At 45.7% G+C, this 57,671-nt stretch carries 51 protein-coding genes, 1 tRNA gene and 1 other annotated feature (1 of these 53 only partly in view); of the genes, 5 read left to right on the top strand and 47 right to left on the bottom strand.

The window, feature by feature from the left end:
- From mreD to KH172YL63_RS15800, 18 genes are all read right to left on the bottom strand, one after another.
- Positions 1 to 150, bottom strand: the 5' end (the start) of a protein-coding gene (mreD, locus tag KH172YL63_RS15715) for a rod shape-determining protein MreD (protein ID WP_173106987.1). Its footprint begins 372 nt before the window's first position; the window shows 150 of its 522 coding nt (coding positions 1-150); its start codon is at positions 148 to 150; its stop codon lies off the left edge, out of view.
- Positions 147 to 1,028, bottom strand: a complete 882-nt coding sequence (gene mreC / locus KH172YL63_RS15720; RefSeq protein WP_173106988.1) for a rod shape-determining protein MreC — start codon at positions 1,026 to 1,028, stop codon at positions 147 to 149. The genes mreD and mreC overlap by 4 nt, the downstream gene beginning before the upstream one ends.
- 168 nt (positions 1,029 to 1,196) lie before the next feature.
- Complete coding sequence (locus tag KH172YL63_RS15725) at positions 1,197 to 2,204, bottom strand: rod shape-determining protein (RefSeq protein WP_173106989.1); 1,008 nt, start codon at positions 2,202 to 2,204, stop codon at positions 1,197 to 1,199.
- Between the two features lie 250 nt (positions 2,205 to 2,454).
- On the bottom strand, positions 2,455 to 3,165 hold the full coding sequence (gene radC, locus KH172YL63_RS15730; protein WP_269475159.1) for a RadC family protein: 711 nt from the start codon (positions 3,163 to 3,165) through the stop codon (positions 2,455 to 2,457).
- A 28-nt stretch (positions 3,166 to 3,193) separates the two neighbouring features.
- Positions 3,194 to 3,766 carry a Maf family protein gene (locus tag KH172YL63_RS15735; RefSeq protein WP_173106990.1) on the bottom strand — a complete coding sequence of 191 codons (573 nt, stop codon included), beginning with the start codon at positions 3,764 to 3,766 and terminating at the stop codon, positions 3,194 to 3,196.
- 142 nt (positions 3,767 to 3,908) lie between these two features.
- Positions 3,909 to 4,886 (bottom strand): hypothetical protein, encoded by a 978-nt coding sequence (locus KH172YL63_RS15740; protein ID WP_173106991.1) that lies wholly within the window; start codon positions 4,884 to 4,886, stop codon positions 3,909 to 3,911.
- A 100-nt stretch (positions 4,887 to 4,986) separates the two neighbouring features.
- Positions 4,987 to 5,424 (bottom strand): prepilin-type N-terminal cleavage/methylation domain-containing protein, encoded by a 438-nt coding sequence (locus KH172YL63_RS15745; RefSeq protein ID WP_173106992.1) that lies wholly within the window; start codon positions 5,422 to 5,424, stop codon positions 4,987 to 4,989.
- 14 nt (positions 5,425 to 5,438) lie between these two features.
- Positions 5,439 to 6,197: a hypothetical protein gene (locus KH172YL63_RS15750; protein ID WP_173106993.1), complete on the bottom strand. Its 759-nt coding sequence runs from the start codon at positions 6,195 to 6,197 to the stop codon at positions 5,439 to 5,441.
- The gene (locus KH172YL63_RS15755) at positions 6,194 to 6,814 is read right to left on the bottom strand and encodes a hypothetical protein (RefSeq protein ID WP_173106994.1); all 621 of its coding nucleotides are present in this window, start codon (positions 6,812 to 6,814) and stop codon (positions 6,194 to 6,196) included. Before KH172YL63_RS15755 ends, KH172YL63_RS15750 begins: the two co-directional genes overlap by 4 nt.
- Positions 6,814 to 7,779, bottom strand: coding sequence for a type IV pilus biogenesis protein PilM (pilM, locus tag KH172YL63_RS15760; RefSeq protein WP_173106995.1), 966 nt, complete (start codon positions 7,777 to 7,779; stop codon positions 6,814 to 6,816). The genes KH172YL63_RS15755 and pilM overlap by 1 nt, the downstream gene beginning before the upstream one ends.
- Before the next feature lie 15 nt (positions 7,780 to 7,794).
- Positions 7,795 to 8,538, bottom strand: a complete 744-nt coding sequence (locus KH172YL63_RS15765) for a prepilin peptidase (protein ID WP_173106996.1) — start codon at positions 8,536 to 8,538, stop codon at positions 7,795 to 7,797.
- An 8-nt stretch (positions 8,539 to 8,546) separates the two neighbouring features.
- Positions 8,547 to 9,050 (bottom strand): type II secretion system protein, encoded by a 504-nt coding sequence (locus KH172YL63_RS15770; protein ID WP_173106997.1) that lies wholly within the window; start codon positions 9,048 to 9,050, stop codon positions 8,547 to 8,549.
- A gap of 110 nt (positions 9,051 to 9,160) precedes the next feature.
- A complete protein-coding gene (locus tag KH172YL63_RS15775) occupies positions 9,161 to 10,372 on the bottom strand; it encodes a type II secretion system F family protein (protein ID WP_173106998.1) in 1,212 nt (403 codons plus the stop codon).
- Complete coding sequence (locus KH172YL63_RS15780; protein ID WP_173106999.1) at positions 10,373 to 11,416, bottom strand: type IV pilus twitching motility protein PilT; 1,044 nt, start codon at positions 11,414 to 11,416, stop codon at positions 10,373 to 10,375.
- A gap of 9 nt (positions 11,417 to 11,425) precedes the next feature.
- On the bottom strand, positions 11,426 to 13,087 hold the full coding sequence (locus KH172YL63_RS15785; RefSeq protein WP_173107000.1) for a GspE/PulE family protein: 1,662 nt from the start codon (positions 13,085 to 13,087) through the stop codon (positions 11,426 to 11,428).
- 21 nt (positions 13,088 to 13,108) lie between these two features.
- Positions 13,109 to 14,470, bottom strand: a complete 1,362-nt coding sequence (locus KH172YL63_RS15790) for a VanW family protein (protein WP_173107001.1) — start codon at positions 14,468 to 14,470, stop codon at positions 13,109 to 13,111.
- Positions 14,471 to 14,492: 22 nt separating this feature from the next.
- A complete protein-coding gene (locus KH172YL63_RS15795; protein WP_173107002.1) occupies positions 14,493 to 15,245 on the bottom strand; it encodes a PRC-barrel domain-containing protein in 753 nt (250 codons plus the stop codon).
- A 10-nt stretch (positions 15,246 to 15,255) separates the two neighbouring features.
- Positions 15,256 to 16,521 (bottom strand): hypothetical protein, encoded by a 1,266-nt coding sequence (locus tag KH172YL63_RS15800; RefSeq protein WP_173107003.1) that lies wholly within the window; start codon positions 16,519 to 16,521, stop codon positions 15,256 to 15,258.
- A gap of 114 nt (positions 16,522 to 16,635) precedes the next feature.
- On the opposite strand from KH172YL63_RS15800, the gene KH172YL63_RS15805 reads away from it, so the two are divergent.
- Genes KH172YL63_RS15805 through KH172YL63_RS15815 form a run of 3 tightly spaced genes read left to right on the top strand, consistent with a single transcriptional unit; the run spans position 16,636 to position 19,574 of the window.
- On the top strand, positions 16,636 to 17,157 hold the full coding sequence (locus KH172YL63_RS15805) for a type II secretion system protein (protein WP_173107004.1): 522 nt from the start codon (positions 16,636 to 16,638) through the stop codon (positions 17,155 to 17,157).
- On the top strand, positions 17,099 to 17,686 hold the full coding sequence (locus KH172YL63_RS15810) for a PilW family protein (RefSeq protein ID WP_173107005.1): 588 nt from the start codon (positions 17,099 to 17,101) through the stop codon (positions 17,684 to 17,686). The genes KH172YL63_RS15805 and KH172YL63_RS15810 overlap by 59 nt, the downstream gene beginning before the upstream one ends.
- Positions 17,687 to 17,702: 16 nt before the next feature.
- The gene (locus KH172YL63_RS15815) at positions 17,703 to 19,574 is read left to right on the top strand and encodes a hypothetical protein (RefSeq protein ID WP_173107006.1); all 1,872 of its coding nucleotides are present in this window, start codon (positions 17,703 to 17,705) and stop codon (positions 19,572 to 19,574) included.
- Between the two features lie 40 nt (positions 19,575 to 19,614).
- Here the strand turns inward: KH172YL63_RS15815 and KH172YL63_RS15820 are convergent, their stop codons facing one another.
- The 4 genes from KH172YL63_RS15820 to KH172YL63_RS15835 all read right to left on the bottom strand — a co-directional run bounded on the left by KH172YL63_RS15820 (position 19,615) and on the right by KH172YL63_RS15835 (position 28,926).
- Positions 19,615 to 22,491: a vWA domain-containing protein gene (locus tag KH172YL63_RS15820; protein WP_173107007.1), complete on the bottom strand. Its 2,877-nt coding sequence runs from the start codon at positions 22,489 to 22,491 to the stop codon at positions 19,615 to 19,617.
- A gap of 533 nt (positions 22,492 to 23,024) precedes the next feature.
- Entirely contained in the window at positions 23,025 to 24,737 is a 1,713-nt protein-coding gene (locus KH172YL63_RS15825; RefSeq protein WP_173107008.1) for a sensor domain-containing diguanylate cyclase, read from the bottom strand.
- A gap of 95 nt (positions 24,738 to 24,832) precedes the next feature.
- A complete protein-coding gene (locus KH172YL63_RS15830) occupies positions 24,833 to 26,149 on the bottom strand; it encodes a bifunctional folylpolyglutamate synthase/dihydrofolate synthase (RefSeq protein ID WP_173107009.1) in 1,317 nt (438 codons plus the stop codon).
- Between the two features lie 125 nt (positions 26,150 to 26,274).
- Positions 26,275 to 28,926 (bottom strand): valine--tRNA ligase, encoded by a 2,652-nt coding sequence (locus KH172YL63_RS15835; RefSeq protein ID WP_173107010.1) that lies wholly within the window; start codon positions 28,924 to 28,926, stop codon positions 26,275 to 26,277.
- A 70-nt stretch (positions 28,927 to 28,996) separates the two neighbouring features.
- Positions 28,997 to 29,223: a binding site (T-box leader), on the bottom strand.
- A gap of 164 nt (positions 29,224 to 29,387) precedes the next feature.
- Between KH172YL63_RS15835 and KH172YL63_RS15840 the strand changes: the two genes are divergently transcribed.
- On the top strand, positions 29,388 to 29,576 hold the full coding sequence (locus KH172YL63_RS15840) for a hypothetical protein (protein WP_173107011.1): 189 nt from the start codon (positions 29,388 to 29,390) through the stop codon (positions 29,574 to 29,576).
- 37 nt (positions 29,577 to 29,613) lie between these two features.
- Here the strand turns inward: KH172YL63_RS15840 and ysxE are convergent, their stop codons facing one another.
- The 8 genes from ysxE to hemA all read right to left on the bottom strand — a co-directional run bounded on the left by ysxE (position 29,614) and on the right by hemA (position 38,471).
- The gene (gene ysxE / locus KH172YL63_RS15845; RefSeq protein WP_173107012.1) at positions 29,614 to 30,648 is read right to left on the bottom strand and encodes a spore coat protein YsxE; all 1,035 of its coding nucleotides are present in this window, start codon (positions 30,646 to 30,648) and stop codon (positions 29,614 to 29,616) included.
- Between the two features lie 171 nt (positions 30,649 to 30,819).
- Entirely contained in the window at positions 30,820 to 32,010 is a 1,191-nt protein-coding gene (gene spoVID, locus KH172YL63_RS15850) for a stage VI sporulation protein D (protein WP_232066043.1), read from the bottom strand.
- A gap of 181 nt (positions 32,011 to 32,191) precedes the next feature.
- A complete protein-coding gene (gene hemL / locus KH172YL63_RS15855) occupies positions 32,192 to 33,484 on the bottom strand; it encodes a glutamate-1-semialdehyde 2,1-aminomutase (protein WP_173107014.1) in 1,293 nt (430 codons plus the stop codon).
- A gap of 54 nt (positions 33,485 to 33,538) precedes the next feature.
- The gene (gene hemB / locus KH172YL63_RS15860; protein WP_173107015.1) at positions 33,539 to 34,513 is read right to left on the bottom strand and encodes a porphobilinogen synthase; all 975 of its coding nucleotides are present in this window, start codon (positions 34,511 to 34,513) and stop codon (positions 33,539 to 33,541) included.
- Between the two features lie 24 nt (positions 34,514 to 34,537).
- Complete coding sequence (locus tag KH172YL63_RS15865) at positions 34,538 to 35,320, bottom strand: uroporphyrinogen-III synthase (RefSeq protein WP_173107016.1); 783 nt, start codon at positions 35,318 to 35,320, stop codon at positions 34,538 to 34,540.
- Positions 35,320 to 36,252: a hydroxymethylbilane synthase gene (hemC, locus tag KH172YL63_RS15870; protein WP_173107017.1), complete on the bottom strand. Its 933-nt coding sequence runs from the start codon at positions 36,250 to 36,252 to the stop codon at positions 35,320 to 35,322. The genes KH172YL63_RS15865 and hemC overlap by 1 nt, the downstream gene beginning before the upstream one ends.
- Positions 36,253 to 36,269: 17 nt before the next feature.
- A complete protein-coding gene (locus KH172YL63_RS15875; RefSeq protein WP_173107018.1) occupies positions 36,270 to 37,103 on the bottom strand; it encodes a cytochrome C assembly family protein in 834 nt (277 codons plus the stop codon).
- Positions 37,104 to 37,118: 15 nt separating this feature from the next.
- Positions 37,119 to 38,471 (bottom strand): glutamyl-tRNA reductase, encoded by a 1,353-nt coding sequence (hemA, locus tag KH172YL63_RS15880; RefSeq protein ID WP_173107019.1) that lies wholly within the window; start codon positions 38,469 to 38,471, stop codon positions 37,119 to 37,121.
- Positions 38,472 to 38,869: 398 nt separating this feature from the next.
- On the opposite strand from hemA, the gene KH172YL63_RS15885 reads away from it, so the two are divergent.
- Positions 38,870 to 39,355: a LiaI-LiaF-like domain-containing protein gene (locus KH172YL63_RS15885; protein ID WP_173107020.1), complete on the top strand. Its 486-nt coding sequence runs from the start codon at positions 38,870 to 38,872 to the stop codon at positions 39,353 to 39,355.
- A gap of 243 nt (positions 39,356 to 39,598) precedes the next feature.
- Here KH172YL63_RS15885 and KH172YL63_RS15890 read toward each other — a convergent pair whose 3' ends face one another.
- From KH172YL63_RS15890 to KH172YL63_RS15970, 17 genes are all read right to left on the bottom strand, one after another.
- A complete protein-coding gene (locus tag KH172YL63_RS15890) occupies positions 39,599 to 40,333 on the bottom strand; it encodes an amino acid ABC transporter ATP-binding protein (RefSeq protein ID WP_269475160.1) in 735 nt (244 codons plus the stop codon).
- A 20-nt stretch (positions 40,334 to 40,353) separates the two neighbouring features.
- Positions 40,354 to 41,001, bottom strand: coding sequence for an amino acid ABC transporter permease (locus KH172YL63_RS15895; RefSeq protein ID WP_173107021.1), 648 nt, complete (start codon positions 40,999 to 41,001; stop codon positions 40,354 to 40,356).
- An 85-nt stretch (positions 41,002 to 41,086) separates the two neighbouring features.
- Positions 41,087 to 41,869 carry a transporter substrate-binding domain-containing protein gene (locus KH172YL63_RS15900; protein WP_173107022.1) on the bottom strand — a complete coding sequence of 261 codons (783 nt, stop codon included), beginning with the start codon at positions 41,867 to 41,869 and terminating at the stop codon, positions 41,087 to 41,089.
- 661 nt (positions 41,870 to 42,530) lie between these two features.
- On the bottom strand, positions 42,531 to 43,115 hold the full coding sequence (gene yihA, locus KH172YL63_RS15905) for a ribosome biogenesis GTP-binding protein YihA/YsxC (protein WP_173107023.1): 585 nt from the start codon (positions 43,113 to 43,115) through the stop codon (positions 42,531 to 42,533).
- On the bottom strand, positions 43,112 to 45,436 hold the full coding sequence (gene lon, locus KH172YL63_RS15910) for an endopeptidase La (RefSeq protein ID WP_173107024.1): 2,325 nt from the start codon (positions 45,434 to 45,436) through the stop codon (positions 43,112 to 43,114). Before lon ends, yihA begins: the two co-directional genes overlap by 4 nt.
- A 175-nt stretch (positions 45,437 to 45,611) precedes the next feature.
- Positions 45,612 to 47,270, bottom strand: coding sequence for an ATP-dependent protease LonB (gene lonB, locus KH172YL63_RS15915; protein WP_173107025.1), 1,659 nt, complete (start codon positions 47,268 to 47,270; stop codon positions 45,612 to 45,614).
- A gap of 129 nt (positions 47,271 to 47,399) precedes the next feature.
- On the bottom strand, positions 47,400 to 48,125 hold the full coding sequence (locus tag KH172YL63_RS15920; protein WP_173107026.1) for a Dph6-related ATP pyrophosphatase: 726 nt from the start codon (positions 48,123 to 48,125) through the stop codon (positions 47,400 to 47,402).
- An 87-nt stretch (positions 48,126 to 48,212) separates the two neighbouring features.
- A complete protein-coding gene (clpX, locus tag KH172YL63_RS15925) occupies positions 48,213 to 49,484 on the bottom strand; it encodes an ATP-dependent protease ATP-binding subunit ClpX (protein WP_173107027.1) in 1,272 nt (423 codons plus the stop codon).
- Positions 49,485 to 50,088: 604 nt separating this feature from the next.
- Positions 50,089 to 51,375, bottom strand: coding sequence for a trigger factor (tig, locus tag KH172YL63_RS15930; protein WP_173107028.1), 1,287 nt, complete (start codon positions 51,373 to 51,375; stop codon positions 50,089 to 50,091).
- A gap of 159 nt (positions 51,376 to 51,534) precedes the next feature.
- Positions 51,535 to 52,530: a tetratricopeptide repeat protein gene (locus KH172YL63_RS15935; protein WP_173107029.1), complete on the bottom strand. Its 996-nt coding sequence runs from the start codon at positions 52,528 to 52,530 to the stop codon at positions 51,535 to 51,537.
- Positions 52,531 to 52,637: 107 nt separating this feature from the next.
- Positions 52,638 to 52,714 (bottom strand) — tRNA-Arg (locus KH172YL63_RS15940).
- A gap of 332 nt (positions 52,715 to 53,046) precedes the next feature.
- Positions 53,047 to 53,556, bottom strand: coding sequence for a metallophosphoesterase (locus KH172YL63_RS15945; RefSeq protein WP_173107030.1), 510 nt, complete (start codon positions 53,554 to 53,556; stop codon positions 53,047 to 53,049).
- Positions 53,557 to 53,568: 12 nt separating this feature from the next.
- The gene (locus KH172YL63_RS15950) at positions 53,569 to 54,165 is read right to left on the bottom strand and encodes an XTP/dITP diphosphatase (protein WP_173107031.1); all 597 of its coding nucleotides are present in this window, start codon (positions 54,163 to 54,165) and stop codon (positions 53,569 to 53,571) included.
- A 15-nt stretch (positions 54,166 to 54,180) separates the two neighbouring features.
- The gene (rph, locus tag KH172YL63_RS15955; protein WP_173107032.1) at positions 54,181 to 54,918 is read right to left on the bottom strand and encodes a ribonuclease PH; all 738 of its coding nucleotides are present in this window, start codon (positions 54,916 to 54,918) and stop codon (positions 54,181 to 54,183) included.
- A 121-nt stretch (positions 54,919 to 55,039) separates the two neighbouring features.
- Positions 55,040 to 56,116 (bottom strand): GerMN domain-containing protein, encoded by a 1,077-nt coding sequence (locus KH172YL63_RS15960; RefSeq protein WP_173107033.1) that lies wholly within the window; start codon positions 56,114 to 56,116, stop codon positions 55,040 to 55,042.
- 121 nt (positions 56,117 to 56,237) lie between these two features.
- Positions 56,238 to 57,038 carry a glutamate racemase gene (gene racE / locus KH172YL63_RS15965; protein WP_173107034.1) on the bottom strand — a complete coding sequence of 267 codons (801 nt, stop codon included), beginning with the start codon at positions 57,036 to 57,038 and terminating at the stop codon, positions 56,238 to 56,240.
- 9 nt (positions 57,039 to 57,047) lie between these two features.
- The gene (locus tag KH172YL63_RS15970; protein ID WP_173107035.1) at positions 57,048 to 57,506 is read right to left on the bottom strand and encodes a MarR family winged helix-turn-helix transcriptional regulator; all 459 of its coding nucleotides are present in this window, start codon (positions 57,504 to 57,506) and stop codon (positions 57,048 to 57,050) included.
- Positions 57,507 to 57,671 lie beyond the last annotated feature (165 nt).

A 57,671-nucleotide genomic window follows, 5' to 3' on the forward strand; every position in this document is an offset into this window, starting at 1 on the left:
CGCACAAATAAAGAAAAGGACAAGAATCAGGAAATGAGGGACAATCATCTTCTGATCGAACCACTTTTCACTTGGGAAAAGATGGACAAACAGACTCTCGCTGTAGAAAAACAGGAGGGTCATGAAAGGGAGAAGGAGCCTGCTGATCATTGCTCTTCCCCCTCACCATCAGTTTCTTCATCTGTCACGCCCTTGATTTCCCGGTCAATGACCATGACATGTTCTAAATGATAGAAATCAGCAGACGGTTTAACATATGCCGTCTGGGTCAGCCCGTATTGATCAGGCTTGACTTCCTTCACTTCACCGATGACGAGTCCTTTCGGGAACACGCCCCCGAGGCCTGAGGTGATGACTTTGGATCCTTTTTCAACCTTCATATCATTCGATATCCGCTTGACTAAAATCTCTTCCTTCTTGCTGTCATATCCTTCGATCCATCCGTTTATGTCCTGCTCTTTGCTTTGGACAACAGTGGAAATCCGGTTTTTAGTATTGTTTGTTGAAATCAATTCAACCGTGGAAGAGAATTCATTGACGCTTTTTATTTTTCCGATCAATCCTGTGGAAGAAATGACGGCCATATCCGAATGGATGCCATTCACCTCTCCCTTGTCGATCGTAATGAGCTCCTGCCATTGATCAGGGTTTCTGGCAATGACTGTCGCCTGAATCGTGTTATATGAGCGGAGATTTTCCTTCTTCTCAAGGACCGCCCTTAATTCTTCATTATCCTGTTTCAGGTCTTTCACCTTTGTTTCAAGCTTCACCAGTTCATCCAACCGTGTTTTCAGCTTTTCGTTTTCTATATATGTATTCTGAAGGTCTTGAACATTATCAACGACTCCCGCAACATAATTCACAGGTTTTGAAACCAACGACTGTCCGAATCCTACCATGTCTTTCACAAACTGCTCTGGCCAGCTGATGCTATCCCGCTCCCGCAGGGAAAATCCAATCAACCCCACAAGGACGATGACACTGACGAGCAGGATGATCAAACGTTTATTCAGGAAGAATTGTGGCATGATGTACACCTCAACCTTTTCTCATTCTAGTAAATACTATATCAAAATTCGTCTGTTTTTGATATCATTCGTCAAACTCTTCATGTTTTTTTGAAAAAAGATGGGGCCGGCCTTAAGGATGCGTTTGCTTCCTTAAGGAGACGTCCCCCGTTTCATTGATGTTCAGTTTTATTTTCCGCGGTTTTTAAAGAGGTGAATATGGTCAAGGGCTTTCCCTGTACCAATCGCCACACAATCCAAAGGCTCCTCTGCAATGAGCACAGGCATCTTCGTTTCATCGCTGATCACTTTATCGAGGTTGCGAAGGAGTGCCCCTCCCCCTGTCAGCACGATACCACGGTCCATGATATCTGCCGCAAGCTCAGGCGGAGTCTTCTCAAGCGTGCTCTTGACGGCATCTACAATCGTGTATACGGTGTCACGAAGTGCAGAAGCAATTTCCTCTGCGGTTACTTCAATCGTTTTAGGTAAACCGGTCAAAAGGTCACGACCTCGTATCTCCATCGGCTCAATTCCTTCAGAGTCCCCTGCAGAACCGACTTCCATCTTGATCGTCTCAGAAGTACGGTCACCGATCATCAGGTTATATGTTTTGCGGATATAGTTGATGATGGCATCGTCCATTTCGTCACCTGCCACACGGATCGATTGGCTCGTCACGATCCCGCCTAATGAAATGATCGCCACTTCAGTCGTTCCTCCACCGATATCGACGACCATGCTTCCCGTCGGCTCCCATACTGGAAGGTTCGCACCGATCGCCGCTGCGAAAGGCTCTTCGATCGTGTAAGCATCACGGGCGCCTGCTTGTCTCGTCGCATCGATTACCGCTCTTTCTTCTACACCGGTAATCCCTGACGGTACACATACCATGACGTAAGGCTTTCTGGAAAATGCACTTTTGTTCCGCGTCGCCTGTTTTATGTAATATTTCATCATCGTCGCGGTTGTCTCGTAGTCTGCGATGACTCCGTCTTTCATCGGGCGAAGCGCCACCACATTCCCTGGTGTTCTACCAATCATATTTTTCGCGTCGTTTCCGACTGCGACAATTTGTTTATTATCTGTTTGAAGAGCAACAACTGAAGGTTCGCGAACGACAATCCCTTTGCCTTTCACATACACCAATGTGTTAGCTGTTCCTAAATCAATCCCTAAATCTTTCGTTCCTAACATGGATAGTATCTCCCTTTCTGATACAAATTGGCTGGTTTTTCATTGTTTTTATGTGTTTTCATAAGAGAGTTGTCCAAACACTCTCATCGCAATTTTCATCACAATAGTTGTTCTTTCATGCATAACGAAAAGACTCATTCCCTCGTAGAATGACTCTCTCTTATCAAGGTTGGTCCGTTATTAGAATCACCATATTGTTTGTAAAAATCATAAGCTTTATTATATCGCAACAAGGAAAAAAATCATAGTGTCATAAATACCCTTTTTCCTTTAAGCTGATGAAACGCTTCTCCCCTATTATAAGGTGATCAAGGATGTCAATGCCAATGATACGGCCGCATTCCACTAATCGTTTCGTCACTTCTATGTCTTCCCTGCTCGGGGTCGGATCACCGGATGGATGGTTATGGATACAGATGATGGAAGCTGCAGAGCGGCGGAACGCTTCTTTAAATACCTCCCGGGGGTGAACGATAGAGGCATTGAGGCTTCCGATAAAGATGGTTTGTTTGTGGAGAACTTGATTTTTCGTATTGAGGTAGAGACAGACAAAATGCTCCTGGGATAGGAATCTCATATCATTCATGACATAATTGGCCCCGTCTTCAGGTGAACGGATGCTGTATCTGTCGTCAAAACCAAGGTTGCTGATCCGGCGGCCAAGCTCGACCGCAGCCATGATCTGCACCGCCTTGGCAAGACCGACACCCTTTGTCTTCGTGATTTCCTCTAAGGAGGCGCCCTTCAATAAGTTCAAGCCGTCAAAATGGTTCAGCAGTCTGTTCGAAAGCTGTAGGACCGACTCGGATTTCGTACCGGTCCGAAGCAGTATCGCAAGCAGTTCCTGATTGGATAAGCTCGTCGCACCGCTTTGGATCAATCTTTCACGGGGTCTTTCATCCTGGGGGAAATCCCGGATCATCAGCCTGTTCTCTTCTTGCTTGTCAATCGTTTTAACCATTGGCTCCTCCTTTTCTTACGTGCAGGAGTCACTCTGAAAGAAGGTATCCCATTTGAATCAGCGTCCGGTTCAACCGGGAAATCGGCAGGCCGACGACCGAAAAATAATCGCCTTTGATGCTTTTGACAAATTTCGCCCCGATTCCTTGTATACCGTAAGATCCGGCCTTATCAAAGGGTTCTTCCGATGCAATGTATTCATCGATCTCTTGGGCTGTCAACTCCCAGAACGTAACGTCGGTTTTTTCATAAAAGATTTCTTCCACATCTCCGTGGATGATGGCAACGCCGGTAAAGACTTCATGGTCGGAACCTGAAAGCATTGACAGCATTTCCTTCGCTTCCTCTTTTGATTCAGGCTTTCCAAGGATCTTCCCGTCCTTGGTCACAACGGTATCCGATCCGATGACATAGTGTTCAGGGTGATGCTGAGAAATGTCCTTTGCTTTTTTCCTCGCAAGATACATGACTGCTTCATGGGGCAGAAGATCGGGTGAGAATGTTTCTTCAACAGCAGAACTGATGACGGAAAAAGAGAGTTGGATTTGTTGAAGGAGTTCCTTTCGACGAGGGGATTGTGAGGCGAGTATGAGGTTGGACACCAAACCATTCCTTTCAGCTTGTAAATGGGAGATACAAGAATATACTACCAAATCCAATCTCTGTAAACAAGTATAAAGAGAGCGTCTCCGCTCTCTTGAATGATTGTATGATTTCCCGGAAAATAGTCAGAATCAGTCGAAATTACAAACCGCTGTACAGCTCGAGATACTGTAACAGCTCCCCTTGTGCCTTTGCCGCATCTCCCTGTCCCCCTTCAGATACAGTCAAATTCCCGGCATTGACAAGGGATTTCTGCATGGAGGCCATGGATTCCTGGCTTACCTTGATGTCTCCAATCTCCTTCACACCTTGTTGAATGGCGGCAATCGCTGCCTCATCCGGTCCACTGCCGACGACACCAAGGCTGCTTGCCTGCGCAATGGTCTGATAGAGTGCATTGCCTTTCTCCAAAAATACTTTTTCTTCCTTCGAGGCATTGATTCCTTTGGAGCCAAGAACGAAGTCCTTTGCGTATACATCGACCCCCTGCTCCTTCAGTTTGGCCCCGAGTGATTTTGCCGTTTCCAAATCTCCTGATACACCGAGCAGCAGGAAAAATTGTCCGTCTTTTTCCACACTTGCATTGTTTACACTTATACCATCCAGTTGATCCTTCATAGCATTTAACGAATCCTCTTTCGTATACAAACCACCTTGTAGAATAGCAATATTGAAATCAGGCACCTCGACTGCAGTCACTGCCTGCTGTCCTTCACCGCTTCCCTGGGCCGTATTGTCCTGCAGGGAAGCAGCAGGCGCCGCCGGAGTATCGGTTGTCGTGATCACCTTCAGTGTGCCAAAGCCTAGCACTGCCCCTACAACGATAGCACCTATCAACGACAGGAGAAGATTGACAGAGTCCTGAAAAGGATTTTTGAAACTCTTCCGTTTCTTTTTTGAAGGGTTCACATAATTGATCTTTTTATATTCCTTTGGGGGCTCAGGTCCCTCATCCGGAAGGATCCATTCGAAACCATTCTCCTTTGCCTCTTCTCCGGCAGCAGCCTCCGACTCTCCAAGCTTCCAATCATGCACGAGCAGATCTTCCTCGAATTTCGTTTTTTCACCATTAATTTTAATAGTAATGTTTTTGTCGTTTTTCCCCCTTTTATTCATCATCGCCACCCTCCTTTAACTATTTTTTTCCATGCTATCACATCCCATAAAAAAAAGAACAAGACTTTTGTCGTCTTGTCCTAATAGGTTTTCGTCAAATTATTCAGTTTTTCCTCAGGGACTGAATCGTAAGGGTGGAAAACGGGATTTCTTCTTTATCTCCTTCTTCATTGGAGCATAGATTGTACTCATCACCGACCAAACAGATCGAAATCACACTCTCCCCATCAGCGAGGACATAGGAATTGTCATCCGGTGACAGGACAGTTTTTGAATGTGGATCTAAAATCGGCTCGATCAAGTTGGCATCCACCAATTCTTTGTAGGTGATTTTATTGATGCTCTTTTCCTGAAGCACTGCATCCTTCGCATAATACTGTGCCGAGCTTTTCATCGTGAGTGCGTTCGCGACGAATGCCTGTTTTTTTGATTTATCAATGATGTTGTTAATGGCGAGGATGGCAATAACCGCTATGATTCCCAGTATGACGATCACTGCAAGCAATTCCACAAGCGTATAGCCTTTTTCATTCTTTGTCATCATTCATCAAACCTTTAATTGATCTTTACATTCTCTGAATTTTGTTGCGGGAACTGCTGAAAAGGATTCTTTTTGTTCGATGGCAACGGTGTATCAAGCTTCGGCAGTTCACTTTCCAACTCCACAAGTCCTGGTAAATAAAATGCTGAGACAACCAGGTTCAACTGAATATTCTCCACATCCTCTTTATATTGGAGGATTTCAGCAGGCCCGCTGAAGGAAATTTGCTCAACTTCCACGATCCGGTGCAATTCTTCTAGTTCCTGGATGAATTTCTCAATTTCAAAATAGCTTTTTGCTTCAATGGCAAGTGTCGCAGTAAGCTTTTGAATCCCCGGCGGCAGCATATCTCCAGGAGGCGGGTTTCCTTCGACACCTTCTCCTTCAGCCACCTCTCCCTCTGCAGGAAGAGCTGATCCTTCGGTCATGGGCAAGGTGACAGACCCTTCTGAAAACGCCATCGACTTGATGAAGCTGTCAGAGACGATCTCGGCTTTTTCAAGGTCGATCAACAGCTGTTGCGTCATTGGTTTGACCGGTACCTTTTGCTGAAGGGAGCTGGAGTTTTCGAATGAGTCCTGCTTGATGGAAGCGATCTTGCCATCCAATGCTTCAATCAACTTCTTCTCTGTGTTGATGTCATTTTGAACATTTTCCCTTTGGTTCTTCACCGGAAGATAGAAAAACCAGACAGCGCTGAAAATCAGGCCGATCATCAGTACGAGGGCAGTACCGATCGCAATCCATTCTTTTTTTGAAAACCGGATGCTCATTCCGAATCGCCCCCTTGCTCTTCGGTTTCATTTTCCTTACTCTTAATCGCTTCTCTGTTAAGGGTCAGCTCATATTGAGCCGTGTACCTCGGCAGGATGACTTCCGTATTGATGACATTTTGAATTTCACTTCCGGATATCTCTTCTGTTTCCACAGCTAATAGATTCGCATCCAGTATGTATTCCGATTCCTTCAAATGGGTTAAATAATAGGCTGCTTCCCTGCTCGTGTCGAATTGGACGGTTACTCCGACTCTTCCATTTTCCCCGTAGGTGAATTCTTTCATGAATCCACGTTCTGGAAGCAACTCTACCAATCCATCAAGGACAGGAACTGTTTCGATTGGATAGCTTTCAGCCCAGCCGACTGCGCTTTCGAGCTGAACCCAGGCGTCGGATGATTCGAAATTGGAGATGCTTTGCTCCTTTTCTGCCCGCAGCTGCTTGTAGCCTTGAAGTTCACTGCTCAAAGCATCTACCTTTTTTCCCTCATTGGAAGACAATATGAATAAGAGAATAAGAGCGATCAGTCCGACAGCTGCAATGCCGATCACCGCAAAGAGCCACTGCCGGTTTCTTTTTTCACTTTGAGGTAATAAATTGATTTCGACGAGCACTATATCACCTCTTTTAAACCTAAACCAATTGCTAGCAGGAATTGGTCAGATAATCTTTGGTCCGTATGGATATCCCGCGCTTCTGAAGGGACGTGGATGACCCCGATGTCAAAGCGGTCGGACAGCAGTTTGTGAATATCGCCGGTCATCGGATGATCGCCTGCCACAAAGATCTTGTTGATGGCCGCTTCATCATTGGTGAGTGTATACCGGTAGAAACTGATCACTTTATCGATTTCTTTCACCGTCTCATCAAAGGGACGGGATTGAAAGCCGCTGTGATTCATCGAAGAATCCTCCATCACTTCCCGGTCATGGGAAATGCCGATCGGCCTGAAAAAGACCGGCTGATGGTCATGGAAGATCGATACCGTCACATTATTCTGGGTGAAGTAGAGGAGCATTTCGTGCTGGGCACGATGTGTGATATCCAGTGAGTGGATATAACGGTAGTATGCAAGTGGACTGATATCGGCGACGACAGGCTTCAAATGTGCGTCTGATAGCAGCTGCTGATAGTCAAGGACGATATCTTCCGGTGCTGCGACAAGGACGATTTCTTTCTTATCATCCTTATTCCCCACAACCACCACATCAAAGATTGGATTTTCAAAGGGAAGATGGATGCTCGTCCCGATTTCAAGGAACAAATGGCTTTTCACTTCATCGTCTGCGATGTCTGAGGAAATCGTCATTTTCCTTACAATCATTTGAGTGTTGGGCACGATGAATTGAACTTCACGCTTCTTGATCCCCCACTCAAGGACACATTCTTCCAATAAGGCCTGTAACGCTTCTTTTTCAATGATTTTCCCATCTGAGATCATCCCGTCCGCTATCCGCTTCTCTCCATGTTTGTAAATGTGTAATGGAGATACAGATTTAATTTCCACAAACCGAATCCATTGATCACTGATGACGAGATTGATTTTATTATTATGTTTATTGAAGAGACGTGATAACATCTTGGATAACCCCTTTTAGCTGTATAAAGAAAAATACCAATGCAGGATTGGTTGATGAAAGAAATATGCGAGTAGTGTACCGATGACAATGTACGGACCGAACGCGATCGGTTCACCCCTTTTGAAATACCCGGTCATGAGGCCGGTGATCCCGACCACTGCCCCAAAGAGCGTTGCGAGAAAAAAGGAGAGAAGCATCAGTTTCACCCCCACAACGAACCCGATGACAGCGAATAATTTGATATCTCCGCCGCCCATTCCACCTTTACTGATGATCGCGATGAGCAGCAGCAGACTGAAGCCTGCTATGGCCCCTGCCAGACTGTCCCACCATGGATCAAGGGGAATGAAAATCCGTTCGATGATGAAAAGGACCGAGAAAAACAATAGCACCTTGTCAGGAATGACCATATACTTGATGTCGCTGACCGTGATGATCATAAAAAGTGAGACCAGCGTCAGAGCGACAACAAGCTCCGGCTGGGCACCAAACTTGAGATAAGACAGCAGAAATAATAGTCCGGTAGACAATTCCATCAATGGATAGAGAGGAGAAATGCGCCCCTTACATTGAGCGCATTTTCCACGTTGCATCATATAGGATAGTACAGGTACAAGCTCCCTGGCCGTCAGTGTATGATGACAATACGGACATGCGGACCTTGGTTTGACGATCGATTTTTTAAGCGGAATCCTGAGGCCTGCTACGTTGTAGAAGGAGCCTAGGAGGAGACCGTAGATTAGTATAAAAAGTACCATATAAATAATTATGGTGTGTTATTTGTTACAGCTGCTCTGTTAACCTCTGCAGCAGATAAAGGGATATTTCTCTTCGCACCATATAATTGAACATCATAAGTAAATTTACCACCGTTATTTGTTATTTTAACAAATGAAGTATTTCCAGTGATTTCACCAAAGCTAGTTTGAGCGACTGTTCCTCTCTTGTATCCATCAGTATCTGTTTTTCCACCATCTGGATCATCCATTGTTTCTAAATATCCTTGAGCCTCTAAATACCCTAAACTAACGTAGGTTGAAGCACCGCTTGCCGGGTGAATTTTATCATTTGAAGTAACAGCAATTTTAGCTGAGCTAATCATTTGCTGAGCATTAGCAACGTGTGCATCTTTTCTCGAGTTATCGATCAACCCGCCAATACTAGGAATCGCAATCGCAGCGATAATCCCCAAAATAACGACAACTGCAAGTAATTCAATAAGCGTCAATCCACGTTCATTTTTCAGTTTTTGACCTAATTTTTTTAACATGATAATTCCTCCTGTTTTGTTATCTTTTTCTAAAATCTAGTAATCTAGTACTAGTATACAACACTCATCCGACAAAAATATCAATTTTTTTGCAAAATGATAGTTGTTTTTTAATAGTTTTGGACACTGTTGAAGATTTCGAACATCGGGACGAGGATCGAAGTCACGATGGTGCCGACCAGTCCTGCGAGCATGACAATCATGAGCGGTTCGATCAATGATTTCAACCGGTCTGTCGTGCTCTCGACTTCCTTTTCATAGAAGTCGGCAACTTTGGCGAGCATCGCGTCCAGCGAGCCCGTTTCTTCCCCAATGGCAATCATCTGGGTCACAAGCGGCGGGAACGCCCAATGGCGCTTCATCGGTTCTGTGAGGGATATCCCCTTTTCCAATGACCGTCTTGATTCACCGATCACTTTGGATATGACCTCGTTTTCCACGACCTTCTCGACGATGGCAAGTGCCTGCAAAATCGGGACTGAGCTTGTGAACAAGGAACTTAAGGTCCTTGTCATCCTTGCGAGTGCCGCTTTTTGCAACATTTTCCCGAAGATCGGGATTCTGAGGATCGCATAGTCGAGATAATATTTCGTTTGCTTGTTCCGTCGTAACATGGCAAGCGTGACGGCAACCGCCACGAAAAGTAAGATGATCAAATACCAGAACTTTTGCATAAATTCACTCGAGCTGATGACAAACTTGGTGATCGCCGGCAGCTCGCCGCCGAAGTCGGTGAGCATATTGACGAAAGTCGGCACGACGGCGGCCAATAGGAAGATGACGACGCCGATTGCAATGACGCCTACAACCATCGGGTAAGCGAGCGCCGAGATGATCTTCTGCCTGGTGATATGCTGCTTTTCATAATGGGTGGCGAGCCCTTCCAGCGTTTCGTCGAGACTCCCTGATGCTTCCCCGGCTTTCAGCATATTGATAAGTAACGGTTCAAAAATCTTTTTATGGCGGGCGAATGCATCAGACAACGGATTACCGTCCCTCAATTCATCCTCTATCTCCATCAGTGCTTTACCTAGTGCCTTACTTTCTGTTTGTTGGGCAAGGATGTGGGTAGATTCGACGACGGTGACCCCCGCTTGAAGGAGCGTAGAAAACTGCCTCAGGAAAATAACGAGGTGCTGCAGCTTCACAGGGTTGCCGATCGTGATATCCTTCGTCATCAGCGTTTCCGGCAGTTCCATGATGTCTACGACCCTGACTTCCTGCTTTTTCAGCTGGATGAGTGCATCCTTTTTCGTCGAGGCAGTAATCACTCCGGATTTTTTACCCGATTGATCCCGGCCTGTATATTTAAAACGTCCCATTTATTGAGGAAGCTCCTCTCTGCTGTAAGGATAGGCCATTTCTTTTGTGATGAGGCCTCCCTCATAGAGATTCATCACGCTGTCGCTCATGATGTGCATGCCGGTTGACTTCGATGTCTGCATGACATTTTGAATTTGATGCACTTTCTCTGAACGGATCAGGTTGGCGATCGCTGCATTATTCATAAGCAGCTCAGTCGCAGCCCTTCTCCCTTTTTTGTCTGCGGTGGCAAACAGGCGCTGAGAAAGAATCCCGACCAGCACCGACGCAAGCTGCACTCGGATTTGTGACTGCTGTTCAGGCGGGAATACATCGACGATCCGCTCGATGGTGGCTGGTGCGCTTGATGTATGAAGCGTCGCCAGGACGAGATGACCGGTTTCTGCAGCGGTGATCGCTGTATGAATCGTCTCAAGATCCCTCATCTCACCGACGAGGATGATATCCGGATCCTGCCTGAGGGCACTTCTCAACCCTTTGGAAAAGGAGCCTGTATCAAACCCCACTTCCCGCTGATCGATGATCGATGCGCCGTGTTTATGCAAGTATTCGATCGGATCCTCAAGGGTGATGATATGCTTTCTCATGTGGCGGTTCATATAGTCGACGATCGATGCAAGTGTCGTAGACTTTCCGCTGCCAGTCGGACCGGTCACAAGAAACAGCCCTTGCGGCTTCTCCGCGATCGTCTTCAGTGCATGAGGAAGGAAAAGCTCCTCCATCGTCGGGATCGACGTTGGGATGACACGGATCGCAAGTGAAATACAGGATCGCTGTTTGAACGCATTGATCCTGAATCTTGAAACCCCCGGGATTCCATAGGAGAAATCCAGCTCCCCTACTTCCTCAAACACCTCATACATATTTTCAGCGATGATGGCCCTCGCCATGGATGAGGTGCTCTCCGGAAGTAAATTTTCTTTACCGAATCTCTTCAAGTCCCCGTGGATGCGAAAAATCGGCGGAGACCCCACGGTCAGGTGGATATCCGATGCCCCAAGTTCATAGGCTGACTTCAAGAGATAATCAACTTTTTCTTTCATTCCATTCACCTACTCTGAAATCGCTACTCTTAACACTTCTTCCGTGGTCGTCAAGCCCTGCTTCACCTTCAGCAGCCCATCATCGATCAGGAAGATCGTTTTATTCCGGACCGCGTGTTCACGTAGTTTCGAGAAAGGCTCGTTGTTCAGGATGACCTTTTTCATTTCGTCATTCATGACCAGTACCTCATGAATGGCGATCCGTCCTTTATATCCTGTCATATTGCAGGATGAACAGCCTCTTCCACGGGTGATCGTTTCGATCTTCATACCCCTTTTGGCAAAGATCTCGACTTCCCTTTTCGTGGCGGGCATTTCCTGTTTGCAGTCACGGCATACTTTCCGAATCAACCGCTGGGCCACCACCCCACTCAGGGAGGAAGCCACTAAAAACGGCTCGACGCCCATATCAAGCAGTCTTGTAACCGTACTGATCGCATCATTTGTATGGATCGTGCTCAACACGAGATGTCCGGTCAGTGACGCTCTGATTGATACTTCAACCGTTTCCTTATCCCGGATCTCCCCGACCATGATGATGTTCGGATCCTGACGGAGGATGGCCCGGAGTCCCTTCGCAAAAGTCAAACCTACGTTTTGATTCACGCCGATCTGATTGATCCCCTCGAGCTGATACTCAACCGGATCCTCGATCGTAATGATGTTCACTTCTTCACTGTTAAGGTGATTCAGTGCTGCATAGAGGGTTGAGGACTTACCTGAACCGGTAGGTCCTGTAATCAGGACAATCCCTGTCGGCTGCTGGATCATCTTCATGAATCTTTGGTGATTCACCTTATTGAAACCAAGTTTCCCGAGGTCATTCAGGCTCGATCCAAGATCAAGTATCCGCAACACGATTTTCTCCCCGTATACGGTCGGCAATGTCGACACACGGAGGTCGATCGGATGGAAGTCGATATTCACCTTGATCCGCCCGTCCTGTGGCACCCTGAATTCAGTGATATCCAGATTGGCCATGATTTTCAGCCTGGCTGTCAGCATGCTTTGCATATGCTTCGGAAGATTTCGTTCCGTTCTCAGGATCCCGTCAACCCTGTATCGGATGACGACTTTTGTTTCTTGTGGATCAATATGGATATCACTTGCTTTTTGTGTGACGGCATTCGACAGAATCCCGTTCACTAGTCTCACAATCGGGGATTCTGAATCAACAATCGTTTCTTCTTCGACCTGGTTTTGATTTCTGTTTTCCTGAAACAGGTCTTCGAATCCATCTTCTAAATCATAGAATTTATTGATGACTTTCAGGATGTCATCCTTCGTGGCAATCGCCGTCTCAATCTGAAAACCTGTCGCCAGGCGAAGGTCCTCGATTGCGTAGAAATCAAGTGGATCGCTCATGGCGACAAATAGCTTGTCCCCTTCTTTTTTCAGGGGGATCATCAGGTTTCGCTTTGCCGATTCTTTCGGGATTAAATGAAAAAGGTTCGTTTCGAAGGGGTATCTGTATAAGCTGACATGTGGAATGCCAAGCTGGAATTCAAGTACTTCGATCAGCTGCTGTTCCGTTATGTATCCCCTTTGTAAAAGGGCGTCCCCAAGCTTCTGGCCCTTGGCTTTGTCTTTCAGCGTGTCCTGTAATTGGGATTCTGAAATGATTCCCGCCTCAACAAGCAAATCCCCAAGTCTTTTTTTAATCGTCGTCACCGTATCACCTGCTTCAAGGTCTTATTTATATTCTTTTTTCTCTGACTTTGATTTAGCGGAGCTCTTCGAAGAAGGCTGCTTTGACGCTTCATCACCCTGATCCTGGGAAGGTTCTCCCTCGCTATCTTCGGAAGGAGGGGTTGGATTGGTGTCCTCCTCACCAGCAGGATCACCGCTTTCGTCTTCGCCCTGGTCCTGGATATTGTCAAAGTCACCTTCAGTTGTATTCACTTCATGCTCTTCTAAAGGGTAGACAGCAATTTTATGAAGGGGGGCATAGAAATCTTCGTTGATCAGTTCTTCTGAAAGGATTTCTCCCGACGAGCTCAATTTCTGCTTATATACCCTGATGAGAACGCCATCCTCCCCTTGCTGTACAGTATCGACAGTCCCCTTGTCGACAAATGGACTGAACTGTTTAATCGTCCGCGGGGCAAAGGTTTCTTTATCCGATAAGCGCACGTTATAAGCATTAGGGAAAGGAACACCATGCAACTGCGCTTTGATTCTGTTACCGTCGATGCCCAATTTCAGCTCGTACCCTGTTGCGTTCGGATTCGTGATGACAAAATCCTGATTATTCATCGGATTAAATTTTGCTTCAAAGCCAAGAGACACATAATCAGGAAGCTGCTTGCTGATATTCCGTTCAATGATGGAAAAGTTGGAGTGCAGACTGATTTGATACAGCAATGATGACACCGGACTTAGATCAGCTTGTGATTCAACTACAAATCCTTCAGATTCTAAGAAGTCAGCAAATGAAAACTGGGAGTTCGGTGCAATGGGTATGGTGGGAAAATTGTCTATGAAGTTCTTGACCGTTGGTGTGATCTCTAATTCATTGGACACTGCCTCAAAAATGACTTGTGCAGACTCATTACTAGTTATGTAGTCGGAAATATTGACCCCTTCATCGACCTGAAGACTGCCAACCAAGGAAATCAAGTATTCCTGTAAGGAAACGACGTTGAGTTCCTCGGCATGATAATCTGTCAATTGTCCAGAAAGGAAAGCGTCAAAAGAAGGTTGATCTACACTGACTATTAAACTGGTATTTGGATTATTCTCCAGCCTTTCAATACTCTCTTCCAAATGGAACGTGAAGATGGACGGGTCCAATTTCACGCTTTCCCCACTGTATTCAAGTATGATATTTTGGCTGTTTTTCCATTCTTCAACCTTTTCCCCAAGTCTCTTCACAGCCTCTTCCCTGCTAATTCCGCCTAAATTGATAGATGCAACTGCAGCATTCTTTGAGAGTTTAAGAGACTGGACAAAAAATGATTCATAAGCATAGACGCCTAAATGAGAAAACCCGTATAGAAAAAACGTAGATAAGAATAAAACGGTCATAAGTTTAATAAGCAGACCTTGTTTCACGTTTTGGGCTCCTTCCTGGTTCTTACTTGATATTCATCGTTAGATCTACAAACACAGATGGGCCCGCTTCTTGCGCTGCTTTAATATCGGATTCCGTCAAAGATGAACCTTTTGCGATCAGTAAATGCCCCTCAAGGTTATAAATATCTTCCGTCACTTTTTTCCCAGCCAATAATTGTGTCTGCTTGGACTTGATCGTTTCAATACCCTGCTGCGGCTGCTCCTGGACTACTGGCTCGTATACCACTTGTTCTTCCTCAATCGCCGGTTCCGGAGTGGCAACTTGGTCGACAGATCCTTTGAAATTCTCAGCAGCATCTTCATTTACAATGATGATGTCTTTCCCGAACGTTAACACATGCTCGGTTCCAAGGAAGTACGTTTTGTCCTGTGCATGCATTTCCAAGGAAACAATCGAACCTGTATCTTCATCCACAAGGAATTCCTGTATGCTTCCGATCATTTGACCTTTACGGGTCATGACGCGGGTATCATTGATTTTGATTTTTTTATTCACAAGCTGATTCGCGATCGGAATTTCATTCAAGTCGATCACGGCATTCTCATTTTCGACTGTCACGGCGTATTCCCCGATCCCGATCACCTTTTTGAATGGAATTGCCTTCACGCTGATCTGCCAGTCTTCATGTTCGATTGTAAGGAAATCCACAGATCCTTTGTCCGGATTGATCACAAGGGATTTGACCCTGCCAATTTCGCTTCCGTCGGATATACTGATTATCGGTAATGTCTTCATTTCTGCGCTTCTTTTCATGTCATCTCACCTATTCTATCGTTTTAATTTCACTAAGTTGCTCTACTGCATATTCATTCGTCTGTTCGAGATCCATTTGAATATAAGGGTACGCTTTGAATCTTTCGCGGATTCCTTTGATGAACATTTCCAGGTCCTCGAATTGCCCTGACGAAATGTAATGATCCATTAATATTCTTGAAAATGTGTAGTAATCTTGGTCGTGTAAACTCGGGTGTAGATAGTGTTTGATCATGTTTTCCATTTGATCCGATGAATACAGGTTCCGTGAAAGAGAAATCTGTTCAATCATCGTCTTCATCACTTCCCTCATGATCCTTGGACGCTCGGGTAGCCCTTCACTCTCCGACTCTTGTGGTGCAATGCTCTCACCCGCTTCTTCCGGCGACAATGGAATCTCTGCATCATCAGTTGTCGAATCAAGTTCCTCTGTAGGGAGACCCTCTTCGAAAAGGAGGTCCTCGAGATCTTCCTGCTCATCTGAAGTCTCTACTTCTTCTTTCTCGTGGAGCTCTTCATTGTCTATGGAGTCTTCGGAGTCTTCGGAGTCTTCTAATACTTCATCCGATGCCTCTTCGATGTCTTCGGGTTCACTTTCATCCTCTACACTGTCATCACTCAGCATACTTTCAATCTCACTCAGATCGCTTACGATTTCTTCGCTTTCCACGTGAGCAGCTGCTTCCTCGGAAAGGACTTCATTCAGACCGTTTTCTTCGGTATTTTCAATGAACCATTCACTTTCGTCTTCTTCTGTCTGGATGGTATCCATGCCTTGCGGGATGCTGTCTTCTTCAAGGCTCTCCTCTGCCGTCTCCGGTTCCGATACTGCCACTTCAAGCTCTTCTACAGTTTCAATGATATCATCTTTCTCCAACGGGTCTTCCACATCAAGGGCTGCTTCACTTTCTTCCCCACGGGAGGCAGGAAGGACCGTTTCCTCTAAAGCGTTGCTTTCACTCTTCCCCATATGTATGGTTTCCTTGGATCCTTCGAATGTATGCACAGATTCCGCTTCTTCCAAATCATGACCAGCCGGTACCAATAGACTGCTGAAGCGCTGTTCGATCATATAGGATGAAATCCCGAGCAGGACTATCAGCATGGTACCTATCATCCAAATCGGGTAAGTGTTTGATGCGACCAGTCCGAGGAGAGTCAAACTAAAGGCAATTGCAGCGATCAACAATTTCCCCTTCACGCTCAATCCTATCGGAATGAAATATAAAATAGGTAGCAATAGAATAAGTGCGAGTATTGAAAATAGGTAAATCATCTTACATTCAACCCCTTCCTATGATATATTTCATATAAATCAGACTTAATTTAACAAGTTTCGACTACTAGATATTGTATAATAAACTCAGGTATTTTGAAAGCGGGTGTGGGAGTGAAACATATAAAAATATTAAAAAATAATAGAGGGTTCACCCTGATCGAACTTTTGGTTTCCATTACCATCCTCGGGATCGTCCTCCTCAGCTTTATGAAATTCTTTCTGCAATCCAGTACATATACGAACTACAACCAGAAGAAAACGGTGGGGGTGAATGTCGCCCGGAATGTCCTGATGTTCATGGAAAAGCAAAACTTCCCCGAAACGAGGGATTATTTTCATGGCGTCAACACAGGAACCACTGAACCCGATGATGCATTCTTGAATGTATTCATCTGCGATGACAAGTACCGCACTTTCTCCAACTCTACTCCAGAAGCAGATTCATGCCCAAACAAACAAAATATTATGATCAACGGATTGGAATACGAAACGAGTGTGTATTCCGAGCCTGTCAGCAACAGCGATGAAATGGATTATTATATTCCAATTACAATTCAAGTGAGGTGGGAAATCAATGACCGGGAATACCATACATCGGTTGATGGAAAGGTTAAAAGCGAAGACATCCGATAACAGGGGAATCACCTTGATTGAGCTATTGGTCACATTGACGATCTCCTCCATCCTTTTACCCGTCACGTACGGGGCGATCATTACCGGATACAAAGTCTATGAAAAGGTATCAATCGATACACAGTTAAGGGAAGATGCAGATTATGTATCGGCGATGGTCATGAAGAATCTGTATTCCTATCCTTTTGACAGCGTAGAAGGGTGTGCGCCCGACAGCACCTCCTGCATCACATTCGTGAATAATACCGAAAAAAAGGTTACGCCGTACTCCGGTAAATCTTTCTATGAAGTGGAAGATGGCGCGATCCAGCAGGATGCCCAAACACTCCAACTCGTGCAAGTGGGTGACAAACATCAATGGAGCTTTAACGGGGTCATCCTCGAGACACCTTCAGATTTCACCGGTTCCACCGTATCCACCAGCTGCACGGCAAGTCCATGTAAGGATGCCATGATCACATTGCATTTCGACGTGAGCCATCCTCATTTCGATAAGACACTTCAATTAGAAAGTAACTTTGGATTCTAGAAGGGAGAAAAGCACGTTGTTAACCAATGAAAGAGGAAACGCCTTATTGACCGTCCTCATCACCTCGCTCGTGATGGTGACGATAGGCATGGCCATCATCAGCTCTACGATCGGTGGCGCCAAAAGAACTGAGGTAAGGGAAACAGACATCGACATTACATACGAAGGCTTAAAAGCGGTCGAAGAGATTTCTGCAAAGCTCGTCTTCCAACTCCAGCCGTCACAAAAGCTCGGCATCGATCAACTGACACCACTGAATATGAATACAAAAGTCGCAGACTTCATCCAATCAGATATCATTCCTTCATACGGGACATCCGATACGATCAAATGCATCACCATCGTCGATGTCAGCGGCCAGACAGCCTATAATCTCCTGGGAGATCATTGCGGGAAAGCAAACTCCCTCACCTATCATACTTTTGGATTGGCGTATTTGAATACCAATCTAACCCGTGTGTATGAATTGATTGTGCAGACGAAAAATCCAGATTCGGAACAGGGTAAAATCGAAAAAACCGTTCGAAAAAGAATCATCCTGTCCCCCATCCCAAGCTTTCTGAAATACACATTGGGATCAAGGGGCATGCTTGAATTGAACGGCTCGCCCCATCTCGTGGGGAACGTCTACGCCCGTTCACTGGGCATCAGTGAGAACGCAAAGTATCAGCTGTCAGCGTCTGACCAGCTGGATGTCGAGGCCCCGTTGCCATCCATCATGGGCGACCTGTATACCAGTTATGAACCGTCCAGCTATGCCGCTATCAAATCTTTGGTTGATGATGAAAAGTTTTATCCCCATCTTCCAATGCCGGAGATTAAACAGGACAGCCAGTTTACAGACATCGCATTCGATCGGACCTATGAAGAGGAAGTCGGCAAAGTGCTGAGTTCTCTTAATCTCCCGCTGGGTACAAGCATTACCCAGGATAATCTGATTTCTGCAATCGGCCGTAATCTCCTTGTGAACACCCCGATTCTCCCACCTATCACGAACGGGATTCTGAATCCCAACGTACAAGGCATCGTGAAATCAAACCGGAGCATCACGGTGAAATCCCTCGCCAATACAGGCGTAGACCTGATCGTACAGGGAGATGTCAACATCCTGGCGAACTCTGCCATGAGTATAGGCAACATCATTTCTACAGGGAATGTAACGATTTCTAATTTGACTGGCGAAATGAATATCGGAAATATCATCGCTGCCGGAAAGGTGTCGATCGAAGCAAATGCACCGGTAAAGATCAGTGACAACATCGTCAGTTTCGACAATACTTCTTTTCAGTCTCAAAATTCCACTTCCATTATCGAAGGGAACATTTTCTCCGGCAGGAATTTAACGATCCAGGGAGATGCCAATGACCCCAATGGTGAGAATGATGAAATCGCATTTGACTCTGTCATTTATGCGAAAGGAAAGACAAGCATTTCCAACCTGAATATCACAGGACACAGCGGTACCTCTGGAACCGGACAGCTCATCCTTCTATCTAAGGGACAGTTATTGGTCACGCGGATGAATGAATTCCAGTACTATGCCGACGAATCAGAGAAGGACAAAGCTTCCCTTTTGCCTGATCCTGCAGAAAGCATCAAACCATTACAGGCCTTCTTCTATACAGACAGTGATGCAACGCTGTACGGGGTCGGTTCCCTCTTCTATGTAAACGGAGGGGTGTTCTCAAGGGGCAACCTGACTGTCAATGCCGTCCGGGGGAATGTGGACAATATGGCAAGTATCAAGACCGACCTTTTTTCGAATCAGGAGGAAAAGTTATCCCGGTTCATCGTCAATTATAATAAAGACGTGCTTCTATCCAAGCTCGATGCCCTTCCGCGGGTCGAGGCACTTTCCCTTATCAGCGATGAGATATTGGTAGAATAAAAAAACGTGGCTATGATCGCTCATAGCCACGTTTTTTATTCTACCACCTTCCATCGATGCTTCCATCTCCGTTACCAGGATTCTCACCTTCATCAGATACCACTTCGAATATTGCAGTGGCTTTAATGTCTGGGTTCGCATCGGACGTCACCGTGATGGTCGTGACGCCTACATTTTCGGGAACCACTTTCCATTCCCCATTTTCTTTGATGATCTTCACTACGCCATTTCCTGTATCCGTGACGCTTTTAATCGCTTTATTGGTAGCATTCGTTGGGTTAAACAAGAGATTCGAATACACGTCCATCTCATCACCTTCGAGCAGCAGCGTGTATTTCGACTTATCAAAATCCATGCTATTGAGCTCGACGAATCTGGATTTCACAATGACACGGATCAATTTTTTGTATCGCCCATTCAAGATCGACACTTCAACCGTGTCCTCACCAGGGGATAATCCGGTCAGTCTGTTTTCCTTGCTACTCACATCTTTGCTGTATGCAGCATTGATGAACTTGTCGCGTCCAGGAAGGACATTTACAGCATAATTCTCATTCGGCCTTCCAAACGGGAAGATATCGATGTCGAATGACTTCGTTTCTCCTACGTATAGTTCGATAAGGGAAGGCACAGAGATTAAATTCTCGCCTTCAATCGAGACCGTTTTGGAGACGACCGCACCTTCGACTGCGAATCCTCCATTCGCCCTCACCTGCACTTCATTCTTTCCGATCTTATCAAGGAGCTTTTCTTCCCCGAGACTGATGCCGGCCCATCCGCTTAAGAGTTCATCCTCATTTAGGATGCGATATTCATACGTTACACCGGCACCCGGCACGCCTCTTGAAAGAATGAACAGTGCTTCGTTTGAAATCGTTGAACGGTCTGCCAATACATTTTTAGTAACGCCATCCTTCAGCGTCAGTTCAGGGATGAATGACAACACAGCCCCCGTTCCATCCTTATACGTAATAGCAAGTTGTGTGGAAGAGCTTGTTAGCGCCTTTACAGCAGTATTCGGGAATGTATTGTTCACACCCGGTTCAAGAACGGCTGTCACATTCTCTGAAAGGAGCTGGACCCTTACCTTCTTGATCGTTCCGTTCGCATAACCGTCGTAGGCATATTCAATCAGGTTATGGAACTGTCGCGTCCTTACTTTCGCACTGATTTCACTTTGATTGGGATTTAAGTTACTGCTTACTTTTTGTCCGTATCTTGAATCTACATAATACACTTTCGCCTGAGGCATCTTCACATTATTGACAGCCCAGACAGCCTTTAAGCTGACAGGGATGTTCAGGGTGGCTTGGGAGAACCTGCCGTTATCAAACGTCATTCTTTGCGATAACTTGATGACAGCCGTTCGTTGTCCGTTGATATTCTCGATCGTGATCCCGGTTCCCTCATTCATCTCCACTCCGTCTGGCAATGGTTGATGAATCGTGATCTCACTAATCTCCCCTTTGGCTTTAGGGTTTACGAGTCCACCAAAGTTCAGCTGATAGACACCTGAAAACTTATTCGTCTCTTTCCCCTGTTCAATGATTAAGTTAAACAGTTCCTGATTGATTTTACTGAGTTCGAGCATACCGGTGACAGAAGCAGGTGCATCATCCTTCACTTCGATCGTAACGGATTTTTTGGCCGTATTTCTCCATGCCGTTTCTTCTGCCGTCTTAAATTGGATTTTCATATCTTTGAAAAGATATGATCCCTTTGTCGAAAATTCAACTGGAAGGGAAATCGTGATCGGCGTCGGTGCTCCCTGTCCTACTTCATACACACTTGAAAACGGAATGTATACCGTATGATTGACAACTTTATATTGATTGCGGTCAACAGATACATTTTCAGGTAAAGGGACGACTACTTCCCCGTCCAATTTAACCGAGTTCAACTTATTGGCTAGCTTTTCAAATGCATCGGATACGCTTCCTTCACTTGCCTTGATGAAGCTTCCCGACGTCTGGCCTGCAAGCATTTCGAGGTATCTGTCGTCGAGGTCACCTTCCCCGTAGCCAAGGGTGTGCATGGTGATTCTGTCATTATAGATTTCCTTCGACACCTCTAGCCCTTTTTGTTTGATCAGCGCCTGCATCTGCTGGCTGTTGGTCTCCACATCTGCCGGGTTGTACCAGCCGGCATTGAACGACGTGCCGTCCATCGAGAATGTTTTGACATATAAAGATTTCAGCTTGCTGTTATCAGGCGAATATATTTTGTGTTGCCATTTATTATAGTTATATTTGTATTGATAATCATAGATGACCTGCTGATCGCTTTCGACGACACCGGTTTCACCGCAGAAAATCCAAACCGGTTTGATACATATCTCTTTCTTTACCTTGTCTATCGAAGAAGCAATCATCGGCTGTCCGTCGGTTAAGAACACGATATACTTTTCATTAGGTGAATTTCTCAGCATATCCTTTGCTGCCCTTAAAGGGTCAGTATAGTTGGTTCCGCCACCGGCAGTCGTGTATAACATGGAAGTTTTAATCGCTGTGAGGTCATTGCTTAGCGGAAGTATCGTTTCAACTTCTGAAGAAAATGTGATGAGTGAAAAGCGGTCGTTTCTTTGTTTGTTTTTCTCGAAGAATTGAACAGCATTGGTAAGGCCGTTCTTTGCATTTTGCATTTTATCTTTTGTATTGTTCATGGAACCCGATTTATCAAATACGAAAACAACATCGATTGGCGGGCGGTTTGTTTCTTTCACTTCCCCGGAAGGCACGATATTGAAATCCAAAGATGCCTTTGCATTTCCGTCAACCGGCTTGACGATCACTTCCTGGGATGGAGTCACATTGAAGTTCACACTCAAATCTGCATTCCCGGCGGCATATGTAGTGGTTGAATGAAATAATAGTGCAAGAAACAACATTAACAACGGAATTTTTGGCTGAATTCTCATAATATCCCTCATTTTGGTTATCCTATAATGCTTTCATTATATCAATCTTGAAACTATTTTAATAGGACTTACTGCTCAATAACGGAGATTTTTGTCAAATATATTTGCGAATGAACAATCTGGCTCTCCACTTTATATAAAAGGCTGTATTCGTGAACATTGTGGCTTTTAAAAAGCGAGATGCGGTTGATTTCCGCTCCAGATGCTCGCTTTCCGCGGGGATGGCGGTGAGCCTCCTCGGACTGCGTCCTGCGGGGTCTCACCTGTCCATCAGTTCCCGCAGGAGTCGAGCATCTTCCGCTCCAATCAACCATCGAAGATAAAAACCATAAATTCACTGGATTAATTCATCTTCTGAATAGTAGTAATCATCGTCATTCAAATACAATGCCATTGATTCATTGCTATGGCAATTTTTTATTCCAAAGTCTCAAATTATCGGATGCTCACATTAACGTCTACTAATAGCAACAATCTATACGAAAAGAGTCATATAAAAAGGATGTCTACTGCATGAATAGACATCCTTTCTATTATTTTGCGTATTGTGCCACCCGGTTCCGTCCGGCCTGTTTGGCACCGGTGTAGAGGGCCCGGTCGGCGTGGCGGATGAGTGCCATCGTATCGTCTGCGTCTTCAGGCGCGGACGCCACCCCGATGCTTGCGGTGATGCGCACCATCATCTTCCTGTTCGATTCATCCAGGCTGTCATGAAGGGTGAACGGCTGGTTCGCAATCTTGCTTCTGACAAGCTCGGCGATGCACAGTGCTTCCTGCCGTTCGACATCAGGAAGGAGGATGATGAATTCTTCCCCTCCGTATCTTGCTACCGTCCCCTTTTTATCAATCAATGCCAGCAGGCGGTTGGCGAGCTCGATCAGGATTTCATTCCCACTCTGATGACCATAGTTATCATTAATGACTTTAAAATGGTCCAGGTCAAGCATGATGAGTGACAGGCTTTTCCGTTTTCCCGCTTCGAGGTTGTTGAACTCCATGGAAAGAAGATCTTCGAAATAGCGGTAGTTGTAGAGTCCGGTGAGGGCACAGCGTTCACTGTTCCGCTTCGTCCTCTCATGATGCCTTGCATTGGCGATCGCGATCCCGAAATAGGAACAGAGGATATCGACAATCATTAGCTGATACTTTTCGTATGCTTTCTTTTTCGATGAAGCAAGGAGGAGGATCCCCCTCACCTTCTGGCTTCTGACGATCGGTACACATAGTACGCTTTCCACTCCATCCGGCATGTACCCTTCCACGATATCAGACCATTCAGCACGGCATGTGTACATGACGGACTTCCCTGATTCCCAGACGGCACCACTGATTCCTTGATTTTTCCTGAGGGGGAGTAGGTTGTTCGATTTCATCTCTCCGTTTTCGACCCTGCGCAGAAGCACCAGTTCCTCTTCATGGCAATCAAGTATGTACGCATATTCCACCGGAAGGGTTTCGATGATTTTCTCTATGAAAATATCAAGCACTTCCTTCACCTTCAGGCTCTCTGTCAGCTGATGCCCGATTTCTCCCGCCTTCTGAAGATACTCATTGATCTTTTCAGATGAATTATAAAGCTTCAAAGTGATCGAAAGGCTGATGAACGGGATACCGATCAGCAGGGATGCGAAGGCGCCAAGTTGAAAGGTTAAATAATAGAGTGACAGGGATAGCGGGAACATGATCATATTGGCCATGAAATCCCACGCAAAGTCCTTTGTGTAAAAGCGGACATCATGGTTTGCCACGTAATGGTGATACAAAAGCAGCAGAACTTGATTGACCATGATCGATGCGACCTGATAGCCGAGTATCGGAAGGATCAAATCACCGATATCCCTCATTCCGACGTCTCCGCCGAGGATGAAATAAAGAACCCCGCTCACGCATGATACGATGAAAAACATCAGGGAATTAAGCGGAACCCTGTGCCAATCAATCTTTGATACTTTCAGCTTGATGAGCAAAGGGATAATCGAAAATTGCATGAGGATGATCTCAACAAATAGTCCATATTTGATAAAACCGACAAGTGTCACCCATTGAATGAAGAAGATGGTAGACCCGTTGATCACAATGGGCATGAGCGGGATCACAGCAGCAAAAGCAAGGAGGCTGATGAGCTCCAGCTTATTTCCTGCAATATTTTCAGGCGGACAATAGTGATAAGTGATAAATAATCCTGCAGGTACAACCACAAGCCACGCCAGCAAGATATACAGCTGTTTCTTTTTGGATAAGGTCATCTTTATCCCCCATACGTATTCCATTTCAAATTAGTAAAAGTCGTAGTTAAATAGTCACAAGTTTAAGAATATTTTATCAAATACCCTCACTAAAGTCACTTATTATTTCTATAATTTTCAAGATATACAGACAGGAATGGCTTCACTTCTGAAAGAAAATAGAGGGATCCTGTCACGAGCAGCACTTCCTCACTGTGCATTTCCTGAACTTTCTTTTTCAAGTAGTCTTTCCAGTGAGGGACTTTCTCTTTATTTGGATGCGCCGATGCTTCATAAAGTTCTTCCGCTGATGCGACCCTTGGAAACTCAAAGGTCGTGAAAGCGATTTGATCTGCTGCAGCTCCCAATTGCGTGATCATCGGCTTCAGCTCTTTGTCGTGAAGGGCTGAAAAAAGGATCGATACTTTCTTATCTGTAAATCTCTCCCCGATTGTTTTCACCAGCGCCTTCACACCTTCCGGATTGTGAGCACCGTCGATATAGATTTGCGGATCATCCGACAATGCTTCCATCCTCCCTGGCCACGTTGCTTTCATCAAGCCAGACTTCCAGTTCTCCACGTCTGTATCGAATCCTTCTGTTTCCTTCAGGAGCTCAACCACTTTGAGGGCGATCGCCGCATTATTGATCTGGTGCGTCCCCAGCATGGACAGCTCATAAACTTCAGTGCGTACCCGTGAACTGAACTGGAACCGTTCTCCCTTTTCAAGCAGCGCGACCCGCTCTGCTGAAAAAGCATCCCCAAGTTCGAAAAGCTCACTGCCCATTTCGGCCGCTCTTTTTCTGATTACCGACTTCGCTTCCGGCTGATCCACCCCTGAAATGACCGGCACGTTCTTTTTAATGATACCGGCTTTTTCATAAGAGATGTCTTCAAGTGAATTGCCCAGGAACTGCATATGATCAAGCCCGATACTCGTGATGACCGAAACCATCGGTGTGATGACATTCGTCGAATCCAGTCTGCCCCCAAGGCCGACTTCGTAAAGGACGAGATCAACCAAGTTCATTTCAGCAAAATAATAGAAGCTCATGGCCGTAATGATTTCAAATTCAGACGGTCCACCCCATTTAGTGTGTTCCATTGCCTCTGCAATTGGCTTAATCTTTTCAACCAGCTCGGTGAGCGCTTCATCTGAAACAGGTTGCCCATTGACGCTGATTCTCTCATTGAAGCGCTCGAAATAAGGGGAAGTGAACGTCCCCACCGTGTAGCCTGACTCTTCGAGGATATGGCGGACGTAGGTGACGGTTGATCCCTTTCCGTTCGTCCCGCCGATATGGACCGTTCTCAGCTTTTCATGAGGGTTGCCCAGTTCTTTCAATAAATGATTCATCCGCTGAAGGCCAGGCTTGATTCCCAGTCTCAGCCTGGAATGGATCCACTCCACTGCTTGTTCATAGGTTAGCATGTGCTTCACTCCCATTATTATCATGAAAAAAGAGGGCTTTTTCCAGTATGGATCAGGAGATACTGCCTCTCCCGATCCATCCTGAAACCAATAGCCCTCGTCTTACCCTTTATACTCAGCAGGTTTTATACTGATTTTAGTTCTTCAATTCTTGCTTTTACTGTTGCCTGCTTTTCAAGATAATCTTTTTCTTTTGCTTTTTCCTCATCTACTACGTTTTGAGGGGCTTTGCTGACAAATTTCTCGTTGTTCAGCTTGCCTTGAACGCGGGATACTTCCTTCGTCCATTTTTCCAGTTCTTTCTCAAGACGGGCAACTTCTTCCTCAATATTGATCAAGCCTTCTAATGGAAGGAATAAGTCTACTCCGGTCACGACGGCTGTCATCGCTTTTTCAGGCGCTTCTAAATCTGTACCCATTTCAAGCTTCTCAGGATTACAGAATTTCTCGATATACGCCTGGTTTCTTTCGATGATACCGAGCGTACGGGCATCCTTCGCTTTCAACATTAAATTGATCTGCTTGCTCATCGGTGTGTTCACTTCAGAACGTACGTTACGAACCGCGCGGATGATGTCGACAAGAAGCTTCATTTCTTCAGCTGCTTCGTTGTCTGTAAACTCATCTTGAACCGTCGGCCATGCTGCGATCGTAATGGATTCGCCTTCATGCGGCAAGTTCTGCCATATTTCCTCGGTAATAAACGGCATGAATGGGTGAAGAAGTCTCATTGTGTTGTCGAGAACATAAGCAAGAATCGAACGTGTCGTTTTCTTAGCTGCTTCATCCTCTCCATACAGAGGCAGTTTCGCCATTTCAATATACCAGTCACAGAAGTCATCCCAGATGAAGTTGTAAAGAAGTCGGCCCACTTCACCAAACTCATATCGGTCAGCCAAACGAGTCACATTTTCTATCGTTTCATTCAGGCGGGTAAGGATCCACTTGTCGGCAACCGACTTTTCACCTGAAAGATCGATTTCTTCGTATGTCATGCCATCCATATTCATCAGGGCGAATCGGGAAGCGTTCCAGATCTTATTCGCGAAGTTCCAAACAGATTCCACTTTTTCAAATGAGAAGCGAAGATCCTGTCCTGGTGAACTTCCGGTTGTCAGGAAGTAACGGAGGGAATCGGATCCGTACTTTTCGATGACATCCATTGGGTCTACACCGTTTCCTAGTGATTTACTCATCTTACGTCCTTCTGCATCGCGGACCAAACCATGAATGAGAACATCTTTGAATGGTCTTTCTCCGGTGAACTCCAACCCTTGGAAAATCATCCGCGATACCCAGAAGCCAATAATATCGTACCCTGTAACAAGTGTGTTCGTTGGGTAATAACGCTTAAAGTCTTCTGCATCCAGATCAGGCCAGCCCATCGTTGAGAATGGCCATAATGCCGAACTGAACCAGGTATCCAACACGTCTTCTTCCTGGGTCCAATTTTCGATATCTTCAGGTGCATCTTTCCCTACATACATTTCACCAGTTTCATTGTGGTACCATGCAGGGATTCTGTGTCCCCACCAAAGTTGACGGGAGATACACCAGTCACGGGTGTTTTCCATCCAGCGTAGGTAGGATGTTTCAAAACGTTCAGGAACAAAATTAACTTTGTTCTCACCTTCTTGAAGTTTAACCGCTTCTTCTGCCAATGTGTCCATTTTAACGAACCATTGAGTAGAAAGATAAGGCTCAACCACCGCTCCGCTTCGCTCAGAATGTCCAACCGAATGCATATGCTCTTCGATTTTGAAGAGGACGCCTGCGTCTTGAAGGTCCTTCACGATCTGCTTACGGCAGTCAAAACGATCCATGCCGTTATATTTGTCTGCTTTTTCGTTCATCGTCCCGTCTTCGTTCATCACAAGGATGCGTTCCAGGTTATGACGGTTTCCGATTTCAAAGTCATTCGGGTCATGAGCTGGTGTGATTTTCACCGCTCCGGATCCGAATTCCATATCCACATAATCGTCGCCGACGATCGGGATTTCACGGCCAACGATTGGAAGTGTCACGGTCTTTCCGATCAGATGCTTGTAGCGGTCGTCTTCCGGATGTACCGCTACGGCAGTATCTCCGAGCATCGTTTCCGGACGGGTTGTGGCAATTTCGATATGTCCGCTTCCATCAGCCAATGGATATCTCATATGATAGAACGCGCCTTGAACGTCTTTATGGATAACCTCGATGTCAGAAAGGGCCGTCTTCGTTGCAGGGTCCCAGTTGATGATGTATTCGCCGCGGTAGATCAATCCTTTTTTATAAAGGTCGATGAATACCTTCTGAACTGCGTCAGATAATCCTTCGTCAAGCGTAAAGCGCTCACGGCTGTAGTCAAGACCGAGTCCTACCTTCGCCCACTGTGCCCGGATATGCTCTGCATATTCTTCCTTCCACTTCCACGTTTCTTCAACGAACTTTTCACGGCCAAGGTCGTAGCGTGAAATCCCCTGATTGCGGAGTTTTTCGTCCACTTTTGCCTGTGTGGCGATACCTGCGTGGTCCATTCCAGGAAGCCAAAGGACATCATAGCCCTGCATCCGCTTCATTCTTGTCAGGATATCCTGAAGCGCCGTGTCCCAGGCATGACCCAGGTGAAGCTTTCCGGTTACGTTCGGAGGAGGAATGACGATTGTATACGGCTCCTTCTCCTTGTCGTTTGCTGCTTCGAAGTATTTTCCTTCAAGCCACCATTTGTATCTGCCTTGTTCAATCGCATTCGGATCGTATTTCGTCGGCATCGATAATTGTTGATCTTGCGTTTCCATTGAAATTCCTCCTATATCATCGTATGAAATCATACACTTTTCTAAAAAAATAAAAAAATCCCCCGTCCTGTAAAAGGACGAAGGATTCCATTCGCGGTACCACCTTTTTTCTCAGGAGAATACAGCCTCCTGAACGCTCGACTTCCATAACGGCTTCTAACCGGCTTCTACTACTGACATTCATAGAAACAGCTCCCCAGGCGACCTTCCATTGTCTTAACGTAGAAAATCTCTCAGCAAACGATTTTCCTCTCTGAAAGTAAGGATCAATGTACTCTTCCTGTTCATTGCTTTTCGCATATTATTCAGTTACTCATTATAGTATAGGATAAGATAAACTTTCGTCAATCATTATTGGCATTTTTCATGAAAAATATTCAAATCGCCTATACCCGGCACCAATATGTATCGAAATCATAAGATAAAGTAGTGTAAATACCCAGGAAAGTGAGTGGACCACTTTGAAGAAAATCAATCAATATACCCTTCAGAAATGGATGGGAACCGCCCGGTTGATTTGTAAACAGTTCATCATCCCCTTTTCAATTTTTCAAGGAATCAGGACCATTTTGCTCCCTACCACCTTTGATGTGCTCTTATTGACGCTTTTCATCGGCATCGGCCTTGCCATTTATTTCGACTGGATTTAATGGACCGACGAAATGGGGACATTCGTCAGTCCTTTTTTTATTCTCCCTCGGCTGCCTGTGCCTGTTCCTTCTTTTTCTTTTCCATTTCATCGAGACGCATGACGACATATTCTGTATTTTTCAGAAGCCAGTAGTGCCGCTGCAACTTCTTGACCGACTTCCTTTCATTCCTCTTATCCTTCGGTGTATGGAAGTACTTCTCCGCCACTGCGATGACTGAGCTCGGATACGCTAAATAACTCATGAACAGGAGCCGCTCCTCGTTCCGGACGGCAAAATGATGGAAATACGTAGTGAGCCACTCGACACATTCTTCATAATACTTCGGATACGTTTTCAGCGTCCTTGATAAAAAAGGCAGCAGGTCGTGAAACGGCGAGCCGATTTTTGAATTCTCGAAGTTATGGAAATACCCCATCCCCCGGTCATCGAACAGGAAATGCTCCGTCGATACCTTTCCGTGGGTGATGACGGTCCTGACCTTCTCCATTTCCTTCGTTTCTTCGTACCATTCATCCAGCATCTTTCGGGAAAATTTCAAAGCCTGTGACGCATCTTTATAGTACATACAAAAATGCAGCTGAAACGGGGACATATACGTCGTCTTCTCGCAAGCTTCTACATACTCATCAAGGAATTCCTGCTCTTTATCCCACCTCGATGTGAGCAGGTCATAATGGGACTCCCTCTCTTCTTTATCGATCTTGACTTCCTGAGAAGAAAGAGAATGGAGGCGGGCGAGTTCCCTGAACATTTTCTGGTGCTTCTCAAAGCTGTCTTCCCTTTCCTGATTCAAAAGCCATGGCATCACATAGTATAGATCGCCTTCATTCCACACGGCGTACCGTCCATCAAGGGTCGGATAGATGGGGACGATCCGGTTGTAGCCCCGTTGAAAAAGCAGCTGTACATTCCGGACGAAATCCACTCCGTTCTGTGCAGGGAGCTGCTTCACCGCCAGGGTACCCTTGTTGGAGAAAACCTTCGAGATCTTCCCGTAGCTTTCCACAAAATGTGGTTCGACGCCATAAGGCTGCAATACAGGCTTTAATCCATCGAGCGTTTGTACCATTCCTCTCACCTTCTAAGATTTCTATTCTGTTCATCAGTATTCAGGTCATGCCATCCATGCTTCATAACATTCACCCTAAAAAAAACGGGCCAACTCCAATCATCCTGGTGTCAGCCCCGTCTTTTCGTTTATAAAAGAATGTCATCGTCATGCTGACATTGCTTTGACATTTTATCCCTTGAAGACAAATTCGCTTTTCGGGATGTAAAGAACCTGCCCGACGTATACATCCTGGTTGGCCTCAAGCTGATTGACCCTTAACAGCTGAGGGATTGTTAAGTCATACTTCTCAGCGATAAAATCAAGGGTCTCTCCCTCCTGGACGATGCATACACGCAGGGTTGCGCCTTTTTCCTCTTCTTTCCTTGCAAAGAAATCTGTCAGTGAAATCGTTTCATATTTCTTCTTGCCTTTTGTCTTTTTCTTTTCATCCTGCTCTTCGCCGCTTTCTTCCATTTCAGCTGAAGAGGATGAGGAGGATTCTTCTTCCTCCGCTTCCTGGGCCTTAGGCTTCGGCGGAGGGGTATAGACAGCCTTCGGTTCTGCATGCTGCTCTTCAGAAGACTCACTCAGTTCATGTTGAGGCAATTGGAAGACATTTTCTTTCCGGTAGTCGATTTCTTCATACGTATGAGCCGGTTGGGCATCGTATTGGATCTGAACAGGAATTTCGTCCTCCGCTTCCTTAGGCGGCGTCTTCCCTTCCAGGCTGAACGGCCGGTATTCTTCCTCTTCCGCTTCCGATTCCGCCTCTTCTTCTTCAACGGTCGACGTCTCGTCACTTTCAGAGTAGATGCCGTACTCGAACACTTCTTCTCTTTCCTCTTCCGTTTCCACTTCTTCCTCCACTTCTGCTACGGCCGCAGACCTGTACAGTGGCTCGAATTCTTCTTCCCTGCCATACTCGGCCTCAAGGGGCGTATGGGTTTGCTGTTCTCCATATATACCGGTAATCGTCAGATCGGCATTCAATTTCAGGCACGCATTTTCAGGCACATGATAATCAAATGATTCGACGTACACATCAATATCACCGAGGCTTGCAATCCGGTTTTTCGGGATGGTCACATCGACCGGGAAGCGGTGGACAAACTCATACTCCCCTTTCTCCCTCTTTTCCACAGTCTGGACGAACTTCCCGCCCCCTTCGAACCCGTCATCTTCCTCTTCACGTAGAGAGGTTGGCAAATATTCACCAGAGAGGTCAAGGCTGCCCCTAATAAGTACATATTGCTCTTGCTCTTGAATCGTTATATGGGGATCTAAGGAGATGGATAACAGTTCTTCAACTTCCTGTCCTTTTTTAAACCAAATTGATTCTTCCAAAGAAAATCGTAAGCACGATTGTTGTTCGTGTGACAAAGAAATTCCTCCTTTCATGTTCCAAACAAAGAAATAGTAAACAATGCCATTATCACTTTATGAACGCAAAAGGCGGAATATGATAGTTAACGAAAAGTTGTCGCAAGTTTAAGGATGTTATTCAGCTGAGGGTGATGGAACCAAAAAAAGCCGGTCCAAATTTTAGGACCGGCTTTATCTATTACTTCTTGCTGATTTTCTCAAACGCTTTGTCTGCTGCTTGCAGGGTTTTTTCAATATCTTCATCCGTATGGGCAGTTGAAAGGAACAGGCCTTCAAATTGTGAAGGTGGCAGGAATACTCCTTGATTCGCCATTTCACGGTAGTAATCGGCAAACATTTCTAAATCGGAAGACTTCGCACCGTCGTAATTGTTCACTTCTTCGTTTGTGAAGAAGATCCCGACCATGGAGCCTGCACGATTGATACGATGAGGGATGTTGTGCTTTTCTGCTGCTTTCTTCAATCCTTCTTCGAGCATATCCGCTTTGCGGGCAAACTCTTCATACGTTTCCGGTGTCAGCTGGCTGAGTGTTTCATAACCTGCCGTCATGGCAAGCGGATTCCCTGATAATGTACCCGCTTGATAGATCGGACCGCTTGGCGCGATTCTTTCCATGATTTCAGCTTTTCCGCCGTACGCTCCGACCGGAAGACCTCCGCCGATCACCTTTCCTAAGCAGGTCAAATCAGGTGTCACATTGTAAAAGCCTTGCGCACATCCGTACCCGACACGGAATCCGGTCATTACTTCATCAAAGATCAACAGGGAACCATGATTCTCTGTGGTTTCACGCAGTCCCTCTAAGAAACCAGGCTGAGGAGGGACAACGCCCATATTCCCTGCAACCGGCTCAACGATGATGGCCGCAATGTCGTCTCCGAATTGTTCGAAAGCATAACGGATGCTTTCTAAGTCATTATAAGGGACGGTAATCGTATTCTTCGCCACACCTTCAGGCACTCCAGGGCTGTCAGGCAGTCCAAGCGTCGCGACGCCGGAGCCTGCCTTGATCAATAATGAATCCCCATGACCGTGGTAACAGCCTTCGAATTTCAGGATTTTATTACGGCCTGTGTAACCGCGGGCAAGACGAAGTGCACTCATCGTCGCTTCGGTTCCGGAAGAAACCATGCGGACGACTTCGATGCTCGGCACCCGGTCAATCACCAGCTTGGCCAATTCATTTTCGATTTCTGTAGGGGCTCCGAAGCTTGTCCCGTTTTCCGCTACCTTTTTGATTGATTCAACCACACGGTCATTGCTGTGTCCGAGAATCAGCGGTCCCCATGAGAGGACGTAATCAATATATTCATTTCCATCAATATCGTAAATTTTAGATCCTTTTCCTCTTTCCATAAAAATGGGATCCATCTTGACTGATTTGAATGCCCTCACCGGACTGTTCACGCCGCCGGGCATCAGATTTACTGCTTCTTTGAACGCTTGCTTCGATTTCTCATATGAACGCAATAGGGTTTCCTCCTTTTGTGGTCTTTCGGTTTTCCTCGTCTATTGTTCCCTTTATCAGGATAACCAATTGGCTACATCTTTGGCGAAATACGTAATGATGAGATCTGCTCCTGCACGCTTCATGCTTGTCAGCTTCTCCATGACGATTTCCTGTTCGTTCACCCACCCGTTTTGGGCCGCGGCTTTCACCATGCTGTACTCCCCACTTACATTATAAGCAACAACAGGTGCGTTAAAACGGTCCTTCACTTCTCTCATAATATCCAGGTAGGACAGTGCCGGTTTCACAATCAGGAAATCCGCCCCTTCTGCCATATCCGATTCTGCTTCACGAAGGGCTTCCATGCGGTTCGCCGGATCCATCTGATAGGTTCTCCGGTCCCCGAATTGAGGCGTGGAATGGGCCGCATCACGGAACGGACCGTAAAAGCTTGAAGAATATTTAACGGCATAAGACATAATCGGTACGTCATGATAGCCCGCTTCATCCAGTCCGTGGCGGATCGCTGCCACGAATCCGTCCATCATGTTAGACGGTGCAATGATATCAGCCCCTGCTTCTGCCTGACTGACTGCTGTTTTGGCTAAAAGGTCAAGCGTCTCGTCATTCAGGACTTTTCCTTCTTTCACGATCCCACAATGACCGTGGCTCGTGTACTGGCAAAGGCATGTATCGGCGATGACAACAAGCTCCGGGTAGTGTTCCTTCACAAATCTTGTCGCTCTCTGTACAATCCCGTGATCGTGATACGCCTGTCCCCCTAATTCATCCTTCTCTGCCGGTACACCGAAAAGAATGATCGATTTGATGCCAAGGGAAACGACTTCATCCATTTCCGCTTTCAGGTTATCGAGCGAGATATGGTAAACACCAGGCATGGAAGGAACAACATTCTTGATATTTTCCCCTTCCACTATAAACAATGGATAAATCAGGTCTTCTTTTCTCAGATGGGTTTCTCTTACCAGCGCACGCATACTTTCACTTTGGCGTAAGCGGCGATGACGGTTAAATTGCAGGTCTTTCATGATAAAAGCCTCCTAAGTATATGACTATCGGGAAGAGATGAAGGATTTCATCTCATTCACCATTTCATTAACAGTATAAATCTCCGGACAAATATTTACATGCAATCCGTATTTTTCGGCAGTCTTTTTCGTGATCGGTCCGATACAGGCGATCGGGACTCCCCTGATTTGATCATGCAGGGAGTACTCCTCAATCACCTTCATAAAATGATGGACCGTAGACGAGCTTGTAAATGTAATCACATCTACCTGCTCTTTTTGAATCAAATCCTTCAGTTGAACGACGCTTTCATCGGGAAGGACCGTGTCATATACGATCCATTCCTGACAAGGGACCCCGGCAGAAGCCAGTTCAGTGGCAATCACGTCTCTTGCCAGGTTCCCCTTTGGAATCAAGACGGAACCGGACGGCTTCATTTTCGACAGAAATTCTCCGGCAAAGTCCTCCCCGGTGAATTGATCCGGAACAAAGCTGACGGGGATTCCATGTGATTGACAAACCTCTTCCGTTTTACTGCCGACCACCGCAAATTTCCCGGCGTAAGAGCTTAACGGAATCCCAAGACGATTCAATCCTTCAAGGAAGAATTTCACACCGTTTTTACTCGTAAAAACAATCCATTCGTATGTATGTATCGCGTTACGGAGACTCGTCTCCCACGCATCTATGTGAGGCTGGAAATGAAGGAGCGGCACCAGGATCGGAACCCCTCCCTCTTTCTCAATAAGGGCCCCGGTATCGCTGGAGCCTTCATTTCCACGGGTGACCAAAACCTTTATCTGATCTAAAGGCCCCTGCCCCTTCATTATTGATCTAGCTCTTCTTTCACTTGGTCGATCAGCGCTTTTGCGCCTTGTTTTGTCAAACTTTCGGCCACTTTTTCACCGACAAGCTTAGGATTCTCCCCAACCATGTATTCTTTATAAATCGTTTTGCCGTCAGGAGACGCGACAAGCCCGGTCAGTGCAACCTCACCGTTTTCCTTCAGCTCGGCATAACCTGCAATCGGCACCTGGCAGCCGCCTTCCATTTTATGAAGGAATGCACGTTCAGCCGTCACGGTTGCAGTCGTTTCGCTGCATGCGAATTTCCCAAGCAGTTCAAGGACCTGTGCGTCACCCTCCCTGCACTCGATTGATAATGCACCTTGTCCGACAGCCGGCAGGCAAAGATCCGGATCGAGGAATTCAGTGACTACGTCTGAAGTCCATCCCATTCTTGATAAACCTGCTGCTGCCAGGATGATCGCATCGTAATCTTCATTCTGAAGCTTCGAAAGGCGTGTATCGATATTACCCCGGATCCATTTGATCTCAAGGTCCGGTCTAGCCGCGAGGATTTGTGCACCCCTGCGGAGACTGCTTGTCCCGACAATCGCCCCGCCCGGTAAATCTTTAAGGGCAACATGATTTTTGCTGATGAAGGCGTCCCGGTGATCCTCACGTTCAGGGATGCTTCCGATTGTGAGACCCTCAGGAAGGACAGCCGGCATATCTTTCATGCTGTGGACCGCCATATCGATTTCTTTATCCAGCATCGCCTGTTCGATTTCTTTCACGAACAAGCCTTTTCCGCCTACTTTAGACAGAGTCACATCCAGGATTTGATCTCCTTTTGTGACAATTTCCTTCACTTCGAAATCGTATGAAGGATCAATCGCCTTCAACTGATCGATCACCCAATTTGTTTGTGTGAGTGCTAATTTGCTTCGTCTAGATCCAACAATAATTTTTCTCATAATGACCTCCTGAAAACTTATGAATACCAGAAATGAAATGAAGACAACCGACTTGCCAAGAAGAAGTTGATCAAGATGATCAAGAAGGCTGCAACATTAAGATAAGCAAGCGACTTACCGAATACATTCTTTTTAATGCGAAGGTATAAGTAACTGCTGTATAAAATCAATAGAATGAAAGATCCTATAATTTTCGGATCATACCATAGAAACTCAGGCAGTTTGATGTATGCCCACTGCAGGCCGAGGATCAGGCTCAGGAGAAGCATCGCGACCCCGATCGAATTCAAAATGTAGGATATCTTCTCAAGTTTAGACAAATCGCTTATCCGCCATAACCGCTGTCCCCATTTCTTCTCTTTCAACAACTTAAATTGAAGAAGATACAGCAGGGAAAATACAAATGACAATGAAAATGCGCCGTATGATAGAATCGCCATCGTAATGTGAATCAATAGTAATTCGGATACCATCTGTTCAGCCATTGCCTGTGATTCCACCTGCACAGGCGCGAATGTATGTATGGCCATGATGATGAACCCCAGTACATTTGTGAAAAACACGGTGAAGTCCACTCTTAACAGGCGGTTGATGACGAGGGACAGGGTGATGAGCACCCAGGCATAAAAATAAAGCCCCTCAAAAATGGTGAGCACCGGAAACCTGCCTGTATTCATCATGTATAGAAATAAAAAGATTGTTTGAAGGACCCAAACAATCGCAAGTAACCAGAAGGCAAACAGATTCGCCTTCCGGTTTTTGTTTAAGAAATCTATAAAATAAAAGAGAATACTAATAGCATACAGAACAATCATCAGTTCGTGCAGCCTAGTCATCGTTTGTTCAAACATCGACAATAACCTCACTTAAGCTTGAAAAGAGGGTTGTGGTGTAAAGCCATGATCACGCTCGGTCTTTTCGTTGGCTGCTTTGACTTGTTTCTGTTCTAGTACTTGCTGTTCAATGTTAAAGATGTTAACGAATAAATCCAATTTATCTTCCGCATCCGGAAGTCCGGCAAACTCTTTCGCCTGCAGGATCGGATCTTTTAACAGCTGATTGATGATGCTCTTCGTGTGCTTGTTCAGCACCTTCCGTTCACGGTCTGTGAGATCCGGCATTTTCCGTTCGATGCTTTCCATCGTTTCTGCCTGGATAGACAGCGCCTTTTGTCTTAATGCGGAAATGACGGGAACCACGCCGAGCATATTCAGCCATTCCTTGAACGCAACAATCTCGGCTTCAATCAGAAGTTCGATCTGTTCAGCCGCTTTCTTCCGTTCTGCAAGATTCGCCTGCACAATGTCTTCTAAATCATCAATATCATAGAGGAATACACTTTCAAGCTGGCCGATCGCAGGATCCAGATCCCTTGGGACGGCAATATCCACCATGAATAAAGGACGACCCTTTCTCATCCGTTCCACATGGGACATCATGTCTTTCGTAATGACGAAATCCTTTGCGCCTGTCGAGGAGATCATAATATCCGCTTCAACCAGGGCACATTGCAGCTCCTGCATCGTTTTCGCATGACCGCTGAAACGCTCGGCCAGTGTTTGGGCTTTCTCATACGTACGATTGATGACGGTCACCTTTGTAGCGCCGCTTCCATGCAGATTCTGGATCGCAAGCTCGCCCATTTTACCTGCACCGAGGATCAGCACATGTTTTTTATCCAGGCTGCCGAATACTTTTTTCGCCAATTCAACGGCTGCATAACTGACAGATACAGCGTTCGAGCCGATCTCCGTTTCAGAGTGGCCTTTTTTCGCCACAGTCACTGCCTGTTTGAAGAGGTGATTGAATACGGTTCCTGTCGCTCCTGATTGTTGTGCATTCAGGAAGCTTGAGCGAATCTGACCAAGGATCTGGGTTTCCCCCAGCACCATGGAGTTCAATCCGCAGGCAACCTTAAACAGGTGTTCGACCGCTCCTTCTTGTTCATAAATAAACAGATAAGGGGTGAACTCCTCTTTATCTATATCAAACCATTGAGATAAGAAATCTTTAATATAATAACGACCTGTATGAAGCTGATCTACAACCGCATAAACTTCCGTCCGATTACAAGTAGAAACAATCACATTTTCAAGAATGCTTTTCTTTTCCTTTAATGCGTTCATCGCCAAAGGCAGATCAGTTTCATTGAAAGATAAACGTTCGCGAATCTCTACAGGGGCCGTTTTGTAATTTAAACCAACGACTATCGTATACATGCTATGCACTACACCCCCAAGTAAAATCATTACCATTATTATAACATGTCCAAATAAGTCCCTGACCGGTAATTGTGAACAGAAATTGAACCCTACTTGTGATACATTAATAAAGTAAGAATTTCCCGTTCAATCCGGGACTTGCTCAACCATCAAATGATCTTATACAATTCTTTGTATGAAGGGATGACCATGAAAGCATTTTCAATACTTCATACATCTTCTAAATTTCGACAAACCCTACTCATGTAGGGTACCAAAATAGAGCTAAAGAATCAAGTAATGAGAAGGTTTTCCACGAAGGAAGCGGACTGCTATGAGCCATTTCTTATTATTTGGTATATTACCTAAAAAATGACGATTTTAAACCATTTTTGTCATGATAAAGGAGGAAGTTCATGAAACACCAGAGAATATTCCCAGGCATCATTTTAATTGGTTTTGGCATTTATTTTTATTTACAGCAGGCAAACATCGTATTATTTCAGGAGTTCTTCACCTGGCCGACCCTCCTCATCATCGTCGGGCTCGCCTTCCTCGGACAGGGCTATGCAGGTCGCGATCATGAAGCCATCCTGCCAGGCACCATCCTCGTCGGCTTCGGCCTTCACTTCCACGTCGTACATAAACTGGCCATTTGGCCCGATCATATGGGGACTTTCATCCTCATCATTGCCCTTGGTTTCCTGCTCAGGTACCAAAAGACCGGTGCCGGCTTATTTCAAGGCGTTCTTTTTTTGACACTGTCCATCCTTCTCCTATTCAGCGATAAGGCGGTGAGATGGCTCGGCCTTATCGAAGGCAGCGTAGGCACTGCGTGGGAATTCTGGCCGATCGTCATCATCGGGATTGGTGTGTATTTGCTGTTTATCAAGAAGAAATGAAGCCTTCCGTGGTGGAAGGCTTCATTTCTTTTATGGGGGATTGGTTTATCGGCGGAAAATTCGTTTTATCGGCGAGATTCTGGATATAACGGCGAAATTTCCATTTTATCGGCGAAATCCGTAATTTAACGGCGATATCTCATTTTTATCGGCGAACCACCGAATTCAACGGCAACGGCGAATCATCAAAATCACCATACACCAAAAAAGCCCGGGTTCCCCCGGGCTTTCCTGTACCTCCAACTATAAAACCGATTCCAAAAACTCCCTCGTCCGCTGTTCCTTCGGAGAGTTGAATAACTGCTCGGGAGGACCCACTTCCACGATCCTGCCGTCATGCATGTAAACGACCCAATCTGCCACTTCCTTGGCAAAGCCCATTTCATGGGTGACGACGACCATCGTCATCCCTTCAAGGGCAAGCTCCTTCATTGTCGCGAGCACTTCCCCGACCAACTCCGGATCAAGTGCCGACGTCGGCTCATCAAACAGCATGATGTCTGGCTTCATGGCAAGGGCTCTCGCAATCGCGACCCGCTGCTTTTGCCCGCCTGAAAGCTTGGAAGGATATACATTTTCTTTGTCTGCAAGGCCGACTTTGTTTAATAACGCCTTCGCGTCTTTTCTTGCTTCTGCTTTGGACAATCCTTTGACGGAAACCGGGGCTTCCATCACATTTTCCAATACCGTCTTGTGGGGAAACAGATAGAAGTGCTGGAACACCATCCCCACCTTTTGACGGACCTTGTTCAAGTCATGGGTATCCTGGTTGACTTCCTCGCCTTCGATGACGATTTTCCCGTTATCTTTCAATTCAAGGAAGTTCAGGCATCGGAGCAGCGTGCTCTTTCCCGATCCACTTGCTCCGATCAGGCAGACCACATCACTTTCCCTTACGCTGATATCGATATCCTTCAGGACGTGTAAATCACCGAAGGATTTATTCAATTTCTCTACTTTGATCATTTCCTCACTCATGCTAGTTCCCTCCCACACTATTAATCACTGACAGACATCCGCTTTTCGATGATATTGACAATCGTAGAGAAGACCAGTACGAGTACGAGGTAGTAGATCGCTACGACGAGCAGGTATGTCATGTAATCAAAGTTATTCGATCCAAGTGTCGTCGCCACACTGAACAATTCAAACATGCCGATGAAAGACGCAAGAGAGGAATCCTTCAATGCGATGATGAATTGATTTCCAAGCGGCGGCAGTGCGCGTCTGAATGCCTGTGGCAGGATGATCCTTCTCATTGAGAGGCCAACTGACATCCCAAGTGAACGCCCGGCTTCCATCTGCCCTTTATCAATCGATTGAATGGCCCCACGGAAGATCTCGGCGATATAGGCCCCGTTATGGAATGCAAGTCCCATGACGACCGCCCAGAATCCTGAAATATTAAATGACGTCAATCCGAAATAGAAGATGAAGATCTGAACGATCAACGGCGTTCCCCGTACAACAAAGATATAAAGATCGGCAAGCAGCGACAAAGGCTTGATGCCCGATATTTTTAAAAACGCGAAAAACAATCCGACCCCAATCGCAATGAGGACCGATACAAAGGTCAATTCAAACGTCAGTAACATCCCTTTCAGGAAAACATCATATGTACCGGCAAAGGTTTCTAAAAAGTGCATGTACATCCCTCCATTCATTTCAATACGTGTCTAACCTAAAAAGCGAATGCGCATAGATGCACATTCGCTCTGTGTCATGCTGCCCTTACTCTTTCTCTGGATCTGATGTGATGTCTGTATTGAAATATTTTTCGCTGATTTCCTTCAACGTACCGTTTTCACGGAGCGTTTCCAGCGCTTGATTGATTTCATCCAATAGCTTTTCATTTTCTTTGCTGACGGCAATCGCCTGTTCACTGCGGCCAATCAGCTCACGTGCTTCAAGATCAAGACCGGAAGCGATGGCTTCTTTCCCGGTGATGAAGTCTGTGATGACGGCATCATGCTTTCCTTTATTCAATGCTTCAAGCGCCACGACGTCACTGTCGTAAGCCTGGATTTTATCCGTCACTTCTTTGGCCGTATCAGCGTATGTCGACCCTTTTGAAACGGCGATTTCCATCCCTTCCAAATCAGCCAGGGTTTCAACTGAACTGTCCTTCCGAACGAAGATCTGTGGACCGGAATAGTAATACGGCGTCGAGAAATCCACTTCTTTCAGGCGGTCTTCCGTAATCGTATGACTGGCAACCGCTGCATCAAAACGACCGGATTTCACGCCTTCTACAATTCCTGCAAACTTAAATTTTTTCTGTTCCGGCTCAAGGCCCATCTCTTTGGCGACTGCTTCAGCCACTTCAATATCAAAACCTGACATTGTCCCATCATTATTGGTTACACTGAACGGCTTGAATTCACCTGAAGCCGCGTATACAAATTTGCCTTTCTCCACCAGCTTCGCACCACTCTCAGTTGTGGCTTTGTCTCCACAAGCTGACAGCAGAAGCGCAGCGATGACTAAAACAACTATGCTTTTCAAATTCTTCACGAGCGAAAGTCCCCCTTATGTAGCTTCAAATAGTTATAATCTTTCATAATTGTATCAACAAAAGAGAAAATTCTCAAAATTCGAATTTAACGCTTATTGGTTATAATCTTCCATTTTCGATGTTGAAAGGCACTGAGCTTGTCTAGAGGGACATATGCGGTGATATCCTTTCATTTCCTTTCAAATGCTGGAGGGGAATGGGACTAACATCCTTTTTCGATTTTATGGATACATTCTTTTATCCTACAAGGAGAACTCATTTAAACGTTCATTCTGGAGGGATTTCAGGTAGAAAAGAAGATGAATATGCAACACTGATCACTTGATCATCAAAAAAGAACACAGGGCTTCACATGCCATGTGTTCTAGCTATTTATTCATCTCATATTGGCAGTAAAGGGAATTCTTCATTACTTCTTCCTTTTTTTTCTTCCGATGATTATAACAGTTGTTAAAACAATGATGAGCAAAAACATTCCTTCAGCCATCAAAACACCTCCAAGTATTTTGCGAAAACATATTGTTCAACTGTAATAAATTTCCGTCTTACATGATTTACGGATAAGAAGGTGAAAAGTTTCGAAATGAAAAAGTTTTAGATAAATCACCCATATAAAAGAACCGATCCAATAGTCTTGGATCGGTTCTTTATCACGCAATCTTATTTATAAAATGATTTAATGGCATCCCAGGCCTTGTCTTTTCCAAGTCCAGTTTCAGACGAGAATAGAATCAGGTCGTCTTCCGGGTCCATATTCAATGTTTCTTTTGTCACTTTCAGGTGTTTCTGCCATTTGCCTTTAGGGATTTTATCGGCTTTCGTGGCAATGACGATGCATGGAAGTCCGTGATGCTTCAGGAAGTCATACATCATGACGTCATCCTTGGTCGGGGCGTGGCGCAGGTCGACAATCATGACGACCGCCCGGAGCTGTTCCCGGCTCGTGATGTACGTTTCGATCATTTTTCCCCATGCTTCACGCTCTGTTTTGGATACTTTGGCAAATCCGTATCCAGGGACGTCGACATAATAGAGGGTCTCTTCTATTTTGTAGAAGTTCAACGTCTGTGTTTTACCCGGCTTGGATGAGATCCTCGCCATACTCTTTCTTCCAATCATTTTGTTGATGAATGAGGATTTTCCTACATTCGAACGGCCCGCCAAGGCAAACTCGGGAAGGATATCGCCAGGGTATTGTTCAGGCCTGACTGCACTGATGACTAACTCAACTTGATTTACTTTCACTTCTTTTCACCTACTAATGCTTTCTCTAAGACTTCATCTATATGGGCTACGAGGATGAACGTCAATTCTTCCCTCACGCTTTCCGGAATGTCATCAATATCCTTTTCGTTATCTTTCGGCAGGATGATTGTTTTAATTCCGGCACGATGAGCGCTTAATGTTTTTTCTTTCACTCCGCCGATTGGAAGGACTCTTCCTCTCAGGGTCATTTCACCTGTCATCCCCACTTCCCTGTTCACGTATTTACCGGTAAGGGCAGATACAAGGGCCGTAGTGATTGTGATCCCTGCAGACGGACCGTCTTTCGGTACCGCTCCTTCAGGGACGTGGATATGGATATCATATTTTTCATGGAACGTTTCTTCGATCCCAAGCTCGCTTGCTTTCGAACGGACGTAGCTGAAGGCAGTCTGGGCAGATTCCTTCATGACATCCCCCAATTTACCGGTCAATACAAGCTTGCCTTTACCTGGCGCAAGAGATACCTCGATCTGGAGGGTGTCCCCGCCTACCGTTGTATAAGCAAGTCCGGTCGAGACGCCGATTTGGTTCTCCACTTCGGCCTGACCGTATCGGAACTTCTTCTTGCCAAGGAAATCTTCGATATTGCTTGATGTCACAACTACCCGCTTCTTCTCACCGGATACGATGATTTTCGCCGTTTTCCTGCAAAGTGCTGCAAGTTGACGTTCCAGGCTTCTTACTCCGGCTTCCCTTGTGTAGTAACGGACGATATCCAGGATCGCCTCATCCCTCACTTGAAGCTTAGATTTATTCAAGCCGTGATCCTTGATTTGCTTCTCCAATAAATGATGCTTCGCAATGTTCAATTTCTCTAACTCAGTATAACCTGCAATCGTGATGATTTCCATCCTGTCTCTCAATGGACCTGGAATCGTGGACAGATCATTGGCAGTTGCGATGAACATCACTTTTGAGAGATCATAGGTTTCTTCGATATAATGATCACTGAACGTGGAGTTCTGTTCAGGGTCCAACACTTCAAGCATGGCCGAAGATGGATCACCCCTGAAGTCGGAGGACATTTTGTCGATTTCATCAAGAAGGAAGACAGGATTGATCGTACCTGCTTTCTTCATCCCCCTGATGATACGGCCAGGCATCGCGCCGACATACGTTCTTCTGTGACCCCTGATTTCCGATTCATCACGGACACCGCCCAGTGATACCCGGACGAAATTCCGGCCGAGTGACTCTGCCACCGAACGGGCAAGGCTTGTTTTACCGACTCCAGGAGGTCCTGCAAGGCAAAGGATCGGGCCTTTGAGTGATTTCGTCAGCTGTTGGACGGCAAGATACTCGAGTACACGCTCTTTTACTTTTTCAAGGCCGTAATGATCTCTGTTCAAGATTTGTTCTGAACGGTTGATATCGAGCTGATCTTCGGTTTCAGTAGACCATGGCAGGGAAACAAGCCATTCGATGTAGTTTCGGATGACAGAGCTTTCCGCAGAACTTGAAGGCACCTTCTCATAGCGCGCCAGCTCTTTTAATGCCGTCATTTCCACTTCTTCCGGCATATAGGCCTGCTGGATTTTCGCCGTAAGATCTTCCACTTCCCCGGTTTTTCCTTCTTTATCGCCCAATTCCTTTTGAATGGCCTTCATTTGTTCCCGAAGGTAGTATTCTTTTTGCGTTCTTTCCATTGAACGTTTCACGCGCTGACCGATTTTTTTCTCCAGGCTCAGCACTTCTTTTTCATTGTTGATCGTTTCAATCACCATTTGCAGGCGCTTTTTGATGTCCAGCATCTCGAGGACATTTTGCTTTTCCTTCATTTTCAATGGCAGGTGGGAAGCAACGATGTCTGCAAGCCTGCCCGGTTCTTCAATATCCGACACTGTGGAATATGTTTCGGCTGAAACCTTTTTTGATAGCTTTATGTATTGTTCGAAATAATTCAATAACGTTCTCATTAAAGCGTCGGTCTCTGATTCCTTCTCAGCGGAATCTTTGTATTCTTTTACCGTTACTTCATAGAAATCCTTCTGTTCTGTGAAGGAGGTGATCGTCGCCCTGTTTAACCCCTCAACAAGGACACGGATCGTTCCGTTCGGTAATTTAAGCATCTGTTTAACCTTCGTAAGCGTCCCCATCTCGTAGAAATCTTCCTGTGTGGGCTCATCTATATTCATATCTCTTTGAGTGGTTAAGAAAATTAAATGATCATCCATCATTGCTTTTTCTAAAGCTTGTACAGAGCGCTCACGTCCAACATCTAAATGCAAGACCATTGTTGGGTATACAAGTAAGCCTCGTAATGGAAGGAGGGGAACCGTTAGATTATTTTGATTTGACACATACAACACCTCCGAATTTTGCTCTAAGTCTTTGTACAATTCTAACTTATTTACTAGGTAGTGTCTATTAAATAGGTATTTACAACTTTATTCAGGCCGTTCGCTCATTATGCGGTTTCTCAACGTCCCTTTTCAAAAATAAACCGATTCGGACAGACCCGAACCGGTCAATGGTTTATACGCTCTTCTTATTTTGTTCGCTGACGATTTCAGCAGGCTGAAGCCCATCTTTCAAGAGGGCAAGATCGAGCACTTCTTTCAGATGCTTGACCGGCACCACTTCGATGCCGCCGATCTCAGCCAGCATCGTCTGCTGATTTTCATGCGGGATGATCGCGACGGTGGCACCTGCCAATTTCGCACCTTTTACCTTCGCAGGCACACCGCCGACAGGCTTCACCAGTCCATGGATACTGATTTCCCCAGTCAAGGCAACGGTATGCTTGACCGGGATACGGTAGATCGCCGAGTAAATGCCGAGAGCCATCGCGATCCCGGCAGAGGGACCGTCAACCGGAATCCCGCCGGGGAAATTCACATGAATATCGTATTGATCGGCAGGCACGCCCATGGAACGGAGGACCGTGATCACATTTTCAATCGAGCCTTTCGCCATGCTTTTCCTTTTAATCGATTTACTCCGGTCGCCTATGCTTTCTTCCTCGACAATCCCGGTCACATTGATCGATCCCCTGTCTGCTGCCGGTATGACCGATACTTCTATTTCAAGGAGGGAGCCTGTATTCGGACCTGTCACCGCCAGACCATTCACCAATCCAATCGTCGCTTCCTCATTGATTTTCTTCTGATAACGTGGGGAGAGCTGACTTGACTGGATGATCCATTCAAGCTCATGGTCGTATATTTCTTTCCTGTTCTCAGTGATCGGGACACCGGCTGCAATCTGAACCATATTCACTGCTTCACGGCCATTCCTTGCATAGGAAGAAAGCGTCTCGAGTCCCTTCTCACTGAGGGTCATCCCCACTTTGTCGATCGCTCCTGAAGCCACTTTCTTTACTTCATCATGTTCAAGTTCCCTGAAGAACACTTCCATGCAACGGGACCGAATGGCCGGGGGAATTTCACTCGGGGTGCGGGTCGTGGCACCGATCAAGCGGAAATCAGCCGGAAGGCCGTTTTTGAAAATATCATGGATGTGGGTCGGGATCTGATGATTCTCTTCATTGTAATAAGCGCTCTCGAGGAACACTCTCCGATCCTCAAGCACTTTCAGCAGTTTATTCATTTGAATGGGATGCAGTTCCCCAATTTCATCGATGAATAATACGCCTCCGTGGGCATTCGTCACAGCGCCCTGTTTCGGCTGCGGGATCCCCGCCTGTCCCATCGCACCTGCCCCTTGATAGATAGGATCATGAACCGAACCGATCAACGGATCTGCAATCCCCCGTTCATCGAAACGGGCCGTCGTGGCATCCAGCTCAACGAATACTGCATCAGACCTGAAGGGGGACTTCATGTTCTTCTTTGCCTCTTCCAATACTAATCTTGCAGCAGCGGTCTTCCCTACCCCGGGAGGTCCATAAATGATCACATGCTGTGGATTCGGGCTGCAAAGCGCCGCTTTCAGTGCCTTGATTCCATCCTCCTGACCGACGATATCGTCAAAGCTTGCCGGTCTCACCTTTTCTGCCAGGGGCTCAGTCAAGGAGATGGATCTCATCTTACGGAGTTCTTCCATTTCTTTTTTCGATTCACGGTCAATGGATACTTTCTGGGTCCGCTGATTTTTTAACAAGTTCCAAAAATACAACCCAATGATGATCCCAAAGAATAACTGGATAAATAACGCGATGCTCGTAAAGCTCATTCGTCTCCCTCCAAGTAGATACAAGTTGTTACCGGTTAGTATCTCCTCGACCATCTGGGAATAAACAAAAAAATCACAGACGAAAAAGGGCAGTGGGCAATCAGCATGGACAGGAGGGCTGTGAGGGTGCTACTGTCTCAGTTCCACCGGGATTTCGTCCTCGTTCCGTTCCTTCACGGATTCTTTTTCAGCCAATCGGCATTCTTTGATATCCAGTGACCACAGGCCGGAATTCAGCACAACACCGGATTGGATGAGCTCCACCTTTTGCGAGAACATCGGACCATCGAGTACGAACGTATGGTATTCTCCCGCTTCTCCCATGACACAGCAATCCTGCTCATGAATATCTTTATAAAAATCTTCATCGAGAAACCTGCCGGTCCATGTACGGTCCAGCACTTTGTCAGAAGCCCTGCATATGACTGCAGAAAATTTACGCGTGATGAACGCCTTCAAAAGTTCACTCGTTTCATCTTCAGATATCCACACCGGGAACAAAGGTGTCAGGCCTGCTTTTAAAGCGACCCCTTCATTCCACTTTCTATCTTCTTCTGCATATAAACTGCCAAACACAATTTCTTCTATCCCTTCAGACTGATTCAACTGAATCAGCGCTTGAATAAGGGACGCTTCATAGTTATCACCTGAGTTCACCATCACGAGGGGGATCCCCAATGCCTCTGCCTGCAGCTTCAGCACCTCCAGGCGTAGACCGTGGGCATGATTGCGCCCATGTTCATCAGACACCATCGAGAGAAGACACACCACCTCTTTGCCTTCTTGGATCACACGGTCCAGAGCGAGTGCCCCGTCCTTTCCCCCGCTCCAGCTGACGGCTGTTCGTGTTTTCATCCGCTCCACTTCCTACACATCCTTTTGTTAGGTTTATCATAAAAAAAGCCAAGAATGATGGATCATTCTTGGCTAAAAATCAAGCTATTATGCTGATGTTTTTTCTTCGTTCGGATCGATTACAGTACCGTCTTCAAGTAATAAATTCGGTGTTGCATCTTCAAGAATCGTTTCTTTCGTGATGATACATTTCTTAATATCCTCACGTGAAGGAAGATCGAACATGACATCAAGCATCATCGTTTCGATGATGGAACGTAATCCACGGGCACCCGTTTTACGCTCGATCGCTTTTTTCGAGATCTCAAGAAGGGCCTCTTCCGTGAACTCAAGCTCAACATCATCTAATTCAAGCATTTTTTGGTATTGTTTCACCAATGCATTTTTAGGTTTTGTCAGGATTTCAACCAGTGCTTCTTCATCTAGAGGCTCAAGGCTTGAAATGACTGGCAGACGACCGATGAATTCAGGGATCAATCCGAACTTCAACAGATCTTCTGGTACAACTTTAGAAAGAAGGGATTTATCTTCTTTTACTTCTGCATTTTTCGGATCAGAACCGAAACCGATCACCTTTTGGCCCAGACGGCGTTTGATGATTTGTTCGATACCATCGAATGCTCCACCACAGATGAATAATACATTGGATGTATCAATCTGGATGAATTCTTGATGAGGATGCTTACGTCCGCCTTGTGGAGGAACGCTTGCCACTGTTCCTTCAAGGATTTTAAGCAGGGCTTGTTGAACCCCTTCACCTGAAACATCTCTTGTGATAGATGGATTTTCAGATTTTCTCGCTACTTTATCGATTTCATCGATGTAGATGATGCCTTTTTCAGCTTTTTCTACATCGTAGTCAGCAGCCTGGATCAGTTTCAACAGGATATTCTCAACGTCTTCACCGACATAACCTGCTTCTGTAAGAGAAGTAGCATCCGCAATGGCGAAAGGTACGTTCAGGATACGTGCAAGTGTTTGAGCCAGTAGGGTTTTACCGCTACCTGTCGGCCCGATCATGGCGATGTTACTCTTTGAAAGTTCAACATCGTCGACTTTGCTACTTGAGTTGATACGTTTGTAATGGTTGTATACGGCAACAGCCAGGGATTTCTTTGCCTGGTCCTGCCCGATCACGTATTCGTCAAGGATTTCGCGGATTTCACGCGGTTTCGGTACGTCTTTGAATTCTACTTCTTCTTCCGTACCCAATTCTTCTTCGACGATTTCCGTGCACAGCTCGATACATTCATCACAGATGTATACACCTGGTCCAGCGACTAGTTTACGAACTTGGTCTTGTGTTTTTCCGCAAAAAGAACATTTAAGTTGTCCTTTTTCATCATTAAATTTAAACAATGAATTTCACCCCTTCGTTAAGACTCATAAAATCGTGCATTGTTTCAAACGAACGATCCCTTACATCCCTCTTACCTAAAGTTATGTACTGCATTTTATCATAGTATATGTCTGTAAAGAAATTGATACGATTCTTAAGAATCATCTTATTATGTATCGTGCATTTTAGCAAATCTTTTATATTGCTAAGAAGTATTTTATCCATTTATCGGCAGGTAATGTAAGGAATCTGATTATGTATGTTCTTGGTGAAAAAAGTAAGGAACCCGCTTCATCAGCTTTTTCCATAAATGGCGGTTCTTATTCTTGGTTGTAAAAACATTTTAGGCTTCCATGATTTGACTCATTTTGCCGAAGAAAGAAAAACGCCTTATAAGAAATTGTCTTGAAGCTTAGTAAAGTGGTGATTTGGCTCATTTACGCCGGTATCATCAAAAGCGGGATAGCAAGCAAGCTTGCTTTTCCGCTTTTGATGATACCGGCTACTTTTCAGCAGAGCTGAAAAGCGTGTGAAACATTCGTTTCACACGAATGAGTCAAATCTCCGCTTCATTGTAGAAAACAAGGCACGAAGAATCGCGCCTTGTCTGCTCTGCTATTTTTATTATGCTACAGTTTTGCTGTTTTCAACAAGGAATTCTACTGCTTTACGCACTTTAAGGTCAGCTTTTAGTGTGTCAAGGCCACCTAGTGCTTGTTTGATGTTGTCAGCAGACATGTTGTATTGTTCAGCCATTTTGTTTACTTCTTCTTCTGCTTCAGCGTCAGTAACTTCTAGGTTTTCTGCTGCAGCGATCGCTTCAAGCGTAAGGTTTGTGCGAACGCGTTTGCCAGCATCCTCTGTCATTTGACCGCGAAGATCTTCTTCTGTTTGACCAGAGAATTGGAAGTAAAGATCAAGGTTCATACCTTGCATTTGTAGACGTTGTTCGAATTCTTGCATCATGCGGTCTACTTCAGCTTTTACCATTACTTCTGGGATTTCAACTTCAGCGTTGTCAGAAGCTTTGTTTACAAGCGTTTCACGAACTGCTGTTTCAGCTTCGTTCTTTTTAGACTCTTGAAGGCGCTTTTCGATCTTTTCTTTCAGTTCAGCAAGCGTTTCAACTTCTTCGTCAGCGTCTTTTGCGAACTCATCGTCAAGAGCTGGAAGTTCTTTCGCTTTGATTTCGTGTACTTTCACTTTGAAAGTAGCAGCTTTACCAGCAAGTTCAGTTGCATGGTACTCTTCTGGGAAGTTTACTTCTACTTCTTTCTCTTCTCCAGCTGCAACACCTACTAATTGCTCTTCGAAACCAGGGATGAATTGACCAGAACCTAACTCTAGTGAGTAGTTCTCAGCTTGGCCGCCTTCGAATGCTTCACCGTCAACGAATCCTTCGAAATCCATTGTCACTGTGTCGCCTTCTTCAGCTTTTCCATCTTCTTTAACAGCTAGCTCAGCTTGTTTTTCTTGAAGTGAAGTAAGTTCAGCTTCAACGTCTGCAGCCGTTACTTCTGTGTCCATTTTTTCTACTTCAAGACCTTTGTACTCGCCAAGTTTCACTTCAGGCTTCACTTGTACTTTCGCAGTGAAGATTAAATCTTTACCTTGTTCCATTTGCTCAACATCGATTTCAGGGCGGTCGATTGGATCGATTCCTGTTTCTTCGATTGCTTTCGCATATGCTTCAGGCAGGATGAAATCCAAAGCATCTTGATAAAGTGATTCTACGCCGAAACGCTTTTCAAACATTCCACGTGGCATTTTCCCTTTACGGAATCCTGGTACGTTTACTTGTTTTACAACTTTTTTGAATGCTGCGTCTAAACCTTCGTTGACTTTTGCAGCTTCTACTTCGATTGTAAGTACTCCTTGATTACCTTCTTGTTTTTCCCATTTTGCTGACATACTGTTCCCTCCAACAATCTATAATTGATCTTTAATTTTTACGCATAGTAGTAGATAGTCCTGTGTGAATCTAGCACTATCATCGTAAATATATGAAAAACTATTACATTACAACCACTACATTATAACATACAGACACTGTCTTTCAACAGAGAGCATTTAAATATTGGGAGAGGAAATTTCCTCTAGCTCCTTTATCCGTGATAGAAGCTTCCCTGATCTTTCATTTTCCACCTGTTCCCTTAGCTCCTCCTCGAGGATGGCATCAGCAAACATTCCGGCTGTATAGTACCCGTATACAGCTGCGATCACCTCAGCACTTTCATCCATTGAAAAAGGATACAGAAGAAAGGCATGACGCTTCAGTAATTCCTGTGCGTGCTGAAAAAGCGTAGGGTTTGTCTGGGCGAGAAGATCATCGAGCGCCCCGGTCGCACCGGTGAAAAATTCCGATTGAAAGACATCTTCAAGTGCGGCGGGAGAGAATTCCCCCTTCATTCCAAACTTCGATACCACTACATCTTTATCCATTTCATGCTCCCTTAAAACATTCAGCACCATCGTCTGCAAAAATGGATGGGCGTCTGCATCCTTTAAAATGGATGTGAGCTCCCAGATGAATGGACGGATATTCCGTTGAACCATCTGGGCAACGATGAGCGTTTGTTCTTCAAGGCTTTTCCCTGCCAATACAGCCGCAGGCTCCTCTGACGTCTCTTCCGGTGCAGCCGCTTTGCCGTTCAGCACTTTTTCACTGAAATGGAGGAGCTTTTTAAAATGCTCTTCTTTTTCAAAAGGCACTTCCTTTTCGTCAAAAAGTGCATGAATCGTATCGACCACTTCATGGTGCTCATGCATTTGAATCAAAATCATCAAATACATATCCACAACTTCGAAATAGTCCCCGACAGCCTCAAGAAGCATGTCCTTGCATATATTCTTCGCTTCCTCATACTGTTTACTTTCATATAAAGATAAAACGAGGGCCGTGTTAACGTCCGGGTTATCCGGATCGAGTTCATACGCTTGAGTCAAAAGCTTTGACGCTTCATATGCCTCTCCGCTTTCCAACAGCTCCACCCCTTTTTCGAGAAGCCGCACCTTCAAGCCCGGAAACTGGACGATGTTTCCTTTTTTGTTGTTTCCCTTGGTCATAGTACATACCTGCCTATACTTTTTAGTTGCCTTTAGTTTAGCACGATACCTTTTGGATAACAAAAAAAGCTTACCTATGCAGGCAAGCTTTGAATATGTAGGAATTATGGCGTCCCAGGAGAGATTCGAACTCCCGACCGACGGCTTAGAAGGCCGTTGCTCTATCCAGCTGAGCTACTGGGACAAGTTGTTTGTGCGTTTGTTTTTGTCGTTTGTTTTTCAAGGACAATATTTATTATATTCACATAGCATCAATAAGTCAACAGATTTTCAAAAAAAGTTTTAATTAATTTTTCAACCACCTGTTTTATTATAAAAGAACCTGCCGAAGCAGGTTCTGAATCGTTGTGAACACTGGGTTTCTTTGATGATGGAGGCAGCAGGGATGCTAAATTTTTTTTGATTTAACGGCGATATTCTGGATATAACGGCGAAAATTTTATTTTATCGGCGAAATCTCATTTTTATCGGCGGTATCCCGGATTTAACGGCGAACCCGGGATACCGCCTTCTGCCCTACAATTGAAAAGTCTGCGTCAGATCCTCCAGCACTTCATGATCATGCGTCATGAACTGTACCTTGATTTCATGATCGTTTGCTTCCAGCAATGCATACGTGCGCTCACTTCTTCCACGGGGCAGGAGGATGCTTCCCGGGTTCAGGAACAGGGTACCGTTCGACATTTCTGCTCCGAGCGTATGAGAATGGCCGAAGAAGACGAATTTGGCCCCTACTTCTTCCGCTTTGTATCTCAGCTTCATGAGGGACATCTTAATCCCGTAGTGATGACCGTGGGTGACCATGAAGGAATGGCCCTCTATCGTTTCGACAAGGTCATCCGGGAGACGTGCGTCCATGTCGCAGTTTCCCCGTACGCTCAAGTATGGTGACAGGGCCGGATCATCTGCACTCAGTTCTGAATCTCCGCAGTGGATCATCCCGTTGACGCTTGATCCATACTTTTCGGCAAGATCGATCAGTTCTTCTTTCGAACCGTGACTGTCACTTACGATTAATAATTTCATTCCGATCACCCTTTATACTAATTCTGATATCAATTTTCCGAGCTTCTTCAAGGCATGTCCACGGTGACTGATCTGGCTCTTTTCGTCATCCGTTAATTCTGCCATCGATTTCTGAAGGGAAGGAACGTAGAAGATCGGATCATATCCGAATCCGTTTGTCCCTCTCTTCTCTGTGAGGATCACGCCTTCACAAAGCCCTGTGACTGTCTTCGTTTCCATGTCAGGACCGGCAATGGCAAGGACACAGTGGAAACGGGCCGTGCGATCCGCCTCGTCGACACCTTGAAGTTCACTTAGCACTTTCTCCATGTTTGCTTCATCACTTTTCTCGAGACCTGCATAGCGTGCAGAATACACTCCCGGTCTGCCGTCCAGGGCATCGATCGCCAAGCCTGAATCATCCGCGATTACAAGCGCGTTCAGTTCCTTCGCAACGGTTTCTGCTTTCAGCACCGCGTTTTCCTCGAACGTTTCACCGGTTTCTTCTACATCCTCGATATGAGGAAGATCTAGTAATGTTTGTACCTCATAACCGTATGGGGCAAACATATGTTGAAACTCTTTCGCTTTTCCTCTGTTTTTCGTTGCAATGATCACTCGTTTTGTCATCGTTTCATCCACCCTTTATTGAAATCTGTTCACAATGTCGCCAAGCGCTTGTTTTTGATGTTCAAATAGTTCCTGGATCCCATCTTGCCCGAGCTTTAACATGTCCTGCAGCTGATTCATCGTGAAGGTCGCTTCTTCCCCTGTTCCCTGCAGCTCGACGAATTCTCCTTCGCCGGTCATGATGATATTCATATCGACCATGGCGCTGCTATCTTCCACGTAATTCAGGTCAAGGACCGCTCCAAGCTCTTCCACAATGCCGACACTCGTTGCCGCCAGGAAGCTCTTAAGAGGGAAGCTTGAGATTTTCTTATTATCCTGTAGCTTTGCAAGGGCGATGGCCATCGCCACGAAAGCACCGGTGATGGAAGCCGTTCTTGTCCCGCCGTCAGCCTGGATGACATCACAGTCGATCCAGATTGTCCGTTCCCCGATTGCATCAAGGTCAACGACCGCTCTCAGTGCACGGCCGATCAACCGTTGAATTTCCATCGTTCTTCCGGTGATTTTCCCTTTGGAAGATTCACGGATATTTCTCGATTCCGTCGCTCTCGGAAGCATGGAATATTCTGCCGTGATCCACCCTTTGCCGCTGTTTCTCATAAATGGAGGTACACGCTCTTCGATGCTCGCATTACAGATAACCTTCGTTTCACCTACCGTGATCAATACAGATCCTTCCGGGTGCTTCACGTAGTCTGTCTCGATCTCGATCTTCCGTAATTGATTCTTTTCTCTGCCATCAAATCTCATTATTGTTCCTCCTGTAATGTCAATTCGTTATGTAAAAGTCCCAATCAAAAATAGAAGAGGCGGCAGTCTGCCAACCTCTTTTTTTAAATGATTCTCTTATAGTATATCAAAAATTCACGTTTTAAAAACTAATTGCGTTCACATTTTCTGGTCGTGTCACCGGTTCGGTCAACACCTTGCCGTCTTTCGAGACGACAGTCGCCTCACCATTCACGAGTACCGAGACCCCTTTGATCCCTTTTTGTTCCGTTAAGGAAAGGACGAGGGAATTGAGCATATGTTCAGACACGATCTTTTCCTCAATGCTTCCATAGACCGCCTCATTAAAGTTCAACGTCACCGTTCCGTCTTCAAGCTTCGGCTTATCCAGCAGCTCTGCACCTGTAAAATCACTTGCGAGCGTCGAAGCATAGCCCGGTCCGTCTATCAACTCTTTCACCACCGCCGTGATTTCATCCACCTCATTTGAGCTGACCCGTTTGGTCACCGGAACATAATACGTCTTGTCATCGGTCTGGGACACATAATAGACAGTCAGCGGTTTGGTACTTGTAGGGTCGACCACCCCTTTTGTATCAATATTGATTCCGACTTTACGTGATAAGCCGTTTTCATCGATCGGTGTACCGTTCACCGGCATTTCCGTCAACGGATAACCGTTCACGCGGAGTTCCACTTTCTCAACCGAGTCGAACTGAGTCAACGTCCAGGTTACCGACTGGAGGATTTTCTGTTCATCTTCCGGCTGATAGTTGTTGAATTCTGGTGAAAAGTCGGCAATCGCCTTTCCGTCTTTGATGTCGACTGTCACCTGCGTATCGGCAGGAAGGACTGCACGGAATCCGTTCGGCAGGACATTTTGCACCGGCCCGTTCACAACGAGATACTCAAGGGCTTGTTTTGCCACGCTTTCCTGACCTGGAAGGGGCAGTGATTGGGAAACAACGTATCCGTTTTTATCGATCAAGTAAAGCTCTGTCATCACCGTTTCGGCAGCTGCTTCTTCGTTGCTCACTTTTTTCTCTGATTCCTCGCCTTTCGCTGTATCGACCTTTTCCCCTTCTTTTAAGTAACTGAGATCTTGAGGGGGATCAATCTTCTCCTTCCCATCACCGAAACTCAGTAATCCACAGCCGGAAAGGTATACAGAAGAAGCTAAAACCGTTACCGCAATTGACACCTTTGCTTTTTTTGCCATTGGGAAACCTCCTAAAAGACAGTTTGTACTAACATGTATACGAGCCCGCTTGGAAAAAAAGACCTAAACTTTTTGGAATTCAAGGACAAAGCATCAAAAAAAACCACCGGGCTGCAAGATGCTACGCTTGCAACCGGATGGTTTCTGCCTTTACTTCCCCAACGTTCAGCCAATCAGACGCGATTCTCGAGAAAATCGCCTGTGACCCTGTATTGAAAAAGCGGTGCTTCGGCTCCGATGCACCTCTGTATAGAAGATTGTAATAATCAAGGATCGTACTGACTTCACGTGCCGTTTCATCCCCTGAACTGATCACGCTCACTTCCCGTCCCATGTATGCCTGGATCTTGGGCTGCAGGAGCGGATAATGGGTACATCCGAGGATGAGCGTATCAATCCCAGATCCCCTCAGGCCATGAAGGGTTTCCGCCACGATATCATCTGCCATCGGACTGTCGTATTCCCCACTCTCTACTAGCGGCACGAACTTCGGACAAGAAAGGGACGTGACGTCAAGGCTTCCGTGGAGGGAGTGAAGAGCTTCCACATAAGCACCGCTGTTGATCGTCCCCACGGTTCCAAGGACACCGATCCGCTTATTATGGGTATGTTTGATCGCCGCCCGTGCGCCCGGATGGATGACCCCGATGACCGGGATGTCCAAATGGGTCTGGATTTCGTCAAGGACAACGGCTGTCGCTGTATTGCAAGCGATGATCAGCATTTTCATATCATACTGCATGAGATATTCGGTCATTTCCCATGTGAACCGTTTGACTTCCTCGGCTGATCTCGGTCCATACGGGCAGCGGGCCGTATCCCCCAGGTAATAGATGGTTTCTTTCGGTAACTGCCTCATCACTTCTTTTGCGACGGTCAAACCGCCTACGCCTGAATCAATGATGCCAATTGGTTGAATCACGTTATTCCCTCATTCTGGTTTAATTTCTTGATGGAGTTTTGCTAAGTTATCTTTCAATAATAGCACTTCCTCGGCTGAGAAATCCGTTAAGACGCTCTGTAAGTAATTCTGCCTTTTCTTAATCACTTCTTCAATAATCCTTTCGCCCTCTTTTAACATATGAATCCGGACGACACGGCGGTCCTTTTCGTCCTTTACCCGTTCTACCAGCTGATTCTTTTCCATTCTGTCCACCAGATCGGTTGTCGTGCTGCAGGCAAGGTACATTTTATTCGAAAGATCGCCAATGGTCATATCCCCGTCCTCGAATAACCACTGCAAGGCGATGAATTGAGGCGGTGTGATTGTATATTGACTTAGTATCTCCCGTCCCTTTTGTTTGATGATCGATGATATGTAACGCAGATCTTTTTCAATATCTGCAACGAACTGCAGATCTCCATTGGATTGATTCGAACGATGTGTCATGCATGATTCTCCTTTATAAATCAGTAGCTTTACTCTGTATGTATGAATATCTTCTCCAGGTGCCCACTTGGCAAAAACGCTGTAAGGAATAAGTTGAAATAAAAGCGATGGTGATCAGTCACTCCTGCAAGTGCGGGTCAAGAACTTCCCTGCAGGACTTGATGG

The sequence above is a fragment of the Bacillus sp. KH172YL63 genome (genome assembly GCF_011398925.1).
Classification (GTDB): Bacteria; Bacillota; Bacilli; order Bacillales; family Bacillaceae_B; genus Rossellomorea.

What these genes read in the sequence shown, in the direction of transcription:
- hemC (WP_173107017.1), bottom strand. Translation starts at nt 36,252, where the DNA reads ATGAGAAAAATTATTGTTGGATCTAGACGAAGCAAATTAGCACTCACA.
- KH172YL63_RS15895 (WP_173107021.1), bottom strand. Translation starts at nt 41,001, where the DNA reads ATGCACTTTTTAGAAACCTTTGCCGGTACATATGATGTTTTCCTGAAA.
- hemB (WP_173107015.1), bottom strand. Translation starts at nt 34,513, where the DNA reads ATGAAAGACCTGCAATTTAACCGTCATCGCCGCTTACGCCAAAGTGAA.
- KH172YL63_RS15740 (WP_173106991.1), bottom strand. Translation starts at nt 4,886, where the DNA reads ATGATGAATAAAAGGGGGAAAAACGACAAAAACATTACTATTAAAATT.
- KH172YL63_RS15800 (WP_173107003.1), bottom strand. Translation starts at nt 16,521, where the DNA reads ATGATTTACCTATTTTCAATACTCGCACTTATTCTATTGCTACCTATT.
- hemA (WP_173107019.1), bottom strand. Translation starts at nt 38,471, where the DNA reads ATGTATACGATAGTCGTTGGTTTAAATTACAAAACGGCCCCTGTAGAG.
- KH172YL63_RS15935 (WP_173107029.1), bottom strand. Translation starts at nt 52,530, where the DNA reads ATGACCAAGGGAAACAACAAAAAAGGAAACATCGTCCAGTTTCCGGGC.
- KH172YL63_RS15885 (WP_173107020.1), top strand. Translation starts at nt 38,870, where the DNA reads ATGAAACACCAGAGAATATTCCCAGGCATCATTTTAATTGGTTTTGGC.
- KH172YL63_RS15865 (WP_173107016.1), bottom strand. Translation starts at nt 35,320, where the DNA reads ATGAAGGGGCAGGGGCCTTTAGATCAGATAAAGGTTTTGGTCACCCGT.
- KH172YL63_RS15920 (WP_173107026.1), bottom strand. Translation starts at nt 48,125, where the DNA reads ATGAAAACACGAACAGCCGTCAGCTGGAGCGGGGGAAAGGACGGGGCA.
- KH172YL63_RS15725 (WP_173106989.1), bottom strand. Translation starts at nt 2,204, where the DNA reads ATGTTAGGAACGAAAGATTTAGGGATTGATTTAGGAACAGCTAACACA.
- pilM (WP_173106995.1), bottom strand. Translation starts at nt 7,779, where the DNA reads ATGTTATCACGTCTCTTCAATAAACATAATAATAAAATCAATCTCGTC.
- rph (WP_173107032.1), bottom strand. Translation starts at nt 54,918, where the DNA reads ATGAGATTTGATGGCAGAGAAAAGAATCAATTACGGAAGATCGAGATC.
- KH172YL63_RS15970 (WP_173107035.1), bottom strand. Translation starts at nt 57,506, where the DNA reads ATGACACATCGTTCGAATCAATCCAATGGAGATCTGCAGTTCGTTGCA.
- KH172YL63_RS15810 (WP_173107005.1), top strand. Translation starts at nt 17,099, where the DNA reads ATGACCGGGAATACCATACATCGGTTGATGGAAAGGTTAAAAGCGAAG.
- KH172YL63_RS15835 (WP_173107010.1), bottom strand. Translation starts at nt 28,926, where the DNA reads ATGGAAACGCAAGATCAACAATTATCGATGCCGACGAAATACGATCCG.
- KH172YL63_RS15825 (WP_173107008.1), bottom strand. Translation starts at nt 24,737, where the DNA reads ATGACCTTATCCAAAAAGAAACAGCTGTATATCTTGCTGGCGTGGCTT.
- KH172YL63_RS15745 (WP_173106992.1), bottom strand. Translation starts at nt 5,424, where the DNA reads ATGACAAAGAATGAAAAAGGCTATACGCTTGTGGAATTGCTTGCAGTG.
- KH172YL63_RS15945 (WP_173107030.1), bottom strand. Translation starts at nt 53,556, where the DNA reads ATGAAATTATTAATCGTAAGTGACAGTCACGGTTCGAAAGAAGAACTG.
- tig (WP_173107028.1), bottom strand. Translation starts at nt 51,375, where the DNA reads ATGTCAGCAAAATGGGAAAAACAAGAAGGTAATCAAGGAGTACTTACA.
- KH172YL63_RS15780 (WP_173106999.1), bottom strand. Translation starts at nt 11,416, where the DNA reads ATGAAAGAAAAAGTTGATTATCTCTTGAAGTCAGCCTATGAACTTGGG.
- lonB (WP_173107025.1), bottom strand. Translation starts at nt 47,270, where the DNA reads ATGAGCTTTACGAGCATCGCGTTATTTATCCAGTTATTCTTTGGGATC.
- KH172YL63_RS15795 (WP_173107002.1), bottom strand. Translation starts at nt 15,245, where the DNA reads ATGAAAAGAAGCGCAGAAATGAAGACATTACCGATAATCAGTATATCC.
- KH172YL63_RS15960 (WP_173107033.1), bottom strand. Translation starts at nt 56,116, where the DNA reads ATGGCAAAAAAAGCAAAGGTGTCAATTGCGGTAACGGTTTTAGCTTCT.
- KH172YL63_RS15950 (WP_173107031.1), bottom strand. Translation starts at nt 54,165, where the DNA reads ATGACAAAACGAGTGATCATTGCAACGAAAAACAGAGGAAAAGCGAAA.
- KH172YL63_RS15890 (WP_269475160.1), bottom strand. Translation starts at nt 40,333, where the DNA reads ATGAGTGAGGAAATGATCAAAGTAGAGAAATTGAATAAATCCTTCGGT.
- mreC (WP_173106988.1), bottom strand. Translation starts at nt 1,028, where the DNA reads ATGCCACAATTCTTCCTGAATAAACGTTTGATCATCCTGCTCGTCAGT.
- KH172YL63_RS15750 (WP_173106993.1), bottom strand. Translation starts at nt 6,197, where the DNA reads ATGAGCATCCGGTTTTCAAAAAAAGAATGGATTGCGATCGGTACTGCC.
- radC (WP_269475159.1), bottom strand. Translation starts at nt 3,165, where the DNA reads ATGGTTAAAACGATTGACAAGCAAGAAGAGAACAGGCTGATGATCCGG.
- KH172YL63_RS15770 (WP_173106997.1), bottom strand. Translation starts at nt 9,050, where the DNA reads ATGTTAAAAAAATTAGGTCAAAAACTGAAAAATGAACGTGGATTGACG.
- KH172YL63_RS15830 (WP_173107009.1), bottom strand. Translation starts at nt 26,149, where the DNA reads ATGCTAACCTATGAACAAGCAGTGGAGTGGATCCATTCCAGGCTGAGA.
- ysxE (WP_173107012.1), bottom strand. Translation starts at nt 30,648, where the DNA reads ATGGTACAAACGCTCGATGGATTAAAGCCTGTATTGCAGCCTTATGGC.
- KH172YL63_RS15765 (WP_173106996.1), bottom strand. Translation starts at nt 8,538, where the DNA reads ATGGTACTTTTTATACTAATCTACGGTCTCCTCCTAGGCTCCTTCTAC.
- KH172YL63_RS15875 (WP_173107018.1), bottom strand. Translation starts at nt 37,103, where the DNA reads ATGTTTGAACAAACGATGACTAGGCTGCACGAACTGATGATTGTTCTG.
- KH172YL63_RS15820 (WP_173107007.1), bottom strand. Translation starts at nt 22,491, where the DNA reads ATGAGAATTCAGCCAAAAATTCCGTTGTTAATGTTGTTTCTTGCACTA.
- KH172YL63_RS15775 (WP_173106998.1), bottom strand. Translation starts at nt 10,372, where the DNA reads ATGGGACGTTTTAAATATACAGGCCGGGATCAATCGGGTAAAAAATCC.